31 protein-coding genes and 2 pseudogenes are annotated in these 50514 nt (G+C 42.7%); 15 read left to right on the forward strand and 18 right to left on the reverse strand.

Annotated elements, in window-relative coordinates; all coding sequences use genetic code 11:
* Positions 1-569: 569 nt before the first annotated feature.
* The 8 genes from V2H77_RS12870 to V2H77_RS12905 form a co-directional block, all read right to left on the reverse strand.
* Positions 570-1661 carry a fimbrial protein gene (locus tag V2H77_RS12870; protein WP_341499111.1) on the reverse strand — a complete coding sequence of 364 codons (1092 nt, stop codon included), beginning with the start codon at positions 1659-1661 and terminating at the stop codon, positions 570-572.
* A gap of 11 nt (positions 1662-1672) precedes the next feature.
* Positions 1673-4147: a fimbria/pilus outer membrane usher protein gene (locus V2H77_RS12875; protein ID WP_341499112.1), complete on the reverse strand. Its 2475-nt coding sequence runs from the start codon at positions 4145-4147 to the stop codon at positions 1673-1675.
* Between the two features lie 25 nt (positions 4148-4172).
* Positions 4173-4871 (reverse strand): fimbrial biogenesis chaperone, encoded by a 699-nt coding sequence (locus tag V2H77_RS12880; protein WP_341499113.1) that lies wholly within the window; start codon positions 4869-4871, stop codon positions 4173-4175.
* Positions 4872-4938: 67 nt separating this feature from the next.
* Positions 4939-5520, reverse strand: coding sequence for a fimbrial protein (locus tag V2H77_RS12885; RefSeq protein WP_341499114.1), 582 nt, complete (start codon positions 5518-5520; stop codon positions 4939-4941).
* A gap of 827 nt (positions 5521-6347) precedes the next feature.
* Positions 6348-7469, reverse strand: coding sequence for a DUF4056 domain-containing protein (locus V2H77_RS12890; protein ID WP_341499115.1), 1122 nt, complete (start codon positions 7467-7469; stop codon positions 6348-6350).
* Complete coding sequence (locus V2H77_RS12895) at positions 7466-8611, reverse strand: BamA/TamA family outer membrane protein (RefSeq protein ID WP_341499116.1); 1146 nt, start codon at positions 8609-8611, stop codon at positions 7466-7468. Before V2H77_RS12895 ends, V2H77_RS12890 begins: the two co-directional genes overlap by 4 nt.
* The gene (locus tag V2H77_RS12900; RefSeq protein WP_445935490.1) at positions 8611-9606 is read right to left on the reverse strand and encodes a hypothetical protein; all 996 of its coding nucleotides are present in this window, start codon (positions 9604-9606) and stop codon (positions 8611-8613) included. Before V2H77_RS12900 ends, V2H77_RS12895 begins: the two co-directional genes overlap by 1 nt.
* A 176-nt stretch (positions 9607-9782) precedes the next feature.
* Positions 9783-10976 (reverse strand): benzoate/H(+) symporter BenE family transporter, encoded by a 1194-nt coding sequence (locus tag V2H77_RS12905; RefSeq protein ID WP_341499118.1) that lies wholly within the window; start codon positions 10974-10976, stop codon positions 9783-9785.
* Positions 10977-11274: 298 nt separating this feature from the next.
* On the opposite strand from V2H77_RS12905, the gene V2H77_RS12910 reads away from it, so the two are divergent.
* Complete coding sequence (locus V2H77_RS12910; RefSeq protein ID WP_341499119.1) at positions 11275-11943, forward strand: epoxyqueuosine reductase QueH; 669 nt, start codon at positions 11275-11277, stop codon at positions 11941-11943.
* A 113-nt stretch (positions 11944-12056) separates the two neighbouring features.
* On the opposite strand, the gene V2H77_RS12915 is transcribed toward V2H77_RS12910, so the two are convergent.
* Entirely contained in the window at positions 12057-12272 is a 216-nt protein-coding gene (locus tag V2H77_RS12915) for a hypothetical protein (RefSeq protein ID WP_265380290.1), read from the reverse strand.
* A gap of 1035 nt (positions 12273-13307) precedes the next feature.
* Between V2H77_RS12915 and V2H77_RS12920 the strand changes: the two genes are divergently transcribed.
* Positions 13308-14900: a toxin gene (locus V2H77_RS12920; protein WP_341499120.1), complete on the forward strand. Its 1593-nt coding sequence runs from the start codon at positions 13308-13310 to the stop codon at positions 14898-14900.
* A gap of 110 nt (positions 14901-15010) precedes the next feature.
* On the opposite strand, the gene tcaC is transcribed toward V2H77_RS12920, so the two are convergent.
* From tcaC to V2H77_RS12950, 6 genes are all read right to left on the reverse strand, one after another.
* Positions 15011-19468: an insecticidal toxin complex protein TcaC gene (gene tcaC, locus V2H77_RS12925; RefSeq protein WP_341499121.1), complete on the reverse strand. Its 4458-nt coding sequence runs from the start codon at positions 19466-19468 to the stop codon at positions 15011-15013.
* 59 nt (positions 19469-19527) lie between these two features.
* The gene (gene tcaB / locus V2H77_RS12930; RefSeq protein ID WP_341499122.1) at positions 19528-23097 is read right to left on the reverse strand and encodes an insecticidal toxin complex protein TcaB; all 3570 of its coding nucleotides are present in this window, start codon (positions 23095-23097) and stop codon (positions 19528-19530) included.
* A 21-nt stretch (positions 23098-23118) separates the two neighbouring features.
* A complete protein-coding gene (gene tcaA, locus V2H77_RS12935) occupies positions 23119-26406 on the reverse strand; it encodes an insecticidal toxin complex protein TcaA (protein WP_341499123.1) in 3288 nt (1095 codons plus the stop codon).
* 584 nt (positions 26407-26990) lie between these two features.
* Complete coding sequence (locus V2H77_RS12940; protein WP_341499124.1) at positions 26991-27608, reverse strand: hypothetical protein; 618 nt, start codon at positions 27606-27608, stop codon at positions 26991-26993.
* Positions 27609-28053: 445 nt separating this feature from the next.
* The gene (ppxB, locus tag V2H77_RS12945; protein WP_341499125.1) at positions 28054-29076 is read right to left on the reverse strand and encodes a photopexin PpxB; all 1023 of its coding nucleotides are present in this window, start codon (positions 29074-29076) and stop codon (positions 28054-28056) included.
* Positions 29077-29169: 93 nt separating this feature from the next.
* Positions 29170-30864, reverse strand: a complete 1695-nt coding sequence (locus V2H77_RS12950; protein ID WP_341499126.1) for a fucose-binding lectin II — start codon at positions 30862-30864, stop codon at positions 29170-29172.
* Positions 30865-31179: 315 nt separating this feature from the next.
* Here V2H77_RS12950 and V2H77_RS12955 point away from each other — a divergent pair, with 315 nt between their 5' ends.
* Complete coding sequence (locus tag V2H77_RS12955; protein ID WP_341499127.1) at positions 31180-32076, forward strand: hypothetical protein; 897 nt, start codon at positions 31180-31182, stop codon at positions 32074-32076.
* 135 nt (positions 32077-32211) lie between these two features.
* Here the strand turns inward: V2H77_RS12955 and V2H77_RS12960 are convergent.
* From V2H77_RS12960 to V2H77_RS12970, 3 genes and pseudogenes are all read right to left on the reverse strand, one after another.
* A pseudogene (locus V2H77_RS12960) lies at positions 32212-33242 on the reverse strand (fucose-binding lectin II).
* A gap of 534 nt (positions 33243-33776) precedes the next feature.
* On the reverse strand, positions 33777-34715 hold the full coding sequence (locus V2H77_RS12965) for a fucose-binding lectin II (RefSeq protein WP_341499128.1): 939 nt from the start codon (positions 34713-34715) through the stop codon (positions 33777-33779).
* 143 nt (positions 34716-34858) lie between these two features.
* Positions 34859-35815: a fucose-binding lectin II gene (locus tag V2H77_RS12970; protein ID WP_341499129.1), complete on the reverse strand. Its 957-nt coding sequence runs from the start codon at positions 35813-35815 to the stop codon at positions 34859-34861.
* 394 nt (positions 35816-36209) lie between these two features.
* Between V2H77_RS12970 and V2H77_RS12975 the strand changes: the two genes are divergently transcribed.
* From V2H77_RS12975 to V2H77_RS13030, 12 genes and pseudogenes are all read left to right on the forward strand, one after another.
* Positions 36210-37421 (forward strand): MFS transporter, encoded by a 1212-nt coding sequence (locus V2H77_RS12975; RefSeq protein WP_341499130.1) that lies wholly within the window; start codon positions 36210-36212, stop codon positions 37419-37421.
* A 278-nt stretch (positions 37422-37699) separates the two neighbouring features.
* Positions 37700-38140: a hypothetical protein gene (locus tag V2H77_RS12980; protein ID WP_341499131.1), complete on the forward strand. Its 441-nt coding sequence runs from the start codon at positions 37700-37702 to the stop codon at positions 38138-38140.
* A gap of 788 nt (positions 38141-38928) precedes the next feature.
* A pseudogene (locus V2H77_RS12985) lies at positions 38929-39027 on the forward strand (type VI secretion system contractile sheath small subunit); the annotation flags it as partial.
* A 43-nt stretch (positions 39028-39070) separates the two neighbouring features.
* The gene (gene tssC, locus V2H77_RS12990) at positions 39071-40603 is read left to right on the forward strand and encodes a type VI secretion system contractile sheath large subunit (protein ID WP_341499132.1); all 1533 of its coding nucleotides are present in this window, start codon (positions 39071-39073) and stop codon (positions 40601-40603) included.
* Between the two features lie 20 nt (positions 40604-40623).
* Positions 40624-41982, forward strand: coding sequence for a type VI secretion system baseplate subunit TssK (gene tssK / locus V2H77_RS12995; protein ID WP_341499140.1), 1359 nt, complete (start codon positions 40624-40626; stop codon positions 41980-41982).
* Positions 41979-42623 carry a type VI secretion system protein TssL, short form gene (gene tssL / locus V2H77_RS13000; RefSeq protein ID WP_341499133.1) on the forward strand — a complete coding sequence of 215 codons (645 nt, stop codon included), beginning with the start codon at positions 41979-41981 and terminating at the stop codon, positions 42621-42623. The genes tssK and tssL overlap by 4 nt, the downstream gene beginning before the upstream one ends.
* A gap of 16 nt (positions 42624-42639) precedes the next feature.
* Positions 42640-44319: an OmpA family protein gene (locus V2H77_RS13005; RefSeq protein WP_341499134.1), complete on the forward strand. Its 1680-nt coding sequence runs from the start codon at positions 42640-42642 to the stop codon at positions 44317-44319.
* A gap of 199 nt (positions 44320-44518) precedes the next feature.
* Positions 44519-47266: a type VI secretion system ATPase TssH gene (tssH, locus tag V2H77_RS13010; RefSeq protein WP_341499135.1), complete on the forward strand. Its 2748-nt coding sequence runs from the start codon at positions 44519-44521 to the stop codon at positions 47264-47266.
* Between the two features lie 123 nt (positions 47267-47389).
* Complete coding sequence (locus V2H77_RS13015; protein WP_341499136.1) at positions 47390-47794, forward strand: cytochrome c oxidase assembly factor Coa1 family protein; 405 nt, start codon at positions 47390-47392, stop codon at positions 47792-47794.
* Between the two features lie 188 nt (positions 47795-47982).
* Positions 47983-48303, forward strand: a complete 321-nt coding sequence (locus V2H77_RS13020) for a hypothetical protein (protein ID WP_341499137.1) — start codon at positions 47983-47985, stop codon at positions 48301-48303.
* 486 nt (positions 48304-48789) lie between these two features.
* On the forward strand, positions 48790-48996 hold the full coding sequence (locus tag V2H77_RS13025; RefSeq protein ID WP_341499138.1) for a hypothetical protein: 207 nt from the start codon (positions 48790-48792) through the stop codon (positions 48994-48996).
* 32 nt (positions 48997-49028) lie between these two features.
* A partial coding sequence (locus V2H77_RS13030) for a T6SS effector BTH_I2691 family protein (protein WP_341499139.1) occupies positions 49029-50514 on the forward strand: 1486 nt, incomplete at its 3' end.

Genomic DNA, 50514 nt, shown 5'->3' on the forward strand with positions numbered 1-50514 from the left:
TTTTGGGGAGTGAAAATTATATTTTTATTATGTTGGGTTAAATTGTTTCTTACATTTTTGCATTACGTGTAATTATATCAATTACTCTGGTTTTTATTTTGGTTTTATTTTTATGTCATTGATTTAAATGAATTATTTTAATTTTTAATCAATGAAAATTGAGTGTTTTTATATATTTTAAATTTTATTTTTATATGATTTTTATCGTATTTTTTCATCGAAAAATATTTTTATTTATAGTTAATTATTGTTTTTGTTTATTGTTTAATAAGGTTCTTTAATATTGTTGTTGATATTGTTTTCTTAATTTTATTGATAAGTGTAAATATGTTTTATCTATTTTTCGTAGAATTACATTATTTTATTAAGAAATTAATTGAGTTCGTGTAATTACTTAATGCTAGGATTATCATTGTGTTACGTCAATTCAGGGTAGGCTATAAATGTAAATGAATTTTTCTCTAGAAACACTTTATTACAAATTATTACTTATTGAAACATAAATTCTTAGTTCGGATGGAGAAAATAAGAGGCATCTCCTTTTGCCTCTTGGTTAATTTTCCTCTTGGCTAATTGTATTCAAAGTTCAGAACAGAGGTTGCCTTCAGTTCCCCTGCTACGATGTTTTGGGGAGCATAAACGTGGTAGTAAGCATTAAGGTCAATGGCAAAGTTTTTATCGATGACATTACCGGAGTTTTTGCTAAATAACAGTGTTGCACCGTGGGATGAGGATTGCGAAGCACTGAAAACTATCGGTGTTGAGTTACCTGGCTGAGAGACACGGATACCAACGCCTTTAGCGGCGCCTGCTTTGTTATCAATTAAAGTTCGATTGTCATTTGGCAGCAAATTATTACTGCTCAGGTAAGCTTTAACTGAACGCGAAGTTTTACCGTTTTGGAGATATTTGCATTCAAAGTTGAGGGTAAAAGGTGTTTCTCCTCTATCTGTTCCGTTAAGCAATCTACTGCGGTTGACTTTTGGTAGATTCACGGTTAATCCATCATTTAAGAAGTGACAAGTTGTATCTCTATGATTAAAAATCATTGTGACGGGTTGGTAATAGATATCTTCAGAATGTGTCGGCCACTCCCAGGTAAGAATAAAAGTCAGGAAATCGGTAGCGAAACGGAGAATGGCATCAAGGAGTCCTAAGTTGGTGGTATCCATCGCAATGACAGCGGTTTTTAATGTTGCAGAATTGCCGGAAAAGACATGAATATTACTACCACCGGGTCTGCCGCTCAGTAGCTTTACATTCAGCGTAAATTGGGCTTGCAATTTGCTGGCGGGATATGTGTCGTTACTGTTTCCCAGATTAATACTGTTGCCGGGAGAAAGATTCGTGATGGTCACTTCGGCATAATCTTTGCCGCCATTGAAGCCTAAGACGACTTTGTTTTTGGTAAAAGGCGAGCCATTAGCAACAGAATTTTGTTTCCATAATGAATTTCTTGTGCATGTAAAGTAGCCGGAATATTGGGTGTTGAGTATCCAGGTTGCATTACTGTTCAGGGTGAAATTATCTGTCATATCAACCGTGATTGCCGGTGCTGTTATCGCATATTTGGGTTGGCAATCTGCATAGGCTATGTTGCTGCTAAGACTAATTATAGCCGCCAGATACAATGATTTAAGATACAATGGCTTAAGTTTCATTATCTTCTCCCTTAACGGCAAATATTGGCGGTTGAGCCCATTTCAGGCTGTGGATCGTTTATTATGCAGTTCTTTTCGCCTAGCTGACCGATGCGGACATAAACTTGCGATGGTAATTTTTCTACTCGTAGGAAAACCATACTGCCCTGACCAACGTATCCCAAGCTGTTACCTTCTGAATCGACAATTTCAGTACCGAAAGGTAAAGGTTTACCATCAGCTTGAGCGGCGTAGAAAATAAAGGTTTTCCGCTGGTCTGTTTTAAATCCGAGGTGGGTAATCGCACCAGAATATGGCGCAACATCTCTGATGTTACCGATAAGTTCAGCGGCATCTTCCGGCACTTCGCTGGTATCTAGCATGATGGCGTTTTTGCGATAAGGAGAAAGATAAGGTATCAGCAACTTACCGCTGTTGTTTGTCACCATGCTTTTATCACCATTCACAGAAGCGTTTGCTGTGCCTGGCGCATCAATGATGGCGAAAGTTTCTCCAATCTGATTAGCAGCCAAAATTCCGCCTTGATAAGCAACTAAACTACCGGTTGCGCCAAGCCCGATTTGGCGGTACTCCTTGGATTGGCTATAAGAGCTACTCAATGTGGAAACGGATGTCTTATAGGTCAAATTTGCACTGGTGGTTGTCGACCCGCTTTTCTGATCTGAAATATTGAAGTGGTAATTCAAACGGTTGTTTGGACCTGCGCTACCGCTTAATCCCAAATCACTGTTGTTATAGTGACTTTCATTGATTGAGACATTACTGGTCAGATAGGCAGGGTAGTCAAACAACTCAAAAGGAATAGACAACATCAGATAATAGCGCTGCTCCTCTTTACTCTCTTTTTCATTGATATTGTACCGAACACGGCTTGCTGTCAGGGAATAATTGATTTTACCCAGACTGTTGGAATACCCCATTTGATACTCTCTACTTTTATTCTGGGTTCCCCAGTAATCACGGAATGTTCCCGAAAGAAAAAGCGAACCTGCACGACTACCAAGATGTTGGTTCAAATTGATATTGAAAGTATTTTTTTGATGAGAATAGTATTGTTGATTATATCCGTTGCTTATCCAGTCATGCAGATCAATCGCATCAATTAGGGTAAGATAATTTTTAGTTGAATAACGATAAGCCGCCAGAGAGAAATTTGTTTTTGTTTGTGAAACATAGCGGCTATAAGCTAATTTGTAGCTTTGGCCTTTCATGGTGGGGCTATTATCAAATTTGGCGCTGGACTGTGAAACGTCAATTGAGATAGCGCCAATGGGTAGATTAAAACCACTACCTAATAGTAGCGAGTAATAATCTTTACTGATAGTGGCGCCTGTATAGCCGGTCAGGATATTATTAAAACCATATTGATAGCTGGCTTGAAAAAAGTTTGGTTTATAACGACTGTTGGCAATATGTGTTTTGCCTGCACTGATATCATATTTGCCAAGACCTTCTTTCATCATATTAGGGACGGATGAAAAGGGGACGATAAAGCTGTTAATACGTCTGTCTGCTTCCGTCACTTCAACGAGCAAATCACCACCTGAACCTGTTGGTAAAATAGTATCGATGGCAAACGGCCCCGGAGGTACATTACCTTGATAAATAACAACATTATTTTGGATAATTTTTACCAGGGCGTTAGTCTGCGCAACTCCCCTGACGATAGGGGAAAACCCTTGCCAGGCATCGGGATACATGCGCATATCTGTTTTCAGATTGATACCTCGAAAGCGGAAAGAGTCGAATAAATCGCTTGATGTATAACTATCGCCAATACGAATTTCTGAATTAATTGATGAAATTCCCCGTTGCAGATAACGGGTATTGTTACTCCATTTATTACCATTTGAACGTGTGTAATGATAAGAAGATTGATCGCGTAATTGCCAGCCAAATAGATTCAAACCGCTATTAAGTGACACGTAAGCATTATCTTCATTTTCACGGTCGCGATCCTGTTTATTTCTATTTTGAGTACGGTAATAGTTGGCATTATAGGACAGCATAGCGCCGGGGATACCTCTGTCCCAGAATGCAGGATCGATATAGCCTTTTAGTTCGTTTTTGATATACGCTTGTGGGACAACCAGATGCAGACTAAGTTTAGGAACATCGAGATTAACGGTTCCTTCATGTATTATTTTAGTAAGAAGAATTTCATCTTTGGATAAGTTTGATTCTGATAATTGGTTTTTATCAATTTTTATACCTAACCTGGGAAGATCTTCATTGAGCAGGTAGATATCTCTGCCATCGTTCTGGATATTAATATCAAATCTTCCTTTCCAGTCATTATTCAGATATATGTCAATATCGTAACGGCCAGCGGGCAGTTCTGACGTGGAATAAAATCGGGATAAATCCGCTTTTGCAGATTCGCCGACCAGAAAATCGGTATTAAATGTTGCGGCATAGCATAAACAATCTGTATACAGCATTATGCCTATTATCAGAATTAACGGACTAACTTTTTCTTTTATCATGTTCTATGCTATGCCAATAATTTCACTATTGAAGTGGTAAAGTTAATTTATTTATAGCACCAAAATCATCAACAATAGCCAGAGTTAATTTGTCCCCAGCTTTTACTTTTTCATTGGTACTGAATGAATGAGAAGAGAACGGTTTTATAATTGTTCCTTCATTTAGTAAGTTAGGTTGAGTATCAGCAGCTTTAAGGCCGACGACATTCATAAAATAGGGGGATGAATTCTCCAATTTTAGTTGGTTGCCCTCACGTTTTAATGCAATATGTTGTTGGATCTGTTTCGGCGAAATAGACAGCTTGTCAGGCCGGTAGAAAAATTTGATCCGGGTACGAATAGCAATCTGCATAATGTTTTTGTCGCCAATGTTTTCTGCAACGGGCGGAATATCCAGGACATTTAAATAAAATAGCGATTCACGATCAGCAGGTAGGTTACTGTTGATGTACTTAATTCTTAATTGTTGCCCGTTATTGCCATCAATTTTGACAACTGGGGGGGTGAGTAAAAAGGGGACTTTAGCTGTTTCAGGCGTTGAATTAGGATCGCCATCATCTATCCAAGATTGTACCAGAGAGGGTTGGTCTCCTGCATTTAATAATTGAACCGATACCTCTTTATTATTGGCTGGATAAATAACACGTGTTGTATTAATAACGATGTTGGCATGAGCAGATAAAGTCGTTATCCCTAATAATATAGTTAAAAATAATTTCTTCATAACGTTATTTGTGCCAAATTAAATAAGCCTATTTAGATAAATAGGCTTTGTTTATTGTAGTAAGTAATTATAGATAAGTAACGTGATAAGTAACCATCGTTACTACTTTACCTGGATCTGCATCAGCAGTGCCTACTTTGTAGTATTTGGCGTAGAAATCAACAAGTTCAGTTGTTGGCGTAGAGCCTTTGATTCCTGTATCAAATGCTTTATTCAGCATAATCGGTGTGTTTTCGTCGGTGTGTTTAACAATCGCGATACCGACGTTTTTCGGTTTGCCATTTGCATGAAGTTCTTGGTTTATAAGATATTTCGCATCATTGGAAATGGTGTGTGATGATGAGAACTGGATTTTCAACATCGAGGTTGCCGGGTCAAAACCGGCGGCATTGGACTGGCAGTTAGAAAATTCCAGTGAAAATGATTTCTTACCAAAATCAATTAAGCCTTCCTTTTGACCGGCTTGAGTGACTGAGATAGGTTCCAATATAATCGACATATTAGCTGAAGAACCGCCGTTAATAGTACAAGTGGCATCAGTAACAGCGCCAGAGAAATGTAATGTGCCGCCAGCAGAATTATCTACTGCAACAGCAGAGCCTGTGGCAAAAATAAGTGCGGCGGTGGTTGATAACGCTAGTTTATTCATTTTTCCTCTCCAGGAGTAGGGATATCTTAATTGGCTTTATCAGGGGGTAAAGATAGGGGCCCTGAATCCCCCGATACATCAGAAAAATTAAAAAACAATGTTGGTTTTTGTCTTCAAAATTGATTTTATATTGTAAATTTAAAATAAAAATCAATATATTATACAATTGAAAGTATTTTAGTAACTTGAGTTTTGGTTGAATAAATCTAATTATTGCCAATATAAGTTATTATTTTTTCACTTAGATAAAGGTGTTATTGTTTATACATATTTATAACTTGGAAACATATATTATAGACGATTAAACCTATTTAAGAAGGGATTTTTGTTATTTAAGTTAAATTAAGAGTGAATGTCTGTCTTATCGATAAAAATAAGTGAAATACACAGTTTATGAGTATAATTTGGAATTATGTTCTGATTTTTATGTCTTTTTGAGATTTTATTTCTTTTTTGGTCTGTTTGGTTGATTAATGTTTTTGTGATTTTTTGATTTATTTTTTATATGTTGTGTAATATTAATTATTTTATATCAGTTGTTTATTGGTTTTTTATCTTTGTAAATATTTTAATACAATTTTTTTATCCGGTGAAATAATGCCTTGATAATGTGATTTTATCTTTATGATTTAATTTAAGTACAGTCGGTATAGTTTAGTTTTATTATAGGTAATGTTGAGTTTATATTATAACGTAACATTGTGGGAATAATAAATAATAATTGATGATATTTCAATTGGATTATTATTTGAGAAATAGTAATCTAAAATCTATTATATACTTTAACTCATAGTGTTATATTCATTCTTTCATTGAAAATATATGAATCAGTAATTCTCCTGTTGTTCTTTCGCTTTTTCTGCCAACTGCGGAAAATCAAGGGCAATCCAGTAACTTTCTGGTACAGGAAGATCTTTCATTTGGCGGCTAGGCCACAATTGTAATTCGGCCAATTCAGATAATTTGTAGCCAATATATTGTTGTGGCAGGGTAAGCCTGAGTGGAAATTGCTGTTCTGTCGGCGCCATATTAGGTGTGCGATCGCTGTGAATATGGAAATCACGTTGAAGGATTAAGCGTTTATCAGGTATACGGCGTTTGCTGTCCCACCAGATACCATCAACCTGTTCAAACATTTTCCGCGTTTCATCGGGGGATAAGGCTTCCAGTTCACGTAGTGCCGGAGGCAGAATGGCTTGCATTGATAGACGGTATTGTTTCATTGACGGCACTTGTCCTGCCAGTATTAAAGAGAGGGAAAGACGAGCGCCTAGTAGATTAGAGTAGAGATCTTCAGGAGAGAACGCAGATACTTTTTCAGAAAATCCCGGTACAGATTGATAACCATACCATTGGGCTATTTCATGCCATGCAGCAAGTTCAAAAGCCAATTTTACGGCTAGATAGGCAGTTAGGGTATAACGTTGTTCCATCGTTGCTGGTGGAGTGAATTGATAGAATTGGATACGGCGTAATGCCAATTCGCTGCTGAGTTCTATTTGCCACTCTTCTCCAAGACGAGGCCAGATTTGACTGAACAGAAAAACTGCATTATCAGCGGTATCCCGCACATGGGAAATATCAATAAATCCGCCCCGGCGGGTATATATCATCCCCACTTTTTCATTACTGATCCCTGTTAATGAAGCGACGGTACCAAAAAAGCTGTTGTTATAATTATGTGCGCCAAGATTATCGGCATCCAGCACATTACTTATGTGATAAAAAGGTACTGGAATGGTCAGTAATTCAGTTTTTAAATTATAGCCAAAAGCACAGCAAGCCCTTAATCCTTCGGGAGAGGGAATCGGAGTAAGAACCGGCCATGCGCGGGTTGCTTCGGCAGTTGTTTCACTATTTAAGTCAGGTTGTACCGGTGCGATTGAAGAAAAAGTTCCTTGGCATCCTGCAACTAACGTTAAAGCAGCAATCCATAAACGCAATTTCAAAACGCCTCTCCCACCTGAAAATAAAATCCATTGCTTTTTTTACCAATACCAAAGTCCAGTCTGACATTCATTTTAGGTTTGAATTCAAAACGATAGCCAGCGCCGATTGTGGGTAACCAGTTTTTTGAGCCAATATCTTCTGCATAATGGCTTAGGGTTCCCGCTCCTGCCCATAGAACAAATCCATGTCGCCAATTCAATTTGCGCCGATATTCCAATTGGGTGCTGATAACATTTTTGTCCCGATATCTACCTTCATAATATCCGCGCATCCGGTTGCTATTACCTAGCATTGACAGCATATTCCAGGGCACCTGGCCGTCAGTGAAACGACCATAACTATCAAATGCCAGTACAGATTTTTCATCTAATTGATAATAGGTGCTGTATTGCATATCAACGGCGTTAAACCGTCGGTCGCTACCTAATGCCGGGGAAAAATGGGTATAGGTAATATCAAGAACGTGTCCCTGATGAGCGTTAGGCAGAAAATCCCGGGTGTCATAGCTGAAATAGGTGCTGACGCCAGAACTCAATACGGATTGTCCATCCTTTTCCGCTGCGAAAAGCTTTTTGGCGCCGTTATCGGGGTCTTTGGCGTGTAATGATGAAAAATCCCAGCCGACGCCTAAATAGGTAGCGTTAGCAACTCGATAGAGTATTCTGGGTTGTAGGCGAAGTTCCTGCGAGTGATATTTTTCTTTGTGATCATTTACTTTACCTGCTTGATATCCTGTTCCCCAATAATAGGTGGGAACGTTGTTCAAGGTACCGGAAAGAAAAAAACGCCATTGATCGTCAGCAAAGAAATTGTAGTTATCAAATGTGAAGCCAAAGGCACCCGTTGAAGAGGTAAATCCATTCAGGGAAAGAGAAGAGATTTGGCTGGTATGGTCATGATCATCTGGTCGATAAAGACCAACGACAGCAACGCCGAGACCGGCACCTAACTCTGGCGTATAAAAAGGGCCGGGTAAAACGCCCCAGTCAATCGCTTTACTGCTGTCATAGGTATTACTGCCACCTAATTTTTCTAACCAGCCATCAATTTTTTCCCTGCTGAGTAGTACTTCGCCATATGAGGAATCAGAAATAAAAAGGCTGACTAGAGCCAGCCCATGTAAGGTACAGCGGATGTTCATTAGAAACGGAACTCACCTGAGATATAGAAGCTGTTACGTTTGTTAAAGCCAACTTCGGTCAGCATATTAAAGTTGCGTGTGACTTCCAGCCTTGCACCAACGGTATTATTCCAGCGAGATGCAACATGCTGTTTTACTTTGAATTTCATACTCTCATAATCGTCGAGTGCACTTACTAATTTGTCAAACGCGGGCGGTAAATTCAGACTACTAATATTGCCTTCAAATTCCTGAGTAATTTTTTGGTACATACCACCGGTCCATACCTGCAATTTGGTATTTCCTTGCCCTGGGATGATCGATGGGAATATAAACTCATAACCAATACGGGGCGTGACAACCAGAGCGCTAATTTTACCATCCAGAATATCCAGACTGGTGTAGGTATAGTTGGTATCAAGCGTACCAAACAACTGGTCGTAACCTCCTGCCAAGGTAAAACCACCACCATAGGTTTTACCTTTAAAATCTAATTCGAAAGGGACGTCTTTTATCGGCAAAGAAGCAGGGCCAGTGCCAAAGTCAATGGCGACACCTTCAATATTGGTTTTCGATGATCCTTTTGTCCAACCATAAACGCCATAAACATTCAGAAAAGGTAGAACCCAAGTATCTAGTTTGAGCATATGGGATTCATTCTTTTCTCGGGTTTTGCCTGTCTGGATATCCAGAGTATCTTCAAAGCCTGGGGTATCCGGTATAATGATTTTAATATCATCTACAATGATATTTTGTCGCATATTCATATAACCGTAACTGGCGCCAAACGGTTCCGGTAGGTCATAACCTTTAGCTCTGGCTTCATCACCCCAAATTGGGAGTACCCGTGATTCTTGCTTATTCGGTTTTCTGGATAAACTACCATCAGCAGTCGTTTGGTTTCCTCCTGACTGGCTGACAGAGAGAGAAAGAATTGGGCGGTCATCAGCGTAGCTATAAGGGATTGCCAAGCATGATGAAAGGACAGCTAACTTGCTAATATCAGAAAATTTTATGTCAAAAAATTTCATAATAGGAAGCTCGGTTTTGCGAGTAGGGAAATTAAAGTTTTCATTTAAGGCTATTGATTTCTCACCGTAATATTTAAAGCGCAACAAACCCGGCAAATTAGCACAACTCTTATAGATAAGAAATATCATAATATGCTGAAAAGTATAATTTTACTGTATGTTTAATGAGCGATCTTGTTTTTCTCAGGCAAAGATAGAAGCATCATGGTTATTACGCCACCTATTAATCCCCAGAATGCAGCGCCGACGCCAAGTAACGTCACGCCGGAAGCGGTGATCAAAAATGTGATTACTGCTGCGTCTCGTTGTTTTTCATTCTGTAGCGCTTGTAGCAAGCTGCCAGAAATGGTTCCAAGCAATGCTAATCCGGCGATAACATGAATAAGCGCAGTCGGTAGAGCGCTGAATAACATACTGATTGAGCCGCCGAACAGGCCCGCTATCAGGTAAAACACGCCTGCCACGGCAGCGGCCATATAACGGCGATTTGGGTCAGAGTGGATTTCCGGACTCATACAAATTGCGGCTGTAATAGCGGCAATACAGACGGAAAAACCACCAAAAGGTGACAAAATGAGTGAAATGAGCGCAGTCCAGCTTAGCAATGATGAAACAGAAACGGGATACCCTGCGGCTTTCAGTGTGGCGATGCCGGGCGCGTTTTGAGATGCCATTGTAACGATAAAAAATGGGATACCGATACTCAATAGCGAAGAGAGTGTGAAACTGGGGGCAATAAATTCAGGGGTAGCAAATGTGACTGTGGATTGTTGTTCAAAGTGAATATCTCCCTGTAAAGCGGCGATAATCAGCCCTGATAATAGTGTTAAGATAATGGCATAGCGGGATAAATATCTGCGTGCCAGAAGATACGTTAAACACATGCCGGCGGTCAGTACGAAGTTGACTGAAAATGAGGAAAAGGCATCCAAACCAAAGCGTAATAGAATGCCGGCCACCATAGCGGCGGAAAGTGCTTGTGGAATATAGTTTATCAACCGGGCAAACAGGCCGGTGATACCACACAGTAAGATCAGTGCAGAAGCAAAGATAAAGATACCAATGGCTTCATTGATTGATGTTCCTGGCAGCGTTGTCGCTAGGAGCGCCGCGCCCGGTGTTGACCATGCGGTCAGGACGGGTATGCGGTAATAAAGCGATAGTCCCAGAGAGCTGATACCCATCCCAAATCCTAGCATACTTAGCCAGCCGCCGATTTGTAGGGGGGTGGCGCCCGCAGCTTCAGCGGCTTGAAAGATAATGGCTGCGGAACTGGTATATCCAACTAAAACAGCGACAAATCCGGCGGTGATGGCCGGAAAAGAGAGGTCACTCAGGGAAATTGCATGGCGCATCGTGGTCTCCATTTAAATTATTTTGGTTAAAAGCATCTGAATTTGGCTATAATTTAGTTAACTATCAGCGTAAAACAAATTTATCTGTAGTGAGCTTCCTCGTATAAACTTTGATGACGATAATATGACGGTAGAACCTGCCAGAATTTCAAGTCATTTACTGTGATCGAAAAGGTAAGGATCGTAAAGACAAGGATCGCAACGGCAAATAAGTCATAATGAATTTCATTCGAAAAATTTGAAGCTAAAAATAACTATATTCTATAATTAATTCTTATAATTATATGGAGCCTGCTAAATGGAAAACTATGTTCGCCCTGTTTTAACGTTACCGGATAATGCGGAACGATTATTATTGCACTCTTGTTGTGCTCCTTGCTCTGGTGAAGTGATGGAAGCGCTGCATGCCTCTGGAATTGACTACACCGTTTTTTTCTATAATCCGAATATTCATCCAAAACGGGAATATTTAATTCGCAAAGAAGAGAACATTCGCTTTGCGGAGCAACACAATGTGCCGTTTGTGGATGCGGATTATGACAGCGATAACTGGTTTGAACGCGCTAAAGGCATGGAATGGGAGCCAGAAAGAGGGGTTCGTTGCACCATGTGTTTTGATATGCGTTTTGAGCGTACTGCTTTGTATGCTTATGAAAATAATTTCCGCGTTATTTCAAGCTCGTTGGGCATTTCCCGTTGGAAAAACATGCAGCAGATAAATGATTGTGGAAAACGAGCGGCAAGCCAGTATCCGGGAATTCAATACTGGGATTACAACTGGCGTAAGCAAGGTGGTTCAGCCCGGATGATTGAAATTAGTAAACGGGAAAGATTTTATCAGCAGGAATATTGTGGTTGTATCTATTCATTGCGTGATACGAATAAACACCGTAAATCTCAGGCGCGGGATATTATCAGGATTGGTGTTAAATATTATGGTGACGAAGATACCGAAGGTACTTGCTAAGCTTTTCACTTTAATATGTTGAGGGGGGGATTTCCCCCCTGAATTTACAGTTATGGCGTTGTCAAACTTGCGTCATAACTATTGCTGCGTGTAGTGGCTTCATGCTGAAAAACTCAGTGAGCTTTCTTTGCTTCTTTGCTTGCTGCCTTCTGGTGTGAGTGCTGTTTAGCTGTAGTTTTACCCGATTTCTTCTCTGCTTTGGTATTTGCCGTATGGGAAGAAGTCACTTTGGTATCCGAAGATTGGGTTACGGGGGTGCTAGGTGCAGCCAATACTGCGCCAGAGAATAACAGTGATAATACAGTTATAGATAAGCCTAAACGTGTCATGATAATTTTCCTGTGTTTTAACTTTGTTTCATTTGCTGGAATACATTTTGAGCAACTAACTAAGCTACGTGCTATTCCAGATCTGTCTTAACGCACAGTGAGTATACGGGCTTGATCATTAATTCAGCAATTTAAGATAATGCCTTTTTATAGGTTTTTATAATTCGTTGAAGAATCGTTGAAGTTTTTTGGCATAATTTGCCTGATAACAGAGAGCGTTTATTTAAAGCAATGGGTTTTCTATTAACATGTATACTCCGGGTTTTGCGTGTTGCTGGTGGTTCACTGTTCATTCATAAGCAGGTTTGCACAAGCTGTAATTAATTATTATTGCGAGTCTGCTTGTACACTATTTATAGCTTATAGGAACTAATGATGTTCTTAATGAAAATAAAATAAACGCAATTTATTTATGTTTTTGGTGAAATAATTTATTTTTTTAATTTCAATTATATTCATTAAAATAATCTTTCTAAGACTCTGGATATATATTAGGTGGGGATTGTAAATTATATGCAATGGTAATTTTCATTCAATTGCAGAAGGAAAGAGTTATCGCTAAAGTGTTACGCCTGTAGTAATTAATTAACATAAGTATAATCTAGTGGAATTATCATATAATAATATTTTTTTATTTAGATAGATTAGAAAGAAATATTATTACAACTAATTTCTAGGTCTTTTGTGGACAACGGAGAAAACTACACTATTATGAAATTGGCGCATTGAAATAATTAATGCCGATATATACCTTAATCGATTTCAAGATGCATCGCGACGGCAAGGGAGTGAATCCCCGGGAGCATAGCAAACTATGTGACTGTGGTGAGCAAGTGCAGCCAACAAAGAGGCAGCTTGAAAGATAACGAATATAACAGTTTAGTAACTACATCACAGTCTATAATAACAGACTGAACATATTAACGCTCTATTAGGGAAAAACTTATACCGTTCATGATGAAAAGGCAATGAGCTGTCATGGTAACTCATTGGCTGTAATCGGAAAAGTAATGTTAACCAAGTGGAGATAGATATATGTCTAAATACAAATTAAATCGATATTTATTAGCAGGTTCTGTATTGTGTTTTTTTATATCAGGAAATGTTATTGCCGCCAATCCTAAAATATCTGCATATTATCTGAGTGGGCCTGCTGCGCAGGTTGATACTAAAGAATATTATGCCAGCCTTGATAACTTTAAGAAATTAAGTAGAGATATTTCTAAGAATAAGAGTAACTTTAATACGTTGGTATTGTCTTTTGTCCAGCCTAGTTTTGTTAACTATGAAAAAAATAGCCTGAAATGTTCAGGATTGTTTGGTTATACCTGTACCTCAGATCAAATCATTAGCACAGCAGAAGCTGAAAATGCTAGGGCTGATTTTGTGGCATTAAAAAGTGCTATCGCTGATTTAAAATCTCATGGAGTGAGTACTTATATTGCCGTAGGTGGATGGAACTTTAGTTGTTACCCGAAAATTTATGATATAACCGCGGGCAAAAAGGATGCTTGTGGTAATGAACCCGGTGCGGTTTATGATATCTTCCCTAATCCCCTGACCAAAATTCCTCGATTTGACAGTACTATTACGGGTAAAGAAGCAGATAAGGCATATAGAAATATTGTCAATTTAGCTGCTGATTTGGGGGTAGAGGGAATTGATGTTGATTATGAAGAATTCTGGCATGCTGATATTAATGCAAAAAGCTGGAAATTAACCCCTGACTCAATCAGGGTTCCCCCTAATAACAGTGAAACGCTTATTACATCAACTTTAATAGCAAAGGGACTAGGCGGTTATGTTTATGATGCGTCAATGAATATTGTTCCTGGCGCAGAAAAAATTCCCCGCGCAATGCCGGCAACCGTGGATAAATTCGCCGCTATTTTAAAATCTTTTTACACTTCAATTAATGCAGTTAAACCATCGCTTAAACTAAGTACCGCAGGTCCTGCAACGGGAGGTATCCCGAATATGTCCGCTAACTGGGGAACCAATGCTAGGAATAGTGATATTTATGGCGGCGCCTGGTGGGGAGGCAATCTTTATGGTTTGATTTATAATACCGCTCTTAATTATCCCGATTTGATCAACCGACTCAGTTATATTGGTGTAATGACCTATGATTTAAGTGAAAAAGATTGTGGATTTATTGGCGGAGGTGAAACATATATTCCTTGTGACCTTCCTGGGCAAGTTAAGTATTATTATGGTCAATATATTAACTGGCTTAAATCAGGCAATGAAGTTGTTACCTTCCATGTCAAACTGAAAGGGGCGCGTAACTACGCTCAGGCATCAATTCAACCGCAAAAATTATTGGTTTTGCCGCCTATTACGGTTGGGTTTGAAGTTGGTAAACCCGCGACTGGTAATTTACCGCTCACGAAAACAGCGCTCAACAGCATATTAGATGGTACGATCAAATATGGTAAAACGGGCCTGATTATGTGGGATCTATTTAAGAATGAACGTTATGACGGTAGTAACTGGAAAGATGAGTGGGCAACGCCTAATGATCTTTTGTCTATTGCTTGCAAAAAAATAGGGCTGACAGGAGAGCATTATAATTGCGATAGCTCTGTCCCGACACCTGATCCGGCTTTTATCAAGAAAGAATATTGAGGTTAATATTTAAAGAGAGCGATGGAGCTTACCGGAAATATTGAATTTTCATAGTTGATTAGATACTGCCCCGCAATATACTGCGGGGCAACAGATAAAAATAGGTAAAACTATGGGTTTCTTGATGCTGTATCGTTTTCATCCTCGCTGACGATAAACCACGGGGTGTACAGTTTTTCTCGCAAATATTTCTTAGCGGTGATGACCTTATATTCCCGCCCCAATGGATCATAGAGGTGGGTATCGGCAAACAGATCATCTCGGGCGCTGTCATCACTAACGTAGCGCCAGTCATTCAAGAAATAGGGCTGGTAAGTACGTACCGGTTGGCCTTTGTCATCATATTCTGTACGACCGGAAACAGCCCATCGGGTGTCCGTGAGGGCGCTGACCAGAACGCCATTTACATCCACAACCAATCCGCCGTCTTCTTTACGTTGCCAGGCATCACCGGGTTCATGACGAACTGAACTCTGGAGTAACCGGCCAAAACCGTCACTAAAACTCACCGTCTGTTGGTGCTGCTGTTGCGGATCGTTATCGTAGCGGTCAGTGGTGATCCCCAATACATGTGGCGGTAAACGGGGAATACTTGCCAATAGCGAGATAAGTTGAATCGTTAGATTCTGATGACCAACTCCCCGTTTCCCGCTCAGCGCACATACTCTCCCATCTTCGGTAATCATATGAGCGGCACGCAGTTGTGCCCATAGCGCTGCTGCCTCTTCTTGTGATTGAGAAAGCTGAGACAAAGATAACGACGGCATCCAGCTATCAACTGCATAGACTAAACATTGGGCAACGGGGAGAGCGTCAGTTAATGCCAGCGCTTTATCTACGGAATCCGGTGGGGTAAAGGGCTGGTTCGAATAACCTGTGGCTTGTCCTGCCTCTGTACCCCAAAACCGGCTGGTGGTCACGCGACCTAGCGCATCCAGTGTTACAATATGTTGATTATCATTGATATCTGTCAGTTGTACCGGGGTCAGGAAACGATAATCGTAACGGGCTTGCGTCGTTAATCCAGCGGCATCCTGAGTCTGGATTATTACACAATGATGGGTATCCCAGGTCAGTGTAGCTTTCCCTGTCAGCAACGAGTTACGCTGAGCTTGAGGCCGCCAGAACTGTTTGGCATCACCGTAATCGGTATAGCCTTGCCGTGCTACCCATACTGGGCTTTCTGATCCGGTATTAAACAATCGCGCGACTTGCTGATAACCGGCCTGTATCAGTGTGGTATTCAACTCCTGTTCTTCAATTACGCCCTCATATGCCTGTAATGAGGTATCGTCCATCATGGCGGTTTCTTGAAATGCTACCAGAGCCTGTAATGTGGGCTTTTCTAGTGTGACTTCCGATTGACCGGCGGTATAAAACGTCTGTTGTTGCCCCAGATAAACGGCGGCTTTTTCATCTGCTAGCAGGCCATCTGCTTTCAGCAAGACTTCAAGAGAGATTCCTTCGGCCGGAATTTTGCTCCGATCATAAGTATAAACGTCACGACGTTGTGCATTTGGTAAGCCTAATCGCCAGTTTTCCCCGTCAATCAGGTGATGCCAGCTATTTTTTTGTCTCGCCAGACGTAATAGTTGTTGTTGGTCATCATAGCTGCTGTCAAACAGGGTTTCCGGCAGGGTAGGCGGGTAGGGATTTACTGCCGGTTTTTCGCGGCGCGGCCAGGCAATATCGACACTTTGCAGTGATTGACCAAAGATATCGTGTTGCAACCAGATACTCTGGCTGAACTGTGGATCACTGATGATACGTTCATAGTGATAGCTGCGATTTTCAATGGCAGTCACCCAGGCAGATAATTCGGTTTCTTTATCTACCGGAATAGAGCGTACCTGATAGCGCGATTCACTGACGGTATAAGGCGCCGTTTGCTTATCCGTTCCGTCCAGACCGTAGAGCTCACTGCGTAAAAGTTGGCCTTTAAGCGCCCGCGTCAGCCAGTTACGTTGTGTCTCATTGGGGGTAAATGCTTGGTCTGTCTGGTTGGCGTTATCCCAGACGGTATAACGGGTTTCAAATCCGCTATAAGCTTGAGTATCTGCTTGCCAATACTCCGTGGCTAATTGGCTGTCTACTTCATCTATCCCGGTGGCGAACCAGCTAATACTCAGTGACGGCGCCGCCTGTTCGGGGGCGGTGCCGTGAGAAAACGTTGTGGTATCGGTCTGTTTGACACAACCAAATCCTCTGAATTCCCGTTCTTTACCATCCCAAACGCCGTGGCTGTAGCTGACTTCACTGGTAAGTCGGTTACCGCTGATTTCATCCTGAATTTCGGTATGCCATAGCAGATGCATTGGAAATGGCAGATAACAAGCTGGGGATTTGCCTGCTTTGGCGAGCTGTAATTTCTCATCCAACCAGAATTGCGCGGAACTGCGATAATGCAGGGTGTGATGTGCGCCGCGGTTATTGTTCATCACATTCAACAACCAAGGTTTGGTCAGTGACAGGTCGCAACGCCAGTGATGCGGCGCTATATGCGGCACAGTCAGAATCAGGCTGGCTATTCCTAATCCCTGAATATCGGCGACTTGAAGTTGGCAAGTGTTGTCAAATTGTACGCCTTCTGGCAATGCTAATGTCAGTGGGGCATCAAACTGATTACCACTTTGATTGAGATAAATAAGCAAAGAGCCGGATTGCGCATAGATAAGGTCGGTGGTGCCGGAACCGTCGATATCCGCCAGAAACAGTCGTTCGGGATTGAAGCTATTTTCGGGCTGACTAAATCCCGGCAAGGTTAGTGGTTGACCGAAACGGCCATGTCCCAGATTAGGCCAACAGGTGACGCGATTAGCGCTGATTTCCACCAGATGTTGTTGACCGGAACCGAGCATATCACTGAAAGCCACCAATTTGCGGGCGTCGGTCCCAGTGACGGGCAGGGTGATACCTGTAGATTGGGGCACATCTTGTCCTTTATGCCAGCCGTTTCGTTGGTTGGCATACAGACGCACGCTTTTCGGCCCGATTAATACTAAATCGGATAAACCTGCCCCGGTAAGGTCAGCGAACTGAATGTTTGGATGAAAATATTCCACGGGCAAAGCATTGATTGGTGTAAAGTGCGTCCATTTTCCATTGGGCTGCTGGCTATGGTATCCGCGAATACCGGAGGCGGTGACTACCCAATCCAGTTGACCGTCTCCGTTGATATCCATCAATGAGGCGTTATCCTGCAAACTGGGTAGGGTAGGCAGTGGGGCGATTTTGTCGTAAGCGACGGCATTACTGTCTCCGCCTTCCTGACGTTGCGGAGCTTTATACCACCAAGCGCTGCGATCCTGATACAGCATACCCGGTAACCCTTCTCCCCGCAGATCAACCAATTGATAACGTTGCTGCGAGTTAAAATTATCTAATGCATCAAAACGTTGCCATGTCGGCATCTTCTCCAGATCAAACCGCTGCCAGGCTAATTCCAGTGGCGGCAAGGTGACTGGGCGGCCATCCGGTTCATGGCTTAATTGGCGGATGGTAATCAATGTGGTGACGCTGGCGTTTTTGTCATATTCCAGTATCAATCGTCCGACCAGTTCCGGCGTGTCATTAGCGCCGGTTTCTCCGGCCATGAGCGCGGTACGGTGAAACATCAGCACCTGTTGACATAAGCGGCGAGTACGCACTTCAAAACCGTATTCATAGCGAGAGAAGCTATCTGGACGTACCGACCATTGCGCTGTACCTGTATCCCATGCCGGTACGGTATGAAGTGAAGTATCTCGCTCACCGTGGTCAAAGACCAGATGAAACAGCCACTCTTCCGGTGCGGGAGGGGGGTTATCCAGTACGAACAGGCTGGTTTGAGGTTTGATGTTACCGTAGTTCACCTGTGTCAGATAACGCTGTGCGGTAGCATTGGGATGAGCTGTTTTTTCATTGTCGTCACAATGGGCTTCATCTTCGGCTCGGTATTGATAGCTGACATGTTCACCGGTTGGCGTCACGGTTTCTTCCAGCAACCACTGGGCGATTTGTTGGTCATTTTGCGGATTTGCCAGACAAGCCTGTGCGGTTTTCCCTAAGATGTGCAGTTGGCCGTCCGGTGACGATATTAGCCAGAAAGCGCGTCCTTCTTGACCGGAGGCAGGTTGCCAGAATTCGATCTTACTGAAATCCAGGATCTGACGGGCTTGATAGCGGGTCACGGTATAGGAGATTGGTAAGGTAACGCCTTGCAGCGTCTTAACGTCTTGACGAATATCAGGTTGCCCTTGGTCATTCAGGGCGATATTCATGACCTCGCCTTGTGGGGATAAGAATGTGTCGTCATTACCGTATTGTGGAATGCCATGTTGGGTGCGTCGGCTAATGGTCATGACGCCACATTGCCAGCCGATGCCGAAAGGCCCGTTACCTGCACTGTTGCTGTAAATCAGCGATAATCCAGGAGCAGTCCCTCTGCCCGTTGAAAGGGGCAATGGCAGAGACAGGGTGGCCATTCCATCAGGGCCGGCAGCATTCAGTGCTTCTCCCATGCCATTGATAGCGCCGCCGCCTTTGGGAAGTGACAGCGTTGTAATCGATACTTCTGGTGAATCCTGCATAAAGTACTCCTTAATAACAGGCCCCTAATAGGGACCTGTAATCGAAAAAGAAAAGAAATTTATGCGTCTCGAATGATGTAATTCAGATGCACAATGATGTCACTCAAATTAGCAGCCAACTCGTGTTGCGCTCCCTCTTTACCTGCATGGAAAATGTTTAGCGCCAGCGTACCGGTTGTCGCATCTCGACCTTCAAAAGGCAGAAAACGGCTATCGTTAAAGTCGGTAACAAACCGGCCGCCGTCATTCATACCGTGTGATAAGGCGGCGATTTCCGCGCCCATTGCCAGCGTGGCTTCAATATCTTGATAGGGTCCCAGAAGTGTTGGCAGGGTGACGGCGATGCGTTTAATGCGACGCTTCTTCTCGTTACCCAGGTTGTAAGAGTTATCCAAACCTAGCTGACTCAAATCCAGTGTTGCTTGGAAGATATCCCCTGTTAGCGTCAAAGTGACGCCGCCGGATGGAGATACCGTTTCCCCGTTAAGCACTTTATTGATATTTTTACTTAACGTCCCTGTACCAAACAGGGTATCCAGCGACACGGTGCGGATGGCTTCCAGACCGATGCCGCCACGTGCAAGCCAGATAGCATCCAGTTTCTGTAGTTCTGAGCTTAAACCTTCCCCCGCTAACAACCCTTGCCATAGATCATTCCACACTGGAACCTGGAATAGACTGTCGCTGTCTTTCTCGCCCAATTCCTGTACTAATGCAGCTTTTGCCTGGAGACATATTGGTAAAGTGGAATCATACATCTGGTAATAGAGCGCGGAGAGACGACCGGCCATCCAGTTATACAGCGCCTGTCCGGTAAAGCGAGTGGTTTGCAGGTCATAAATCGCCTGAGCATTCGCTTGTTCGGTTTCAGAGAGCGTGATCTGTTTTTGTGCCATCGTAATCTGCTCTTGCAGACTTTGTATCTGGGCATCCAGTTGGGTTATTTCGTTATCAGCAACATCCCGTTGTAACGTCCATTCTTCCTGACGACGCTGATAACCTGCTGTCACTTCCGAAATGCCGGCGCTCTGATCTTGGATACCGGCGCCCACTTGGGTTGCTTGCCCGGAGCCAATTAATGGCGCTCCCCATTCAGAACCACCGTTAGCCAGCCCGAAGACGTTAGGTACAACGTTGGCGATTCCGCCGGCAATCAGTAATCCTGTCGCCACGCCATTGGTGATCATGGCGGTGCTGCGTAGTGTCAGACCGGCGATTTCTGCTGCTGACAGACCGCCGTTAATCAGGTCGCTGTAGTGTTTTTGCCGTAATGATGCGCCATCCCGGCTGGCTTGTAATGCGGTCAGGCTATGTTGTAATCCTTTCAGATTATTTTGCTGTATATCGTTCTGTTGTTTCAGGATGGCTTGCTGTTGAGTCTGCAACAGTAGCGTCATTTTTTCATTATCTTGACGCTCTAATGTCGTTTGTAAGCTGTTGCCGAACTGAGTCAACAAACTGACGGCAGTGCGGGCGCGTTCTACCAATAGTGGATAGCGCCAGCCTTGAACACTGCCTTGACCGCCAGCCGGACTGCTGCCTGTACCATCGCCCCCGGCTTGTTGACGTTGCAGGGTTTTCGGATCTACCGGAGTGGCATACAGTGGCAGATTTAGCGGTTGACCATCTAGACTCAGGTTGTGGCGTAGGTTATATAGACGTAATTCAAGCTTATCCCAGTAACCGAACAGCACATCGTTGTATGGCGGCAGGAAATCGCCGTCACCAATATTGGCGGTATCACCTGCGCTTAGCCAGCCAGCGAAGGTCATGGCTTCTGGCGAACTGAGCAGTGTTGGTGTGGCGATTTTGCCTGCTTCTACACTCAGCGTCGGATTTGGCCAGGTATTAGTGGTATGGATATCAGGACGCGCTCCCAGTAGCTGCTGTGCCTGAATGTAGTACATTTTGGCTTCGACTAAAGTATCACGCTCAAGCTGACGGTAAGCGCTATCGCCGCGGGCAATCAACAGGTCAAGGGTATGCAGGAATATCGCCAGCTTGTAATGCATCGGGTCCGCCATTGCGATCACATCTGGATCAGTGGTGGCAGGCTGTGTGGTATCCCATGCGGTATCCAGTTCCAATGGCATCACATTCCAATAACGTGGTTTACTGCCATCCATAATGAGCTCGCCGTTAGCATCACGGTAACCGGCGCTGCGGAAAATATATTTGTACCAAGTGTCCGCGTCTTCGTAACGTTGCTCGGTTTGCATACGGACCGCAATCAGGAACGGAATATGGAAGAAGATTTCCCATAGATAAATACCATAGGGGCCACTGAAATTATCGACCGGATTAGATCCGCCAAATTGCCCTTGTACGTCGTAATTAAGCAGTGAATCAATGCTAATATCTAATAGCGCGTTGAGATCTACATAATTAGGAAGGTGTAAATCAATGGCGGAACCAGAAGGTGGTGTAAATTGCTTGCCGTCTGATGAAAATGTGCCATAGGAGGTGAATTCTATTGTATTAATAGAGAGTGTAAAATTGCAGTAGTTATCATTATTGTAACTTTGTCCATGACACATGCGTAATTTAGTTGTGGCATAATTCTTTGAAGATAAATTTGCACTTCCTGTATTAGATAAATTCTTAATTACTTCTCCAGAATCATAACACAGCGTCACTCCGGTGCGGGGAGTAGCTCCGCCAGCATTCTGAAAAATAAGTACTGTTCCATCATCAGAAATATTCATCTGAGCATCAGAACCATATTGTGAACTTACTTCAGTCGGGCTTGATGATCCTGTTGCTCCAACTCTATTGTAGTCAGTAAAAGAAAGCTCCAGGATTTTTTTCTTTGATGTCCAGCTATAATCGCTACTCATCACCCAGATGTTTTTATAAACAAAATCTATTTTATCTTCTTTCGATATAGTAAACCAACGGATGTGCAGCTTGTTATTTTCCCAGAAAGGCTCTACATGCCCTGAATATGCCTCGCTAATTCCAGCATTAATTGCTCGCCACTCTGACCATTGATCCGGTTTCAGCTTACCGCTATCAGAGACTAAAGTTAATTTCCGCCAATAAAATGCATAGGGGGCATTTTGTGTACGGCCAATAAAGAAGATAGTTTTATTATCCTTACCTTGGCAGGCAGTAATATAGTCAAGGGTAACCAAAGTGTCATAACTAATGAGATAATCACGCAACTTAGATTCGACCAATTCACTTTTTAATTTCCCTTGAGAAATACCCTGTTCAAATGCGGTAAATATTTCGGTCTTATTCAATCGCAATGTTGGATCAATATAATCCCCGGCATAGAATTTCAACCGCTCCTTGCCAGCCCAAGTGCTATAACGGTGGTTAAAACTATCCCAGTTATATAAAAACTGCTCATCGGCAAAATAGGGTTTTGCTGAGTCAGCCAGTGTGCCGTCATAGCCTTCTATCGCACGATGGATAAACAGTTGCAGACTGCCAATTGCCTCGGACAACGGTGAAGTGGTAACCAGATCGCTAATTTTGGTATCCAGCAACAGATATTCATACAGATCATCAGCGGTCTGGATACTCTCTTTTAAATCTGCGGGTACTTGGGTAGCAATATAATGAGCAACCAATGCATCACGGCGCGCTTCTTTTAACGTTTGTGTAAATAAAGATTCAGACATAATCAATTCCTTCTTATCCGGTTACTGATGGTTGCTGATTGCGGCACTTAAGTTTTGGGCTACCGATGCCAGTAAGGCGCTACTCTCGGCGGCAGGGTCTGCTTGCATCATGGCCAACAGATTGCCCAGAGTGGTACTACCGACATTCAAGCTTTGTCCGACGCGTAACCAGGTCAGAAGTTGCCAGAGTGATGTAAAACTTTTCGGCCAGTTATTTTCCCCTAATAGCAAGGTATTGACTTGCGCTACCGTACCTTTATCCATCTCATGCAATGTGGCGATAAGTGAAGCTGCATTTTCAGTCGTCATACCTTTGGCATTTAATTGATCGAAACAGCGCATCGCTTCATCACGGGAAACGGTGACCTGAGTTTGCCACTGTTTAAAACGCGATAGCGTGAGTAATAGTTCCAGATTGGGAGCAGGAACATGAGTGATACCGTTGAGTAAACGTTCAGGATAGGTTGTCAGTAATTGCAGATCCTGCTCGGTCAGGCTCAGCCATTTCACAATTAACACTAGCTGGCTAAGTTGCTGAGTAGCAATGACTAGAGAAGTGTCGGTTTGCAAGTTATCCAGTGTGGCATTGTTATGGCTAAACAGGGTTTGAATATCATGCCAGTAGTTTGCCAGTGTAAAAGGATTGCCACTACTGGCTGTGATTTTCTCCAGCCAGAAGGTGACGATACCCATCACATTGCTCTTAATGCCGAAACCGGCACTTAGAGCACGCAGCACTTTCTGCTGTAACGCTGAATCCATTGTTTCTTTAGCGGCAGTTTGACTATTCACACTGCCACAAACGTTTTCCAAGAAATTGAACATCTCAGCGGTGGCGGTACCGCTCCATTGCGTACTCACCATCCCTTGCAAATAAGTCAGACTTAAGTTCACAGATGACATCCAATCCAGTACCTGCTCGGTACGGCGTAAAATCGCCAGCGGTTGCAGGGATTTTGCCTGACCTAACTGTTGCAACACGATATCTTTTCCGCCTTCCATCAAGCGCCATAAAATTTCGGCTTGGGCAAATGTCAGCCCAAACAAACGGGGAATGGCGCCGAAGCGATACAACTGACTGGCGGTATATTCATCCAAGGTAAAACTGCCTGCATTACCGAAACAATAGCGACCAATACGGAAAAATTCATCACTGGTGACACCCAATGCTTTGCAGCATATTGTGGATAACTCATCCTGCTCATTTTCTGCATATTTCACTGCTGTACCTAGCGCAATGACGTGATTACCATCGGCAGAGCGGAAAGTGGTTTCATAGAAACTCGGTGTTTGGTCTGGCGTGTAGGGATTCACTGAGCTAATGAACGTCACAAAGGTATTGGCATCAAGCCCATAGCTTTTTTTCAGGCTGACATACTCTGCTAGTGCTTCAAGAACCGGCTTATCCAGCACAATTTTGTCGTGGTGGTCCGGCACACTACGGCTGGCATTGACAATCAGCCAGTCTAATTCTTCAAACGACAGCCCGGTCTGGGATGATAAACGCACCAGCTTTTCAGCGCGGCCGGCCAAGGCGACTACCGTATCGTCAGTGAAATTCAGGCTCTTGCCATCGGTTTGTATCCACAGATATTGACCATCAGCCTCTGCTCCTAGTGTGCTGTTAAGATAGGCGGCACCGTAGACATTGACGCGGGTAGGGGCGGTTTCCCCAAAACGAACATAGAGGCTGGCGGCTTTCGCATCAGAGCTGTTTTGACTATAAGATTGCTGAGCGGTTAGAGCCATTAGCTGATTGAAATTTAACCGGGTTTTTTCACAGAAGGTTTCGATAGAATTTAATGCCGTAGTTAACGCGGAGGCCGAAGATGCCGTTTCCTGTAAGCTACTGCCGCCAAGGCCGTAATGGTTAGTAATATCACCTTCTGTCGGTGCCGGATTGGTCATCAATTGATAACTCACCGGCGTCAGTGACAAGGTTTCGCGGGCTGGTGGCGATGGAATATCGTTAATAGCGGGAGGAATAACATCATCTGGGTTTGTCGGGGTACCTGAACTATCGCTGCAAAACGTTAATAACAGCCCATTGTCTTTTGTCCCATTGATGACCAGCGCATTTTTCCAGTTTGACTGACCGGAACTATCTACCGCGATATAACCCTGCTCCGTTTTCAGATAGTACTTATCCTTATCCTCGCTGCGTTCCAGTGTGACTGGCAGATGGAAGCTTGATAAAGGCTGAGTACTGCCTGATTTATTGGCTACTTGGGCGAAAATACCGTCTTTATCCGGGTTGGTTGGGCTGTTACCTCTTAAGAAACAGCCGGTTAGAACATTACCGTCTCCCATCTTTGTACCATCGGGAGCTCCCAGGTAGTAACACTGTTTTGCCATTGACCAGGTGAGTTGTAATGGTGCGACGATGGCGGCAGCGGCCTGATCTGGATTACCTGCAATCAATTGTGCGCCGATGATGCCGCTCCCACTGGTGTACTGCGACAGGTAAACCATTGGTTGCCCGCTGAATCCTACCGCTTTGAAATAAAACGTATTGCCGGCAAAAAATGTGTTTTTATTATCATCTTGGGCAGCGAACAGTTTGAGTGTATTCGTATTACCGGCCTGTTCTGAAACCGCTTGTGCCGTGGTATCGGTCAAAGTATTCCACACACCGTTCAGCGTTCTGGCTTGTGCCGATAAAGCGGAATCGATTTGCGACAGGTGATCGTCATAAGGTAACGTCATTGGGAAGAACGCACTGGACAGCTCAGCAATATCTTTACTGCCTTTTTGTAACACATCCAACAAAATATCGAGGGAAGTGACCTCTTTATTCATCGTCGTTTCGCTTAATATCAAGTCTTTCAGATCAGCCCGGCGATTATCAATATGCAAACTGGAATCTGATTTATGCAGATCTTTAGCAACCCTATAGAGTGCGGAAGCATAACGGCCCGGTGAAAACAGGGATTGAATAGAAGCAGCGTCAGCATATTGACTGGCACGGTTCATTAAATCGCTGAAATCCCCATCACCGCCAATATTCTCTACCAAAGTATCTTTAAGGATAGATATGTTGGCTTGCGCGTTAAGTTTAGTCAGCCCATTAATGACCGGTTCCTGACGTAATTGCCATGCTCGGTAGAGGGATTTCAGATTTTCTGCCCGTTGCCGCGCCTGACGATAGACTGTCTGAGCCTCTTGAACGGGCAGGGTGGGAACGGACTGAACGAAAGCAGCCCGGCTGATTGATGCGATGTCAAATACGTTTTGATAACCAGCATCAAGCAGGGGTTGTTCGGATGTACCTGATAAAAATGATATTTTATTTTGCATAACAGTCACCATTACATGGTTTAGAATTAGAACATCTTGGAAGGTTAGTTTCGAAAAACGAGCTAGCTTTCTTGGTGTTGCAATTCATAAACATTCCTTTTTATTTTCATTTATTTATTGCTGGCTAATTTAAGGTGATACAGGGATAAGAAAACGACCAGTATGAGAAATTTCATCCAAGGTGCTGATAGCAAAAGTGTTACAACAATGAAAATTAATTTATGATAATAGGCTAGTTCATCATTTATCTTAGGTATTTAGAATCATTTTCACTATTTGGTAAGAGTTGTTAATTTATGGAGGCATGACTTTATAGCGTGGAAGCTTATTATGTTAAGCTTAATTTTTATTAATGTAGGAATAAAAAATTAATTTAATCATGGCGGTAAGGAAGTTGCGTAACAGTTTCAGTCTGAAAATAATCAGACTTGCATCTATCGGGATATTTCTGGTGGTCTTTACCGGTTAATTTGTCGGTCATCTTTGGTTGTGTTGGGTGAATAGATTCCTTCCACATATATTTGCTGGCTAAAACACACAACAACCTGTTTTGTTTGCTTTTGCCAGCTTCATTTGAGCGATAGAGAGGCTGGTTATTATCGCATCTTGCGCCACAATGGCATGATATTGGTTAACACATCAGGGGGAGGGCAAGGATCATTCACCTTTGCCATTTTCCATAAACCGGTCTGGCTCTTACGGGCAGCATTATTGGACATGAAAACTTGATATAACGAGCCTGTATCGCCGGCATGATTATGGGTATCAAGAAAACCTTTATTTCCCCATCGATTATAGAGAGAAATACTATCGCCTTCTCTGATATTTTCATTTGGCGGTGTGGTTTCACAATAAATAACCCATTCTAATGTCGCTCTTGTGCGGATATCTGAGGTGTAGACTTGATGTATTTCCGTTAATTGCTCATTTTGATCCACTACATCATAATATCGCAAGTAACCACCATCACAGTAATACAGGTTGTGAAGTAAAATAATATCATTATTGATTATTTCACTTCCGACAGATTTTCCTGTTGCTGACTCAATTCTCCAGGCGCCGCCATAAATAGCTAAAGATGCGTCTACGGTTACCACACTGTATTTTGTACCCGGTTTATTACCGTTGCCAAATACGCTGAGATACCCACCGCTCCAGTTCTTGTAGCTGTTTAATATTGTCACGGTATCGCCATATTTAAGTACATTATCCATCGTTTCCTCAACAAATGTATTATCTTTCTTCGAACAATTGATACCATTCTGAAATTACTTTTCATCCAATTATGCTATTGCTGCATAACGCCTGACGTCATTTCAGGATTCGGCTATCGTAATTAACAGGTTATTTCGCCTTTTATGTGATCCCGGGTGGACTTAAAACAGGTACGAATTCCTGTACTGATGAATATTCATAGCAACGGGAGATAGGAAAAGAAAAGATTAAAAAATTAATTTTTATCGGATGGTGGATTATTTTGAGAATGGTCTGGTTTGGCCTTTATTATGTTACTTGTAGATTTAAATTGTATTATTTCTGTATTTAGCTTTTGACATATCTGTTGTGATGTACAGAAAAAAGCGGCATATTACCGCTTTAATTTACTGATAGATGTTATCTCTACAGGTGTTGCCAGAGTGGCATATTTTGGCTTTTGATTCACTCTTGTGACCAAATTAACACGACTATGCTGTCATCGTAATTATTATTGCCCCCATTGCTGGCGCCGATAATGGCGGTTCCCGGCTTTTCATCAAGGGTATTATAGGCGTAACGGAGTTTGCAGGGTTTGCCGTCGCCGATAATTTCAATGCAGACTTTGCCTGTGCTTGATGAGTAACTTTTAAAGCCCAACACACTACTGACACTTTGGTTGATCAATGTATCGACTAATTGATCGTCAATATACACTTTTATTGTCTGCTGATGAGCTGTATTGCCATAGGCTGACAGGCTAAGCTTTATATTGTGAGGTAACTGAAAACAGTGTTTACCGGTGTTATTGCTGCCGCATATTCCGCCACAGCTTCTATACTCACTCCCTAACGAATCTATATCAACCGATACGGCGGCTTGAATTTTTTTGAAGGTGACTCCGTTCCAGTAAGCCTGAATAAAGGAGGGGCCACTATCGATAACCTGAGATTTTGTATTGTATTGGATGTAATAACTATCTTTGAAAAAGTAAATAATAGAACCGGCGGTATTCTTCCATAAAATAACAGTATCGAGGTCTTCACTGAATCCTGCATATTTCCCGGTAGTTCCCCATCGGTCTGAAATAGTTTTTTTATTGATTGTGTGTGAACTGACAGTGTAATCGATGCAATCTCTGCCTTTAAAGAAACAGACAACATCTTGTTTTGTATCCACCCATTCTGTGGCTGCGTCTATACCATTTTCAAATCCCGTACCTTTCAATCCCGGCCATCCCTCAATAATGGGTTTTGGCCCATCAATCACCAAGGCTTTGGCTATATCGAATTTAAGGTATTGAGAGCCTTTAAAGAAATATAATAAGCCGTTTAAATTAATCACATCGTCAATATCTTTTTGAAACTCGGTAGGGAGACCCGGCCAATCGTTGCTGATAGATTGGGGATAGTCAGTGTCTGCTTTATCGTCTGAGTCGTTATATCTAATGTTTTCTGAGTTAAGAAATAGATAGCTCTTTGAATTCATTTTTTACATCCTTAATCATGGTTAATTTGAATGTCATTTTAATGTGTTTACTCGATTTTCTATTTTCAGATATCACAGCGATATATTATTGTCTCATGATAATGGCCAATTCAACACTACCACACTATCATCATAATTGTCATTGGAACCATTGTTAGCGCCGATAATGGCTGATCCTGGTTTTGTTTCGAGCGTGTTATAGGCATAACGGAGTTTGCAGGGTTTGCCATCTCCTATAATCTCAATGCAGATTTTGCCTGTCCCTGATGTGTAGGTTTTAACATCTGTTATGTGACTTATTCCCTTACCGGTTAAGGTATCGACCAATCGGTCGTCGATATAGACATTGATTGTTTGTTGATGAACATCACTATTTACGTAAGCAGTCAGGCCAAATCGAATACTTTGAGGTAATTGGAAACAGTGTTTACCGGTATTATTAATTCCACATGTTCCGCCGCAGTTTATATTGATATCACTACCTAATACATTTGGATCAACTGACACTGCTGCTTGAATTTTATTGAAAGTGACGCCTTTCCATTTAGTTTGAATAAGGTCGGGTTCACCATACATACTATTCAATATTAGATGTAAGCGGAGATATTCATTGCCTTTGAAAAGATAAATAAAATAACCGGTGTTCCGCCATAAAATCGCGGCATCTAAATTCGCACTAAATTTCGCGTATTCCCCGGTAATTCTCCATCTTTCTGCGATAGTTTTTTTGTCGATGGTATGTGAGCTAACTGTATAATTGATACACTCTTTGCCTTTAAAAAAACAAACGATATCTTTTTTTGCATCTATCCACTCTGTGGCGGCGTCTATCCCGTTTTCAAATTCCGTTCCTGCTAATCCCGGCCATCCTTCAATAATAGGTTTTGGTCCATCGATCACTTGCGCTTTTGCAATATCGAATTTAAGATATTGCGATCCTTTAAAGAAATACAAAGCACCATTTAAATTAATCACATCATCGATATGCCTTTGAAACTCAATAGGCAGATTAGGCCAATTGTTACGGATAGGTTGAGGATAACCTATATCTATATTATTTAATGGATCATTATATTTAATATTTTCTGAATTAAGAAAAAAATAGGTGTTTGTATTACTATCATTGCCAATCTCGCTACCTAATAAATCCGTATCAAGTGATACCGCGGCTTGAACTCTTTCGAAGGTCACGCCACGCCAATTAGCGCCAATGGGTGCTTGGCCATCAATAGTATTCGATTTCAGATGAATCCTGATGTTCGAATTATCTTTGAACAGGAAAAGAAAAGGGTTGCCAATATTTTTCCATAGAATAGCGGCATCCAGATTTTCACTAAATTCTGAGTATTGCTCTGTTATTCCCCATCGGTCTGCGATAGTTTTTTTGCTAACAGTATGTGAACTCACCGTATAATCAATACAATCACTGCCTTTAAAGAAACAGACGACATCTGTCATACCTGTTTTTTCTACATCGAGCCATTCCGTGGCAGCGTTTATCCCGTTTTCAAATTCTGTTCCTGCTAATCCCGGCCATCCTTCTATGATAGGTTTTGGTCCGTCAATCACTTTTGCTTTTGCAATATCAAATTTAAGATATTGTGAGCCTTTAAAAAAATACAAAAAACCATTTAAATTAATTACATCATCAATATGTCTTTGAAACTCAATAGGAAGATCAGGCCAATCATTATTTATAGGCTGGGGATAACCAATGTCTGCTTCATACGATTTCTGATTGTGTCTAATATTTTCTGAACCAAGGAAAAGATAACTTGATGTATTCATTTATATATATCCTTGTTGGTGATTGGAATTTAATATGTTGTTTGAGTTTGTTTTTTACAACTGAAATAGAGTAAAAGAGATATTAATATTATTTCGCTTTAATGATTCCATATTTATTGCCTATGTTAGTGCACATAGAAATTAATACTATTAATGAGTGATAAGCAAGACTATATATTAATAACTCAGTAATGGATTTAATATTACTGTATTTTGTGTGACTTACTTTATTTAAGAATGAAAGATGAACTTTATCTAAGGTATAAAATACAAGATTAATGTGTCATTGTATTTTTTATAGGAGATATTTTAGTCATGAAATTAGAACAGCATGAACGTCAAATCTCAATTGAAAGTTCATCTAACTCCAATTCCGTTCCAATAACGGTATGGGAACCCAATTTATATCCTGAAGGTCGGTGGATAGATGCGACAACACCGCGAGCTGGCGTGTTGTTTAAGGACTCAGCCTATGGGACTAGCGCTTGGGATATCGTCAGTGTTGGGGGAAGGAAAGCTTTCAAGGCACAAACTTTGTCTAAATTTGGCAATGTCGGTAGCCACTGTTTCGGAATTGCGACAGATACACCTGTTGATGCCAGACATTGCTATTGTGAGCTTGACCTGTTTTGTAATCCATACCCTGACATTACAGTGTGTGTGCTATCCAAGAAAACCAATGCAAGCGGTACATATCAAAATATTGGTTACGGCTATATGGCGATTCATTTGACTGGCGGGTATAAAGGTAAGACTCAATGGATGCCATCAAATATTTCGTTAGGTACTTCGATTGACACTGCAACGCCTTATATCATGGTTTGGAATCTTCAGGCTGCTAATTTGATTCAGTCAGTTAATTTTGTTGGTAAACAAATAGATGGTATTTATAAAGGTCAACCTACGCTAAGTAATGCTCATTCTGGTTTTCCATTGAGTTATGAATGGCCCAAAAATACTTGGTCACGCTGGCGAATTGGATTGCTTGCGGCAAATAACGGTACATTAATCATCGAATGGTATAACACTGTAGCCGATAAATGGAAGGTAGAGCTTTACCAATATAATATGAACACGCTTATGACGGGAAATCTTACGTCTGGTCAGACAGGGATTATTTCTGGCATGTCTTCTAACGCTACCACAGTAGATCAACAAAATTCTCTTTATAGAACACCGTTTGATCGAGCGATATTTTTTCAAGATTTTTAAGATAGAATATTGAATCCAGTTATTTAATCATCTTGTATGATATATACAAAGGGGCTTTTTTATTGGCCCCATATATTATTGTAATGTAGAAAAACTATTTTTGTTTATGGTGAAATTTGCCAAAGTATTTTTAATTTATACCAACGGCCAATTTAACATGACTACGCAGTCATTGTAATTATCATTAGTGCCATTTTCAGCGCCGATAATCGCTGTTCCCGGTTTTCCATCAAGGGTGTTATCGAAATAACGCAGCTTGCTAGGTTTGCCATCTCCTTCAATTTCAATGCAAACTTTTCCTGTACCTGATGTGTAGATTTTAGTCGCCATCGGATTATTTTTTCCTTTGTTGGTTAATGTATCTACCAGAAGGTCGTCAATATACACTTTTACCGTTTGCTGAATGTTCGTATTATTATAGGCCGTTAGGCCAAATCGAATACTTTGAGGTAATTGGAAGCAATGTTTGCCAGTGTCATTGGTGCCACATGTTCCGCCACAGTTACTATTGCCACCACGGTCATTACCTAACAAATCTGCGTCAACAGAGACTGCCGCTTGAATTTTGTTGAAAGTGACTCCAGGCCAACCAGCTTGGGTGGATACAGGGCCGATATCAATAGTATTTGACTGTGTATTGTATCGGATATAATTACCATCTTTGAAAAAGTAAATTAAATGGCTGGCAATATTCCTCCATAAAATAACAGCATCCAGATTAGAGTTGAATCCAGAGTAATTTCCGGTAGTTCCCCACCTGGCTGAAATCGTTTTCTTACTAATTGTGTGTGAACTAACGGTATAATCAATACAATCGCGACCTTTAAAGAAACAAACAACATCTCGTTTTGTATCGACCCATTCTGTGGCAGCATCTATCCCATTTTCGAATTCGGTGCCTTTCAATCCGGGCCATCCTTCTGTAATAAGTTTGGGTCCATCAGTTACCTTAGCTTTTGCGATATCGAATTTAACATATTGCGAGCCTTTAAAAAAATATAAATAACCATTTAAATTAATCACATCGTCAATATGTCGTTGAAACTCGATAGGAAGTTATGCCAATCGTTGCTGATAGGTTGAGGATAGTTAATGTCTGGTTTTTTTAATATCTCATTAAATTTGGCGTTATCTGCATTAAGGAATAAATAGACACTTGAGTTCATTAATGTATATCCTTCATGGTTTTTGAGTTTTTTATTAATTTTTCATATTTGTTAAATTTCCTGTTCATAGATAAAGAATAGCAATAATGATATTAAGACTATTTGGTGAAACAGAAAAATTTACACTATAAAAATTAATGGAAAAGATAGGTTGTGGCAATATTATATATTAATAGATTGTTTACTGATTTAATGATGTTGTTTGTTTTCAAAAATATAAATATATACTAGGGGATAATATTCATATTATATACCCGTCATCTTTCAAGTTGCCTCTTTGTTGGCTGCACTCACTCACCCCGGTCACATAGTTATCTATGCTCCCGGGGATTCGTTCCTTTGCCGTCGCGATGCATCTTGAAATCCATTGGGTATATAGTTAAGATGAAAAACACTATTTTTTGTTTTATTTTTTTGTTTTAACAATAACATATTAAAAATATATTAAATTGATGATGTTTTTATATAAAAAGCGGTATAATACCGCTTTAATTTATTGATGATTTTTTAGTGAAATTAACAGGGTGTTTTTAACTAATTCACCAGAGGCCAATTCAATACGACTACGCTGTCGTTGTAATTATTATTGGAATCATTTTCGGCGCCGATAATAACTGAACCGGGTTTGCCATCAAGAGTATTATAGGAATAACGGAGTTTGCAGGGTTTGCCATCCCCTGTAATTTCAATACAGATTTTACCTGTACCGGATGTATAGGCTTTATTCTCTGTTCCTTTGCCGGTTAATGTATCGACCAGAAGATCGTCAATATGCACTTTTACCGTTTGTTGATGGATAGTTGTATTCGTATAAGCTATCAGACCAAATCGAATACTTTGAGGTACCTGGAAGCAATATTTACCGCCGTCACTAGTGCCGCATTCTCCAGCGCAATTGGAGGGTTTGGTAACCGGGAGACAAGGATCTTTAACTTGTGTCATTTTCCACAGGCCGGTATAGGGCTTACGAAGGTTATTCGCGGAAGTATATACATGACATACTGTTTCAGGGATTCCAACCCAACCATTGGTATCAAGAAAGCCTCGGGTTCCCCAACGGTTATATAGCGTAATACTTTCATCTTCTTTGATTTTTCCATCAATAGATGGCATGTCAGAATAAATAATCCACTCTAAGGTTTCTTGGCGAATGTTTTTATCTGATGTATGTATCGGGTATATTTCGCCTTCTGGAACCTGTTGATTTGAGGATTGATAATGTCCTAAGTAGCCGCCATCGCATTGATAAAGATTATGCAGCAAAATAGTATCATTGTTAATGACTTCACTGCCGATAGGCTTGCCCGTTCCTGATTCAATTCGCCAGAATGTTCCTGCCGCAGTGGTGGTTATCACAGTATATTTTCCATCTGAAATACCACTTGTTCCATATACACTAAGATATCCACCATCCCAGTTTCTGAAACTATTTAATATTTTTACGGTATCGCCATATTTAAGTATATTCGCCATAATTTCTCCGAAAAGTCAGCTATTTATTTATCATTGCTGATATATTATTTAGTTTGCGATATTCCTATCGTGGTATGTAGCAATTAAGTGGCATAATGCCGCTTTAATTTATTGATAATTCTTATTTTTACCGGAGGTAGAATTTACTCCAGCGGCCAATTTAATACCACTACGCTATCGTTGTAATTATTGTTAACACCACTTTCAGCGCCGATAGTCATTGTTCCCGGTTTTCCATCAAGAGTATTATAGGAATAACGGAGTTTGCAGGGTTTACCATCTCCTGTAATCTCAATACAGACTTTCCCAGTACCTGATGTATAGGTTCTAACGCCAGCGATATTATCTGCTCCTTGTTTGGTTAATGTATCTACCAGTAGGTCATCGATATATACTTTTATGGTTTGTTGGTGAATATACGTATTCACGTAAGCTGTCAGACCAAATCGGATACTTTGAGGTAACTGGAAGCAATGTTTACCAGTGTCATTGATACCGCATTCTCCGCCACAATTGGAGGGTTTATTCGGAGAGCAAGGATCGTTGACTTTTTCTATTCTCCACAGGCCGGTGCCACGCAGGCGTTGAGCCGCGCCAGAAGAAAATACTTGATATTTCGAATTTACTAAGGTGGCGTCGCCATGTATATCAAGGAATCCCCTTAGTTCATATTGGCTAAAGAAAGCGAAAACCCCCTCTTCTGTTATTCTGCCATCTTGAGAAATGGCTTGTTGATTAATAGACCATAACATTGCTGCTTTAGTATGGATGTTGATATCTGATGTGTTAACCCGATAAAGCTCCGGCGGCGCCTCACTCCCCGTTCTTTCATAGCATGATAAGTAACCGCCATCGCATTGATAAAGATTATGGAGTAAGATAACTTCATTATTTATTATCTCACTGCCTATCGGTTTTCCGGTGCCTGACTCTATTCGCCATATTCCTCCAGCATTAGAAAAAGAGGGAACGACAGTGACTACCTTATGTTTTGCGCCGGGCCTGTTATCATCTCCATATACACTAAGATATCCTCCTTCCCAGTTTTGATATCTATTTAGTAGTTTTATGGTATCGCCATATCTAAGTATATTATCCATATATCTCTCCAGAGTATTTGTTATTTATTTCTCATCATTGATATATCCCTGATTTCATCATGCTACTATTGCATAATCTTTTAAATTGCTTCAGGGATCAGCAAGGTATTTTGCTTTTTATGATTCTTAATAGAGATAGTAATCCCACCAATAGAGTATCAATCATAAGATGATTGGAGAAAGGCCGAGCATTTGTGACTTACTCCTAACAATGAATGGGACCCAGAAATTGCCATTACTTGATGATTCTGTTTTGCTGCTATCAGCGCCACATCAAGCTTGGCTATGCCAGACGCTCACGGTGATGATACACGGCGCTTTTTTTTGCTCTGTATGTGATGTAAATTGCTTACTACGTCGATGAAATTTAAGCCAACAGGAATTGAAACTCATAATGTCTAAGTTAATTGGAAATAATCAGGTAGTTGGAACTAATAATATAGTTGTTATTGCGATGGTTGTTGCATTAGTTCAATTTATTAATGCATTAGAGTACATGATGGTAACTCCGCTTTTTGTTTATATGTCGAAAGATTTTCACATGCCGGTTACGATGGCGGGAGTTATAGCGGGTGTTTATGTTTTTTCCTCAGTATTTTCTGGCCTGACATCCTTTTTCTTTATTGATCGCTTTAATAAAAGAAAGGTTCTCATTTTAAATACACTGTTTCTCGGCCTGATTACGTTCCTGACGATTTTCTCTTCGGAACCATATCAACTTATTCTGCTACGTATCATTGCCGGTCTGTTTGGTGGTGTGACATTGGGAGTAGGTATTGGGATCTTACTGAATAATTCTCCAGAAAGTATGCGGGGAAGGGTGTTGGCAATTGCGTTTTCATCTTTTTCATTCGTTAGCATTTTAGGTATACCATTATGCTTATATTTGGCCGAGAGTTTTAACTGGAAAGTCTCCTTTTTATTGATCGTTATTTTATGCATAGTGAGTATACCTCTAATCCTCTTGTTTATTCCAGGAACAGAGAAAGTAAAAAATAGTCAGAACAAAATTGTGCTGACCAAAAAAATAACATTAGCTGGAATGGCAAGTGGCGTCAGTAATTTTAGTCCCTTCATGCTTATTCCGATACTTGCTCCGTTATTAACCAATGTGTTTTATGTCCCAGAAAATCAAATTTCATTGGTATTCTTTTGCGGCGGTATTGCGTCCTGGTTGGGCACTTATTTAACCGGAAAACTTTGCGATAGATATCCTCCTCAGAGAATTACTATTGCCGCAGCGACATTATTTATCGTCAATATCTTTCTAGGATTGACGGGAAAAGTAGATGGATACGTTTTCTTCTCACTTTTTATGTTCGCAACTTATGTGCAGGTGATGGCGGCAAACGTGCTCGCTTCTTATGCCTCGACGCCTGAAAATCGTGCGGGTTTTGGCGCCCTCCAGATGGCATTTTCCAATTTGGGCGCTGGTGTGGTGTTTTTCTTCTCCTCTATCTTCTTAGACGGTAAGGAAATTATTGCTGAGAATGTGCGACCTATTTTCATATTGACTATGGTTAGCGCCCTGATATTACCTATATATGTAATGAAATTAGCTCAAGTGATGAAAAGAGGGACGAAAAATTTAATGAATAATGCTTAGCGTAACAGTTAAGGGAAAATAACGATAGATATGTGATCTAGCCTTAATGGTAAAATAGCGATTTTGCGCTATATTTGAATTTAAGGCTAATCATTGATATAAGAAGACTAGCGTGATTAGTAAGAGTTAAATGTTGTTTGAAGTGTAATGTTACCGGAGGAAATTAATGTTATAAGGATAATTTTGGTCAATGCTGGATGACAGTGTGCGAAAGGATGAAGTTATTATAAATCCTATCATAATTATATTGAACTTATTAATTGATATAGGTGAATAAAATGGAAAGAAAATCGAATAACACTCATAATAAACCAGCCATTAATGTTATCGCGGGAGTGACAAATATTAAATCTATTTATAATAAAATGCCTTGTAAAGTTGTCGTTGAACATGGCTATGTCGCCAGGAAAAACTTTTCTGTGGAGAAGATGTCTGAATGGCATGGCGATTTATGGGCTCCCTGGATAGGTGATAAATATGAACCTAATAAAGCAATTCATATTTATACTGAGAAGGGATTGAGGTCTGAACTCAGATTTAATATTTGGATATTTCAGGATTATTGGAATCCACCAAATGAAAATGCGGTTAAATATTCCATAAATAGGGAGTTTAGTTACGATGATGCATTAGAGATTCCTGGTAATAATCGAGGTGGTGGAAATAAAATCCTAACGTTAGAGTTTAATGATAATAATATTAATCTAGAAATGGTATAGCGTTATGAGTGAATATAGCGGATAACGTTCTGTATCAATAGAAATGAGAGCATTTCTTCGCGTGTTGTTCAGTATTTTAATTTCCCTATTGATAGTTCACTTGGCTTACTATCAAGTAAGTTTTTATTCGAACTAATAATTAACTTATCGAAATGCTGATACGCGTAGAAATCGTTTATCTCTCTAATAACTATCTACGCACTATTTACCTTATTAAACGATTTCATTTACCTATTATTGTAATAAAGAATCAATCTTAATACGCTTTTTGATGGATAACGCCATATGAGGAATAATGTAATTAATAATCAATATCATTTAGGGAAAAAGATTAAATAAAGTCGTGAAACAATAATAACAATTATTCGATATTTATCGCTTATTTTTACTGATTATTACATATTGTTACAATTTGAAACAAATTAAGGGTTAAAAATAGTAACAATTATAATTAGTTATAAAATGTCATTAAGAATTTTCTAGATTTCATTTATTTTTATTTAATTCTGTCTTGTTTAACTTCTGTTGATGTTGTCCCTTTTATTATCTATATAAGATTAATTTTTTCTTTGTTGGATGTTTTACTGCTGTAATTCTGTATTAGGATGCGTATTAAGTTGTGGTTATTTTGCATGGGTCGATTTTGTTAGAGAGTTCGTCAATTCAGATGCCATTATTCGTTCCCTCATAATTTGTGTGTCCGTTTAATTATCGATTCATAACTATCTGATAAAGCATGTTATTTCAGGAAATTATCATGCCATGACCATGATATTTTTATTCTGTTTTTGGTAGTAAGAAAGGAGTCATCAAGGACCCTAAGTTTTCAAAATGAAGTTCCTAAGGTGCGTATTAATATTAAATTGGATCTACATACTGGCGGTGCATTGTCACATTATTTTTCACAAGATTTTAAGTAAAGGTATTTGAATGACTGTACAAGAGCAGGCTACATCTTCTGTAGCGACGACCAACCATCGTGCAGGTGGGGTTTACCCGTCTTTGTTTGAGAAAATCAATTTACGTCCGGTGGAGCGATTGAGTGGTATTGCGTGCTTCCATAACAGTGAGGCATTACTGGGTGTGACGGAAGATGAACGGGTGACCGTGGCGGTTAGCGTTCTTCTCGATCTGCTGAAAGACTCCACTGAAAAAGTTGAACAGTTGGATAAAGCATTGCTGGATTTTGAGATCGGCAAATTGGATCGCAAAATTGGCCGCCAACTGGATGTGGTGATACATCAACCCGGATTTCAGCAAATAGAATCTGCCTGGCGAGGTTTGAAATTCTTGGTTGATCGAACAGATCTCGGTCAGAACGTCAAAATTGACGTGTTGGATGTAGCTAAGGATGATTTGCGGCAAGATTTTGACGATGCGCCGGAAATTGTTCAGAGCGGTTTCTATCGCCATTCTTACATTCAGGAATATGACACACCGGGCAGCGAACCGATTGGCGCAGTGATTGCCGACTATGAATTTAGCGCCGAATCGCAAGATATCGCTTTATTGCGCAACATTGCCAAAGTTGCGGCAGCGTCGCATATGCCATTTATTACTGCCGTTGCGCCAGCCTTTTTTGGCAAAAAGAGCATGGATGAAGTGGCGGTGATGAAAGATATTGGTCACTATTTTGAACGCGCTGAATACACCCAGTGGAGATCTTTCCGCGACAGCGAAGATGCCCGTTATATTGGCCTCACCTTTCCAAGAGTGTTGGGGCGTCTGCCATATGGCCCGGAGAGTGTGCCGGTGCGAACGTTTAATTATATCGAAAACGTAAGTGGGCCGGATCGCAGTAAATATTTGTGGACCAATGCCGCTTTTGCTTTTGCCGCCAATATGGTCAGGAGTTTTGTCAAAAATGGCTGGTGTGTGCAGATCCGCGGTCCACAAGCGGGTGGCGCTGTCACCGATTTACCGACCCCTCTCTATGATTTGGGTGCCTGTTATCAGACTAAGATCCCATCAGAAGTGCTGATCCCGGAAACCCGTGAATTTGAATTTGCCAATTTGGGTTTTATTCCGCTCTCTTACTACAAAAATCGCAATTATGCCTGCTTCTTTTCTGCTCACTCCACGCAGAAGCCCGCCGTGTATGACACTGGCGAAGCCACGGCCAACAGTCGTATTAATGCGCGTCTGCCTTATATCTTCCTGCTATCGCGCATTGCCCATTATTTAAAACTGATCCAGCGGGAAAACATTGGCACGACTAAAGATCGGCGTCTGCTCGAAATTGAACTGAATAGTTGGATCAACACACTGGTCACGGAGATGAATGATCCCACTGACGACATGCAGGCATCTCATCCGCTGCGTGAAGCACAGGTGGTGGTTGAAGACATTGATGACAATCCGGGGTTCTTCCGCGTCAAACTGTATGCGGTGCCGCACTTTCAGGTGGAAGGGATTGACGTCAATTTATCTCTGGTTTCTCAGATGCCGAAAGCGAAATCGTAATTATTTTATTGGGAGTTATGATGAAAATTCTACGTCCTCTCTGGATTGAAGACGCCTTTTTAGCCCCTCAACAATTTCAGCAACAAGCGCGTTGGGAGGCGCTGACTAACAACTGTATTGCCCATCTGGGGCTGATTCATCCCTGGGGAGTCCTTGATATTCGGTTTGATCAGGAGGCTCTGCGCTTAAACCGCCTGAAAGTTCAGCATCTTAAGGTTCGTTTACAGGATGGGACGCTGATTGATACCGATTATGCTGACAATCTGCCCGCGGCCTGTGATTTACAGCAGGCGGCGTCGGAGGATATGCGCTCTGTTGAAGTATTGCTGGCGTTACCGCTGGAGCATGCCAATGGCGGCAATTGCCGCCAGAGTAGTGAAAGCGTAGGGCCGGGGCAACCGCCGCTACGTTATCAGCAAGAGTGGATTGAGATACAGGATAAGTACGGCGATGGGCGTGAATCCATTGCGGTTGAACGCCATGCAATTTCCCTACGCTTTCAGCATGACCAGAATGAGGCTTATCTAACATGCCCGTTAGCGCGTTTGGTGCGTGACGGGCAAAGCGGTTGGATGCTGGATGATCGTTTCGTTCCGCCATTGCTCTCTTTTGCTGCTCATCCTCCATTGCTGGAGCAGCTTGATCTGCTGTTGACTCAGCTACGTGCTAAGCGTACCCGTTTGATGGGAATGCGTCGTGAAAGCCACCAACGCATGGCAGATTTTGCGGTCGCGGATGTGTCGCTGTTCTGGTTGCTGAATGCGCTTAACAGCTATGAACCGGTGTTGAATAATTTTAACGCCGCGCCCGCACTGCACCCGGAAATTATCTACCGTGAACTGGTGAAATTAGCAGGCGCATTGCTGACGTTCTCATTGGAGAGCGATCTTGATGCGATCCCTGATTATCAACACAACCAACTAAGTGACGTTTTCCCGCCGTTGATCCGGCTTATCAGTACATTACTTGAAGCGAGTCTGCCATCAAGGGTGATTTCGATTGAACTGGAAATGGTACGTGAAAATCAATGGAGAGCCTCACTTCATGATAGGCGATTGTGTGAAGAGGCCGATTTCTATCTCTCTGTGCGATCGTCAATGCCGGCGCATCTGTTGCAAACCCAGTTTCCGCAACTGTGTAAAGTGGGGGCGCCTGATGATGTTGAGCGGCTGATTAACCTGTCATTGAGCGGCATTCCTTTACATCCACTCAGCCATGTACCGGCGGCGATCCCGTTGCGGCTGGAAAACCAATATTTTGCTTTCGATCTGAATAACCCGATGGCAAAAGCCATGTTGGAGGCGGGAAGTTGCGCCTTCTATGTGCCCGGTACCTTGTCGGGCGTTCAGTTAGAACTGTTTGCGGTATTACGTTCATGAATAAAGAGATCTTAATTGATGACCTGATGCTTGACATTGGGATGTTAGTGATTGCGCTAAAAAGTGGTGATAAATCGCTGCACGGTGAGGCGTTATATCAAAAAGGGGTTGAGTTGGTAGAAGAGGCACGGCAGCGATTAAGTACAAGTAGTATCAGCGAAGAAAATATGGCTCACATCATCTATGCCTTGTGTGCGTTGCTGGATGAAACCGTACTCAGACGCCCTGAGCGGGATAACGGCTATGAAACTTGGTCGAAAACGCCGTTGCAGACACGATTTTGCAATAGCAACCATGCGGGAGAACGGCTGTTTGAACGTATACGTCAAGTGCTGGATCAACCCCAACCTTCTCTGCTGGTATTAGCGGGTTTCCAGCGCGTATTGGCACTGGGCTTTCAGGGAGGCGATCGGGAAAAGATCTCTCAGGAACGCCAGTCATTACTGGATGTACTGACTGATCGTGCAGGGGCGATGGCGGTGCAACCTCATCAGATGATACGTCCCCATGCAAACCATCATCGGGACCAATGTTGGCGTGCGCGATCTCCGTGGTTTTGGGGATGCTTGGCCGTAGCCGGAATAACTTTGGTGTGGTGCGGTCTGCGTCTCTACCTTCGGCAATATTTGTCTGTTGGATAAGGCTGAGGAGAGCAAATTGAGTTGCGTACTAAAACGAGCGCTGTGGCTTTTAGCTTGTGTTCTGGCGGCGCTGTTATGTCTGTTTTTCTTGCCGCTAGGGAATGTGTCTGTTGCATTGTGGTTGGCCGCGATCTTGATGGTAGCCGTGATTGCCTGGCGGCGGGTGGGACGTACCACACCTGAAATATCCCATCAGGACAATATTTGCCGTTTGTTGGCGGCATTACCTGCGGCCTCGTGGCGTCAGCCTGTGGTGCTAACCTGCGGAGATAGCGTGGCAACGCTGTTTGCGCAAGAGCCGATACGTCTCACGCCACAAGGCTGTTTTATCTGTGTGCCGAGACAAAGTGAGATGAGCGCACTGGTAGCAGCGGTTATTGCAGCCAGACCTGATTGGTGTAAGCAGATCAGCGTGTTATTGACACTCTTTCCTGAACAGCAACGAGATCACGCGGTGATGACGGCCAAGATCAGGGAATTTCGCTATCAGGTTGATCGTGTTACTCAACTGACCGCCCGTCATACACCGGTATTAATCGCAGGCTATCTTGATGGCGATACCAGCCCGTGGTTCGAGCTACAGGCAGACAGTCCGACAATGACAGTATGGGGAGAAAAACACGCCGCTGTTGGGATGAATATCTGGTTGACCGAAGGGGATGCGCAGCAACGCATTGCACATTTACAACAGGCGATTGTCGTGGCGGCATGGCAACGCTGGATGGTGGAAAACGTCTTGGGCGAATGCCTATCGCCGGAGTTGACCAGCCAGCCTTGTTACCCGATTGCAATGGCGTTGACGTTTTTGCCGCAAACGCCGCAGGCAAACAATTTGTGGACGAAATGGCTGGTCGATCGTACCACCTTACCCCGCATTAGCCACAGCATTGCTGAGGCGGTGAACGTATCGCCATTTCCCGATGCCATGTTACGCCTGTTGCCACATTATGTTGGTCATACACCGCACCGACGAGCGGTCATTTGGGGCATCGGCCTGTTGAGTGGGTTTGTCTGTCTGGCGTTGACCGCTAGTGCCTGGAACAACGTGCGCTTGTTGCGCCAGATACGCAGTGATTTACAGCATTATCAGGTAGTTGACGTGAAAGATAATAGCGCGAAAGTTCAGGCTTACCATCAACTTAAGCTTGATGCGACATTGCTGGAGAAATATCAACGTGACGGCGAACCGATTCGCTTAGGGTTGGGGCTTTATTTAGGCGATCGCCTTTATACGCCGCTGATGGATGTGATCAACCATGCGGTGTTACCGGTATCTCCGCCTCCCGTGCCAAAGAGCGGCAAGCCATTGCCGCAGACATTGAACCTGAGCAGCATGTCGCTGTTTGACGTTGGACAGTCACGTCTTAAGCCCGAAGCGGCCAAAGTATTGGTGAACGCATTGATCGACATTAAAGCTAAACCGGGCTGGATGGTGGTGATAACCGGTCATACTGATTCGACCGGCGATGCTGCAAAAAACAGCGTGCTATCACTGGCGCGGGCTAAGGCAGTGCGAGATTGGATATTACAAACCAGTGATGTATCACCGGCTTGCCTTGTCGTAAAAGGCGAAGGCGCGACGCGGCCGATCGCGACCAACACAACCGCTGCGGGGCGTGCGGTCAATCGTAGGGTTGAAATCAGTCTAATGCCGCCGAGCGTAGCCGCCTGCCAACCACCACCAAGAGAAACATGATCTTTGGGAACGCAATCAGATCTAACGCGCTAACAGGCTGCCATGCGTGGGTATGGCAACGCTTTTAATTCAGAGGATGAAGTATTTGTTAAACGAAGAACTGGCAGGGAAAACCTCGCCAGACAGATAAATTTTTACCTGAGAATGGGGGCATTTGTTGAGTGCCGCCTAACCTCTTAATGACAACTGGGACTTTAATATGGATACCGTATGTACTGCACTATTGTGCCGCTTAAATTCTTATTGCGCGCGGGCATTGGAAGCTGCCGCTGCATTTTGCCAGACACGAGCACATGCTGAAATCACTGTGGAGCACTGGTTGCTCAAGCTGCTTGAGGGCGGCGAAGGCGATATTACGGTGGTTGCTCGACGTTATGAGTGGGATATGGATGTGTTGTGGCAGTCGTTGCTGACGACGATTAACCGTTTGCCGCATAGCATTAATCAACGCCCACGGTTATCGAGCGACCTGTGTAGTTTGCTACAGGTTGCCTGGTGTGTCGCTTCTCTGGAAGAGGGTAATGAATCTATTCGCTCGGTACATCTTTTGCAGGTACTGCGTGGCCAACCGGCTTGGCTGCGTATCCATCATACTTGGCCGTTACTCAACCTGAATGTGACGCAACTACAACGTTTGCGCCCATTGCTGGATCAACAATCGGACGAACGCCCGGAGATACAGGTAGCGACGAGTCTGACGGCGGATGGATCAATCGCTGAAATTGAGGATAGCGACCCCGATAAATATGCGCTTAATCGCCAGCCATTATCATCGGCTTTGCAGAACGTATTGGACAAATTCACGTTGGATATCACAGCCAGAGCCGCAGAGGGGGTTATTGATCCGGTATTTGGTCGCGATAGCGAAATCCGCCAGATGATCGACATCCTATCGCGTCGGCGTAAAAACAACCCGATTTTGGTGGGAGAACCGGGAGTAGGGAAAACCGCGCTGGTGGAAGGATTGGCGCTGCGTATTGTTGCAGGCAATGTCCCCGACAGCCTAAAAACCGTCAGCGTGCGGATGCTGGATCTGGGCTTATTGCAGGCAGGAGCCGGGGTAAAAGGCGAATTTGAGCAGCGACTGAAAAACGTCATTGAAGCGGTACAACAGTCGCCTGCCCCCATTCTGCTATTTATTGATGAAGCGCACACGCTGATTGGTACCGGTAATCAGGCGGGGGGCGCTGACGCGGCTAACCTGCTAAAACCTGCGCTGGCCCGAGGGGAATTACGCACGATTGCCGCCACCACTTGGTCGGAATACAAACAGTATTTTGAACGGGACGCTGCACTGGAGCGGCGTTTTCAGACGATCAAAGTCGATGAACCGGACGATGAGACCGCTTGCCTGATGCTGCGTGGATTGAAAGCGCGTTACGCCCGCTATCATGGTGTACATATTCAGGAAGATGCCGTGAAAGCTGCGGTCACTTTATCTCGCCGTTATCTGACAGGGCGACAGCTTCCAGATAAAGCGGTAGACCTGCTGGATACCGCCAGCGCGCGAGTCAGGATGGGCTTGGATACGGTACCGGAGGCGTTGACGCAGCTTCAATCCCAATTGACTGCGCTTGAGATAGAACAACAGGCGATCTTGGAAGATATCGCACTGGGGCAAGGCCATCATTCAGACCGTTTGGCACAAATTGACATGCAGCGCCATGAACTGTGTCGACAACAACAACAGCGAGATAAACAGTATCAACAGGAAAAACAGCTCACGCAACAGTTGCTCGATGCCCGGCAGGACATCAGTCGGCAGCATGATATAGCCCTGTTGCGACAGCAACTGGCGACACTACAACAAGGGCAGCCGTTACTATCGTCGGATGTTGATGTGCGTTCGGTAGCAACAGTGATCGCTGATTGGACCGGCGTTCCATTAAGTAGCTTGTTGAAAGACGAACAGACCGGTTTGCTGCATTTGGAGCAGCATTTGGGGGAACGGGTTATTGGTCAGGGGGCGGCGCTACGGGAAATCGCCCAACGTTTACGTGCCGCTAAAACCGGATTGACGCCGGAACAGGGGCCATTGGGCGTATTCCTGTTGGTTGGGCCGAGCGGAGTAGGGAAAACCGAAACCGCGCTGGCATTGGCGGATAACCTGTTTGGCGGAGCGCGTTCGCTGATCACTATCAACCTATCGGAATATCAGGAACCGCATACCGTTTCTCAGCTTAAAGGTTCACCACCGGGTTATATCGGATATGGTCAGGGGGGGATCTTAACGGAAGCGGTACGTAAACGCCCGTATAGTGTGGTGTTGTTGGATGAAGTGGAAAAAGCCCATCGTGACGTCATTAACCTGTTCTATCAGGTATTTGATCGCGGCTTTATGCGTGATGGCGAAGGGCGTGAAATCGATTTTCGTCATACCGTGATTTTAATGACCTCAAATCTGGGCAGTGATCAACTGATGGCGTTATTGGCGCAACAACCTGATGCCTCGAATGCTATGTTGCATGAACTGTTACATCCGATGCTGCGTGATCACTTCCAGCCAGCTCTGTTGGCTCGCTTTCAGACCGTGATTTACCGCCCGTTACAGGCTGATGCGCTCAGACGCATTGTTGAAATCAAACTGGAGCAAGTCACTCGACGTCTTCATAGCCATTACGGCCTGACTTGCATGGTAGAAAGCAGCCTTTGCGACACTTTAGTTAATGCTTGTCTATTGCCGGACAGTGGAGCGCGTAATATCGACAGCCTGCTTAACCAGCAAATTTTACCGGTGCTCTCACAAGCGTTGTTGGAACGTCTGGCCCATCACAATAAACCTGCTGGCGTGACGTTGGGTTTTGACGAAGAAGAGGGGATCATCCTTGCGTTTACTGATACTGAACCGGTTGCTTCATTGGATATCGAGGAAAAACAAGTAATGGTTATACCCTATGGATTTCAAGGTGCATCGCGACGGCAAAGGAGTGAATCCCCGGGAGCATAGAGAACTATGTGACCGGGGTGAGCGAGTGCAGCCAACAAAGAGGCAACTTGAAAGATAACGGGTATAAATGAATTATACGAAACTGTGCATAGGGTTTTGCCCTAATGAAAAGGTATTAAAGAGATGAAAGCAAAAAATGTAACTGAAAAACGCAATTGGTTGGCACGTAAATGGAAATTGATGATTGTCTGGTTTACTCCTGTTTTCATCGTAGGTGCATTTATGATTGTCATGGGCGTAATGAAATCTTCGGAGCCCTATAAAAAAGCTTTATCGTTGGCACAAAGTAATCCTGTTGTGAAAAATATTTTAGGCCAGCCAATAGAAGCAGGCTGGTTTGTTTCTGGCAGTATTAACGATAGAGAAGCGGAATTGGACATTCCTATAACAGGAAATCGGTCTGGTGGTTCGGTGCATGTTGATGCAAATAAACATGCAGGACAGTGGCGATATAAAAATATTACTGTTCAACCAGATTCAAGTGGACGATTGATAGATTTACTGGTAGTCGATAATCCCATGAAATAAAGATTATGTTCTTTGTGGCGTGTTATTAAAACGTGCGTGAGCTGATTTAATTGAAAAGTAATGAGAATCATTCTTAAAAGAGAAAATTAAGCAACGTAGAGTCAATGATATTTTATTCTGAGTCATAAAATATTGTTTTCTCTATGTGGTTTTAGGTTATTTCAAAGGATTTCTATAAAGGCAAAAGTATGGGCTGGAATAACGCTATCATCGTAATCCTATGGCATTGGCTGGTTTCAGGCATGATTATTGTTTGCATCGGTATGACTTGCTATGTGTTCTGCTCTGGATACATCAGGCAGCAACAATGGCGGATAATTTTGGGTGTGGTGGGCTTAATATGGCTGGCCGCATTTGGGTTGCGGTTATATCTCTTGGGTGATCGGTTGGAGATATATCATTTTTGGCATCAAGAGCGACAATATATTGATAGAGTTATGCTAAATAATGCAATCTATTCTCATTCGCAGAATATAACTGAGAATCATTCTTTTTTTACGCATCGGTAACGTATGGATGATAGTGAATATTAATCATAAGATGGGTTTTTTATATTATTTAACCTATTGAAAATAATATAAAAATAGACTTTATTTCAATAAATTTGAAAGGAGTGAATATCGGAAGGGTAAATTGATTTCATATTATTTAAATCAATGCAATCTTTTTATATAAACAAATTAAATCCTGTTTATATTTGGTTTAAATAAGGTGAATTTTGCCGTTGATATTAAACATATTGTGCTATTTGATAAAAAAAGACTTGATCTTTATATTCACCCGCAGGGAGGATATAAATTATTCCATCACTCTATAGGTAGTTAATGAATCTATTAATTCGCGGGCAGATGACTGGCCTTCGCGATTATTGTTATTCTGGTTAGCTCTCAATTAAGCAGTACCGGCATCAATTGACTGTTCCCCGCATTTATCAGGGTTAACAACCGAGGATATATTCGGTTGGATTTTCGGTAGTTGAATTGACATAACCGCTTATGACGACAGGCACTTTATTAAAAAGTGGGGCGCCCTTTTCGCTGAGTGAACCGACCGCTTTATCTGATATCGGAGGAAAACTATTGATGGACAGAAAAATGCTGCGTGCCCGTCAGCTCCAGGCGAATAAACCCGTGTTGCCGGGCCATGCCCGTTACCGGCTTGAAATCCGGCGTTGCAAGGCCGCCTTAATTCGGAAAACCTGAAATAAATTGTGTGCAATACAGGAGATTTTATTGTGAATAACCTTGGCTGTAATTTTTGTACCCGCAAGGGGCTGCCTGTTTTACTGGTTCGTCCTGCCATTAAGGCGCAGGGTGATGGCGTGCCGGATTTGCCTGCGAGCATACCGATGCCGGTAGAGAGAAAAGGCGAAACCGGCTATACCACCCGTCTGCTGCGTGAAGGTTTTGTATATATCTGGGATGAGCTGGTTAATGGCTGGATAAATTATTACGTGACTGATGATGGGTATTATTATCCCCTGCCGGAAAATGGCAAAGTGCCTCCTCGCTTAGCCAGTGGTGAAATGAAACCGTGCATTGATGAGCCAAATGAGTTGGCGCGTGCTTCGCTGGTAACATTACCGGTGTTGCCGAAAGGGGTGGCAAACAAAGCCTTTTGGTTTGCTTGGTCGGCGGTGGAGTGGACGGACGCGGTACGTAAAAAGCATGAAGATCCGGCATACCGTGCGCGATATATGCAACGTTTTGATATGGAAACATGGCTAAATAGTGGAGAGGGAGAAAATGCGCTGCCGTTTTCGTCACTGGCGGATAGCGTCGCGGAATACCACACGAGAATAGATACCAACCGGCGTATTGTTGATTACACCCGCTCTCACTGGAATGGGAAATCTCCGTTTGATAAGAATGATCTATGGTGGGCAGAGAGAGAGTTAATGCCAGACAAAGGGGTCATACTGTACCTGCCTGATCCGGTTGCTGTGGTGCAGGATATTACCGCGCTGGCGAATTACCGGTTAAAAACCCAGTTTCATGACAATCCACACTATATCCGGGGGATTGGGCTTTCGGCTTCTTTGAGTACGCTGAAAGAGGCGGTGTGCCGGCAGTTTGAGCGGGATCAGCTAACTAAAGACGAAACTGAGGAGAATGAAGTCCGGTATGGCGGCTTTGATGGTGAATATTATATTCCTGGCTCTGAAAGGCGAGCGGATACCACGCATTACTTAAATGATATGGCATTAAAGCCCTTGGTACAAAAGTATTGGGCGGATTACGAGAAGTACATTGACCGTGATAAAGAAAAAGCGTTTATGGACCGGTTCACCACCGATCTGACGCGGTATGACAATACCATTATCTCTCCGATGACCGAGATGTATCTGGACTGGATGAAAAGCCAGATTTTGTTGGACTATTTTGACCATAACTTTGATAGCACGGACGATTACAGCGGTGCGCTGTTTGTTCAGTCGGTTCATGATTGTGTTGCCGGCATGCAGGACAAACTGGGAGCCTCGCGTTATTTTCAAGAGCAGATGATGAGCGTCGCCATCACGCCGGATAATCTGCTGTTACGTGCGCTGGTGATGAACAGTGATAAAAGGATAGAGCGAACTCACGGCGTCTTAAAGACCGGTGGAGATTACGGCTCTCTCGCCTGGGATAAAATACCGGATGGACTTAAAGACATCGCTGAGCACTTCCATAAACCGGTTTCCCTCACGATGGAAAAGTACCTGAATGAACTGAGTAGCA

Source organism: Photorhabdus sp. P32 (assembly GCF_038085095.1).
GTDB classification, from domain to species: domain Bacteria; phylum Pseudomonadota; class Gammaproteobacteria; order Enterobacterales; family Enterobacteriaceae; genus Photorhabdus; species Photorhabdus luminescens.

Excerpts from the sequence above, each read along its gene's own strand:
- tssK (WP_341499140.1), top strand. The coding sequence starts at position 40,624 with ATGAAAATTCTACGTCCTCTCTGGATTGAAGACGCCTTTTTAGCCCCT.
- tcaA (WP_341499123.1), bottom strand. The coding sequence starts at position 26,406 with ATGGTGACTGTTATGCAAAATAAAATATCATTTTTATCAGGTACATCC.
- tcaB (WP_341499122.1), bottom strand. The coding sequence starts at position 23,097 with ATGTCTGAATCTTTATTTACACAAACGTTAAAAGAAGCGCGCCGTGAT.
- tssH (WP_341499135.1), top strand. The coding sequence starts at position 44,519 with ATGGATACCGTATGTACTGCACTATTGTGCCGCTTAAATTCTTATTGC.
- V2H77_RS12950 (WP_341499126.1), bottom strand. The coding sequence starts at position 30,864 with ATGAATACATCAAGTTATCTTTTCCTTGGTTCAGAAAATATTAGACAC.
- tssL (WP_341499133.1), top strand. The coding sequence starts at position 41,979 with ATGAATAAAGAGATCTTAATTGATGACCTGATGCTTGACATTGGGATG.
- V2H77_RS13025 (WP_341499138.1), top strand. The coding sequence starts at position 48,790 with ATGACGACAGGCACTTTATTAAAAAGTGGGGCGCCCTTTTCGCTGAGT.
- V2H77_RS12970 (WP_341499129.1), bottom strand. The coding sequence starts at position 35,815 with ATGGATAATATACTTAGATATGGCGATACCATAAAACTACTAAATAGA.
- V2H77_RS12955 (WP_341499127.1), top strand. The coding sequence starts at position 31,180 with ATGAAATTAGAACAGCATGAACGTCAAATCTCAATTGAAAGTTCATCT.
- V2H77_RS13020 (WP_341499137.1), top strand. The coding sequence starts at position 47,983 with ATGGGCTGGAATAACGCTATCATCGTAATCCTATGGCATTGGCTGGTT.
- V2H77_RS12880 (WP_341499113.1), bottom strand. The coding sequence starts at position 4,871 with ATGAAGAAATTATTTTTAACTATATTATTAGGGATAACGACTTTATCT.
- V2H77_RS12975 (WP_341499130.1), top strand. The coding sequence starts at position 36,210 with ATGTCTAAGTTAATTGGAAATAATCAGGTAGTTGGAACTAATAATATA.
- V2H77_RS12870 (WP_341499111.1), bottom strand. The coding sequence starts at position 1,661 with ATGAAACTTAAGCCATTGTATCTTAAATCATTGTATCTGGCGGCTATA.
- V2H77_RS12965 (WP_341499128.1), bottom strand. The coding sequence starts at position 34,715 with ATGGCGAATATACTTAAATATGGCGATACCGTAAAAATATTAAATAGT.
- V2H77_RS12940 (WP_341499124.1), bottom strand. The coding sequence starts at position 27,608 with ATGGATAATGTACTTAAATATGGCGATACCGTGACAATATTAAACAGC.
- V2H77_RS13015 (WP_341499136.1), top strand. The coding sequence starts at position 47,390 with ATGAAAGCAAAAAATGTAACTGAAAAACGCAATTGGTTGGCACGTAAA.
- V2H77_RS12885 (WP_341499114.1), bottom strand. The coding sequence starts at position 5,520 with ATGAATAAACTAGCGTTATCAACCACCGCCGCACTTATTTTTGCCACA.
- ppxB (WP_341499125.1), bottom strand. The coding sequence starts at position 29,076 with ATGAATTCAAAGAGCTATCTATTTCTTAACTCAGAAAACATTAGATAT.
- V2H77_RS12905 (WP_341499118.1), bottom strand. The coding sequence starts at position 10,976 with ATGCGCCATGCAATTTCCCTGAGTGACCTCTCTTTTCCGGCCATCACC.
- V2H77_RS12875 (WP_341499112.1), bottom strand. The coding sequence starts at position 4,147 with ATGATAAAAGAAAAAGTTAGTCCGTTAATTCTGATAATAGGCATAATG.
- V2H77_RS12915 (WP_265380290.1), bottom strand. The coding sequence starts at position 12,272 with ATGACACGTTTAGGCTTATCTATAACTGTATTATCACTGTTATTCTCT.
- V2H77_RS12920 (WP_341499120.1), top strand. The coding sequence starts at position 13,308 with ATGTCTAAATACAAATTAAATCGATATTTATTAGCAGGTTCTGTATTG.
- V2H77_RS12910 (WP_341499119.1), top strand. The coding sequence starts at position 11,275 with ATGGAAAACTATGTTCGCCCTGTTTTAACGTTACCGGATAATGCGGAA.
- tssC (WP_341499132.1), top strand. The coding sequence starts at position 39,071 with ATGACTGTACAAGAGCAGGCTACATCTTCTGTAGCGACGACCAACCAT.
- tcaC (WP_341499121.1), bottom strand. The coding sequence starts at position 19,468 with ATGCAGGATTCACCAGAAGTATCGATTACAACGCTGTCACTTCCCAAA.
- V2H77_RS12980 (WP_341499131.1), top strand. The coding sequence starts at position 37,700 with ATGGAAAGAAAATCGAATAACACTCATAATAAACCAGCCATTAATGTT.
- V2H77_RS12895 (WP_341499116.1), bottom strand. The coding sequence starts at position 8,611 with ATGAACATCCGCTGTACCTTACATGGGCTGGCTCTAGTCAGCCTTTTT.